The following is a 57,671-nucleotide window of genomic DNA, read 5'->3' on the forward strand; positions in this document are numbered from 1 at the left end:
GTCTTCTACCCGCGGGGCGAGTTCTTCTGGGGCACGGTCGTGATCACGCTGTTCGTGTTCTCCGACCTCGTCGACGGCAACATGGCCCGCCAGCTCGGCCGCTCCAGCCGCTGGGGCGCCTTCCTGGACTCCACCCTCGACCGGGTCGCCGACGGCGCGATCTTCGGCGGGTTCGCCCTGTGGTACGCGGGACACGGCGACGACAACGTGCTGTGCGCGGTGTCGATCTTCTGCCTGGCCAGCGGACAGGTGGTGTCGTACACCAAGGCCCGCGGCGAGTCGATCGGTCTGCCGGTCGCTGTCAACGGGCTCGTCGAGCGCGCCGAGCGGCTGGTGATCTCGCTGGTCGCGGCCGGGTTCGCGGGCCTGCACAAGTTCGGGGTGCCGGGCATCCAGTACCTGCTGCCGATCGCCCTGTGGATCGTCGCCGCGGGCAGCCTGGTCACGCTGATCCAGCGGGTCGTCACGGTGCGCCGGGAGTCGGCCGAGGCGGAGGCCGCCGAGGCCCGGCGGGAGCAGGGGAGCGAGGCGGCGAAATGACCGTCCAGGAGCAGCTCACCGACGGGCTGTACGGCCTCGGCTGGGGCACCGTGAAGAAGCTCCCCGAACCGGTCGCCGTGCGGCTCGGACGCACGGTCGCCGACCTCGCCTGGCGGCAGCGCGGCAAGGGCGTGCGGCGGCTGGAGGGCAACTACGCGCGCGTGGTGCCCGACGCGACCCCCGAGCGCCTCGCCGAGCTCTCGCGTGCGGGGATGCGCTCGTACCTGCGCTACTGGATGGAGTCCTTCCGGCTGCCCGCCTGGAGCGCCGAGCGGATCAGGGCGGGCTTCGACCCCAAGGACCTGCACTACCTGACCGACGGCCTCGCGGCCGGCAAGGGCGTCGTCCTCGCCCTGCCCCACCTGGCCAACTGGGACCTGGCCGGCGCCTGGGTCACCACCGAGCTGAAGACGCCGTTCACGACCGTCGCCGAGCGGCTGAAGCCGGAGACGCTCTACGACCGGTTCGTCGCCTACCGCGAGGGCCTCGGCATGGAGGTCCTGCCGCACAGCGGCGGCTCCGCGTTCGGCACGCTGGCCCGGCGGCTGCGCGACGGCGGTCTGGTCTGCCTGGTCGCCGACCGTGACCTGTCCGCCTCCGGCGTGGAGGTCACGTTCTTCGGCGAGACGGCCCGGATGCCCGCCGGGCCCGCCCTCCTCGCCCAGCAGACGGGCGCCCTGCTGCTGCCCGTCACCCTGTGGTACGACGACTCGCCCGTCATGCGGGGCCGTGTCCATCCCCCGGTCGACGTACCCGGGACAGGTACGCGGGCCGAGAAGACGTCTGTCATGACACAGGCGCTGGCCGACGCCTTCGCCACGGGGATCGCCGACCATCCGGAGGACTGGCACATGCTTCAGCGCTTGTGGCTCGCGGACCTGGATCCCGGGCGGGATCCCGAGGATCCCGGGAAGGCGTCGGCGTGAGGATCGGCATCGTCTGCCCCTACTCGTGGGACGTGCCCGGTGGTGTCCAGTTCCACATCCGGGACCTGGCGGAGTACTTCAACGGCCTCGGCCACGAGGTGTCCGTCCTCGCCCCCGCCGACGACGACACCCCGCTGCCGCCCTACGTCGTCTCGGCCGGCCGGGCGGTCCCGGTGCCCTACAACGGCTCGGTGGCCCGGCTCAACTTCGGTTTCCTGTCGGCGGCCCGGGTACGGCGCTGGCTGCACGAGGGCCGGTTCGACGTGATTCACATCCACGAGCCGACCTCGCCGTCGCTGGGCCTGCTGACCTGCTGGGCGGCCCAGGGCCCGATCGTCGCCACCTTCCACACCTCCAACCCCCGTTCGCGGGCGATGATCGCCGCGTACGCCATCCTCCAGGCGGCCCTGGAGAAGATCAGCGCGCGGATCGCGGTGAGCGAGTACGCCCGCCGCACCCTCGTCGAGCACCTGGGCGGCGACGCGGTGGTGATCCCCAACGGCGTCGACGTCGACTTCTTCGCCCGGGCCGAGCCCAGACCCGAGTGGCAGGGGGACACGATCGGCTTCATCGGCCGCATCGACGAGCCCCGCAAGGGCCTGCCCGTGCTGATGCGGGCGCTGCCCGGGATCCTCGCCGCCCGCCCGGGGGCCCGTCTGCTGGTCGCGGGCCGCGGGGACGAGGAACAGGCGGTGGAGGACCTGCCGAGGGAACTGCGCTCGCGCGTGGAGTTCCTCGGCATGATCAGCGACGAGGACAAGGCGCGCCTCCTGCGCAGCGTCGACCTGTACGTGGCCCCGAACACCGGCGGTGAGAGCTTCGGCATCATCCTGGTCGAGGCCATGTCGGCCGGAGCCCCGGTCCTCGCCTCCGACCTGGACGCCTTCGCCCAGGTCCTGGACCAGGGCAAGGCCGGTGAACTCTTCGCCAACGAGGACGCCGACGCCCTCGCCGAAGCCGCCGTGCGCCTGCTGTCCGACCCGTCGCGCCGAGCCGAACTGCGCGAACGCGGCAGCACCCATGTGCGCCGCTTCGACTGGTCGACCGTCGGCGCCGACATCCTCTCCGTCTACGAGACGGTCACCGCCGGCGCGGCGGCCGTCGCCGCCGACGAACGCACCACGGGGCTGCGGGCCCGCCTGGGCCTGGCCCGCGACTGACCCCCACCACGGCACTCACCCGGGACACAGGGCCCCGGCCGCCCGGGCGGAGCGTCCCGGTAGCCTTGCCGCCCGTGACCGTAACGCTCATCTGGATTGTCGTCGCGCTCGTGGCCGTCGGCCTGTACCTGAGCTGGACGGCGGGGCGGCTGGACCGGCTGCACGCCCGCATCGACGCCGCGCGGGCCGCGCTGGACGCGCAGTTGCTGCGACGGGCCTCGGTGGCGCAGGAACTGGCCACCTCCGGCGTGCTGGACCCGGCCGCCTCCATCGTGCTGTACGAGGCCGCGCACGCCGCCCGGCAGGCCGAGGAGGAGCAACGGGAGGTCGCGGAGAGCGAGTTGAGCCAGGCCCTGCGGGCCGTGTTCGCCGAGGCCCCGCAGGTCGAGGTGGTACGCGAGGCGCCCGGGGGAGAGGAGGCGGCGCGCGAGCTGACCGAGGCCGTGCGCAGGGTGCCGATGGCCCGCCGCTTCCACAACGACGCCGTGGGAGCCGCCCGCCGGCTGCGCGAGCACCGCAAGGTGCGGTGGTTCCGGCTGGCCGGACACGCCCCGTTCCCCATGGCCTTCGAGATGGACGACGAGCCGCCGACGGCCCTGGCCGAGCGGGCCGCCTAGCTAGCCCTCTAGAGCCCGCCCAGCCGGAATCAGTCGGTGCCCTTTCGGGCAGTGCCGGGGCGAAAAGGATCCACCGGGTTCCCATTGGCCCTTGCCGTGGACTGGTCCAATCCCGTTTGCTCGGTGCCGCACCACACCCCCTTCTCACCATGTGAGGTCACCCGTGTCCACCACGATTTCCGACTCCGCCCAGACCCCCGAGACCGGTACCGCCCGTGTGAAGCGCGGCATGGCCGAGCAGCTCAAGGGCGGCGTGATCATGGACGTCGTCACGCCGGAGCAGGCGAAGATCGCCGAGGACGCGGGCGCCGTCGCGGTCATGGCTCTGGAGCGTGTCCCCGCCGACATCCGCAAGGACGGCGGCGTGGCCCGCATGTCCGACCCGGACATGATCGAGGGCATCATCGGCGCGGTCTCCATCCCGGTCATGGCCAAATCCCGCATCGGCCACTTCGTCGAGGCCCAGGTCCTTCAGTCGCTCGGCGTCGACTACATCGACGAGTCCGAGGTCCTCACCCCGGCCGACGAGGTCAACCACTCCGACAAGTGGGCCTTCACCACCCCCTTCGTCTGCGGCGCCACCAACCTCGGCGAGGCCCTGCGCCGGATCGCCGAGGGCGCCGCGATGATCCGCTCCAAGGGCGAGGCCGGCACCGGCAACGTCGTCGAGGCCGTCCGCCACCTGCGCCAGATCAAGAACGAGATCGCCAGGCTGCGCGGCTTCGACAACCACGAGCTGTACGCCGCGGCCAAGGAGCTGCGCGCCCCGTACGAGCTGGTCAAGGAGGTCGCCGAGCTCGGCAAGCTCCCGGTCGTGCTGTTCTCCGCCGGCGGTGTGGCCACTCCCGCCGACGCCGCCCTGATGCGCCAGCTCGGCGCCGAGGGCGTCTTCGTCGGCTCCGGCATCTTCAAGTCCGGCGACCCGGCCAAGCGCGCCGCCGCCATCGTGAAGGCCACCACCTTCTACGACGACCCGAAGATCATCGCGGACGCGTCCCGCAACCTCGGCGAGGCCATGGTCGGCATCAACTGCGACACCCTCCCCGAGGCCGAGCGCTACGCCAACCGCGGCTGGTGAGCCGGCTTCCGGGACCACACGCAGAGAGAACCCCACGTACATGACCGACGCACCCGTCATAGGCGTCCTGGCCCTCCAGGGCGACGTACGGGAGCACCTCATCGCTCTGGCCGCGGCGGACGCCGTGGCCAGGCCGGTGCGGCGCCCCGAAGAGCTCGCCGGGGTCGACGGCCTCGTCCTCCCCGGCGGCGAGTCCACCACCATCTCCAAGCTGGCCGTCCTCTTCGGAGTGATGGACCCTCTCCGCGCGCGCGTGCGGGACGGCATGCCCGTCTACGGCACCTGCGCCGGCATGATCATGCTCGCCGACAAGATCCTCGACCCGCGCTCGGGCCAGGAGACCGTCGGTGGAATCGACATGATCGTGCGCCGTAACGCCTTCGGACGGCAGAACGAGTCCTTCGAGGCCGCCGTCGACGTCAAGGGCGTCCTGGGCGATCCGGTGGAGGGCGTCTTCATCCGCGCCCCCTGGGTCGAGTCCGTCGGCGCCGGGGCCGAGGTGCTCGCCGAGCACGACGGCCACATCGTCGCGGTCCGCCAGGGCAACGCGCTGGCCACGTCGTTCCACCCGGAGCTGACCGGCGACCACCGTGTGCACGCTCTGTTCGTCGACATGGTGCGCGCGAACCGGACACCCGAGTCCTTGTAGGATTCCTGCGTTCGTACGCAGACGGGTTACGCGAAGGAGACAGGCAGATGTCCGGCCACTCTAAATGGGCCACGACGAAGCACAAGAAGGCCGTCATCGATGCCAAGCGCGGCAAGCTCTTCGCGAAGCTGATCAAGAACATCGAGGTCGCGGCTCGCATGGGCGGCGTCGACCTGGACGGCAACCCGACGCTCTACGACGCCGTGCAGAAGGCCAAGAAGCAGTCGGTGCCGAACAAGAACATCGACTCGGCCATCAAGCGCGGCGGCGGTCTCGAGGCCGGCGGCGCCGACTACGAGACGATCATGTACGAGGGTTACGGGCCGAACGGCGTCGCGGTGCTCATCGAGTGCCTCACCGACAACCGCAACCGCGCCGCCTCCGACGTCCGCGTGGCCATGACCCGCAACGGCGGCTCCATGGCCGACCCGGGCTCGGTGTCGTACCTCTTCAACCGCAAGGGCGTCGTGATCGTCCCCAAGGGCGAGCTGGCCGAGGACGACGTCCTGACCGCCGTCCTGGACGCCGGTGCCGAGGAGGTCAACGACCTCGGCGAGTCCTTCGAGGTGCTCAGCGAGGCCACCGACCTGGTGGCGGTCCGCACCGCCCTCCAGGAGGCCGGCATCGACTACGACTCCGCCGAGGCCAACTTCGTACCCACCATGCAGGTGGAGCTGGACGAGGACGGTGCCAGGAAGATCTTCAAGCTGATCGACGCGCTCGAGGACAGCGACGACGTGCAGAACGTCTTCGCCAACTTCGACGTCAGCGACGAGATCATGGAGAAGGTCGGCGCGTAACGCCGCCGCGGATCGCGCGGGCTTGGACGGGCCGGTGGGACATCCCCGCCGGCCCGCCGTCGTTGTCGGTGGCAGCGGATAGCCTGGCGACAGGCAAAGATCACCACCACGGACCGCGACCATGTCACGAGGGGAGGGGACACGCGTGCGCGTACTGGGAGTCGACCCCGGGCTCACCCGCTGCGGCGTCGGTGTCGTCGAGGGAGTCGCGGGCCGGCCGCTGACCATGCTCGGCGTCGGAGTCGTCCGCACCCCGGTGGACGCCGACCTGAGCCACCGTCTGGTCGCCGTCGAGCAGGGGATAGAGCGGTGGCTGGACGAGCACCTGCCCGAATGCGTGGCGGTCGAGCGTGTGTTCAGCCAGCACAACGTGCGCACGGTCATGGGCACCGCCCAGGCCAGTGCCGTGGCGATGCTCTGCGCGGCCCGCCGCGGCATCCCGGTCGCCCTGCACACCCCCAGTGAGGTCAAGGCCGCCGTCACCGGCAGCGGCCGCGCCGACAAGACGCAGGTCGCAGCCATGGTCACCCGGCTGCTGCGGCTCGCCGCGCCCCCCAAGCCGGCCGACGCCGCCGACGCCCTGGCCCTGGCCGTCTGTCACATCTGGCGAGCCCCCGCCCAGAACCGGCTCCAGCAGGCCGTCGCCGCGCACGCGGCCGGACAACCCTCGACAAGGAAAGGCCGTACGGCATGATCGCCTTCGTCAGCGGCACGGTCGCAGCCCTCGCCCCCGACGCCGCGGTGATCGAGGTCGGCGGCGTCGGCATGGCCGTGCAGTGCACCCCGAACACGCTCTCCACGCTCCGCCTCGGCCAGCAGGCCAGGCTCGCCACCTCACTCGTCGTAAGGGAGGACTCGCTGACCCTGTACGGCTTCGCGGACGACGACGAGCGCCAGGCCTTCGAGCTGCTGCAGACCGCCAGCGGGGTGGGGCCGCGGCTCGCCCAGGCGATGCTGGCCGTGCACACGCCCGACGCCCTGCGCCGGGCCGTCACCACCGGCGACGAGAAGGCCCTCACCGCCGTCCCGGGCATCGGCAAGAAGGGCGCCCAGAAGCTCCTGCTGGAGCTCACGGACCGGCTCGGCGAGCCCGTCGGCGCACCCGCCGTCGGCGCACCGGTCACCCAGGGCTGGCGCGACCAGCTGCACGCGGCGCTGATCGGCCTCGGGTACGCCACCCGCGAGGCCGACGAGGCGGTGACCGCCGTGGCACCCCAGGCCGAGGCCGCCGGGGGCACGCCCCAGGTGGGCCAGTTGCTCAAGGCGGCCCTGCAGACCCTGAACCGAGCCCGCTGAGCCAGGAGTACGCGAGTGAACTGGGACGACACGACCGACACGCCCGCCGCCGAGGGGCTCGCCGGCCCCGCAGCGGAGCGGCTGGTGGGCTCCGCCGCCGACGGTGAGGACCAGGCGGTCGAGGCCGCCCTGCGCCCCAAGGACCTGGACGAGTTCATCGGCCAGGAGAAGGTCCGCGAACAGCTCGACCTCGTGCTGCGCGCCGCCCGGGCGCGCGGCGCCACCGCCGACCACGTGCTGCTGTCCGGTGCCCCCGGCCTGGGCAAGACCACCCTGTCCATGATCATCGCGGCCGAGATGGGCGCCCCCATCCGCATCACCTCGGGGCCCGCCATCCAGCACGCCGGCGACCTCGCGGCCATCCTGTCCTCCCTCCAGGAGGGCGAGGTGCTCTTCCTCGACGAGATCCACCGCATGTCGAGGCCCGCCGAGGAGATGCTCTACATGGCGATGGAGGACTTCCGGGTCGACGTGATCGTCGGCAAGGGCCCCGGCGCCACCGCCATCCCGCTCGAACTGCCCCCGTTCACCCTCGTCGGCGCCACGACACGCGCGGGCCTGCTGCCGCCCCCGCTGCGCGATCGCTTCGGCTTCACCGCGCACATGGAGTTCTACGGGCCCGCGGAGCTGGAGCGCGTCGTCCACCGCTCGGCGAACCTCCTCGACGTACGGATCGAGGCCGACGGAGCCGCCGAGATCGCCGGCCGTTCCCGGGGCACCCCGCGCATCGCCAACCGCCTGCTGCGCCGCGTCCGTGACTACGCGCAGGTCAAGGCCGACGGGACCATCACGCGCGAGATCGCCGCCGCGGCCCTGGCCGTCTACGAGGTCGACGCCCGCGGCCTCGACCGGCTCGACCGGGCGGTCCTCGAGGCCCTGCTGAAGCTGTTCGGCGGCGGCCCGGTCGGCCTGTCGACACTCGCGGTCGCCGTGGGGGAGGAGCGCGAGACCGTCGAGGAGGTCGCCGAGCCGTTCCTCGTCCGCGAGGGCCTGCTCGCCCGCACTCCGCGCGGGCGTGTCGCCACGCCCGCCGCCTGGGCGCACCTCGGCCTCACCCCGCCCGGCTCGACGGCTGCGGGAAACGGACAACAGGGCCTGTTCGGGGCGTGACGGCTGGGGTATTGGCTCGGGGAGGAACCCAGGTGTCATGCTGAGCGTTGTTCCTTGCATGCGGACTCGCCTAGACTCCGCCGATGCCGCCTTTGTAGGCAGTACACATACCCCCAACCAATCAGGCCGCTCCCCCATCGCGGTCGTGTGAAGGAAGTTCCGACCCGTGAGTCTCGTGACCCTCCTCCCGTTCATCGTGCTCATCGGGGCCATGTTCCTGATGACCCGGTCGGCCAAGAAGAAGCAGCAGCAGGCCGCGGAAATGCGCGACCAGATGCAGCCCGGTAGTGGTATCCGCACGATCGGGGGCATGTACGCCACGGTCAAGGAGGTCAACGACGACACGGTCCTCCTCGACGCGGGCCCGGGTGTCGATCTGCTGTTCGCCAAGAACGCGATCGCGACCGTCCTGACCGATGACGAGTACAACCGCATCGTCCACGGCATCGAGCACGATCTGAAGTCCGACGCCGACCTCGTCCCCGACGACGCCTCCTCCCTCACCGGTAACGACGAGCCCGCCGACGCCGCCGGCGCCTCCGACGACAAGCCCGTCGACCTCGGCAAGAAGGACGCGGCCGAGGAGCCGGCCGACGCCGCCGAGGCGAAGGCGGAGGACGAGCCGAAGAAGACCGACGGCGACTCCGAGGCGAAGTAGTCACCACCCAGGGCGCGCGGCACCACCTGCGCGCCCTGGGACGCGTTCACTTCGCGCGGGATTCCGAGACCACGTCATGGCCGTCGCCGAGCTCACCCGGCGAGGGACGGCCCGAGAGGGAGTAACTAAAAGGTGGCTGTATCCAAAAAGGGACGCAGTGCGAGCGCCCAGAGCAAGCCGGGGCGCTCGCTGGCCCTCATTCTGATCGCCATCGTGGCGCTCACCGGAGGCATGTTCGTCACCGGCAACACCGCTCCGCGCCTGGGTATCGACCTGGCCGGCGGTACGAGCATCACGCTGCGGGCGGTCCCGGAGCGCGGTCAGGAATCCGCGATCAACAAGGCCAACATGGACACGGCCGTCAACATCATGGAACGGCGTGTCAACGGTCTCGGCGTCTCGGAGGCCGAGGTCCAGACCCAGGGCAACGACAACATCATTGTCAACATCCCCAAGGGCACCAACTCCAAGCAGGCCCGCGAGCAGGTCGGCACCACCGCGAAGCTGTACTTCCGTCCGGTCCTCGCCACCGACATCACCGGCGCCGCCCCGGCCGAGCCGTCGCCCAGCACCTCCCACAAGGCGACCGACAAGTCCACCGGCGAGGCGACCCCCTCCGGCTCCCCGACCCCCTCGGCCTCCGAGACCAAGCAGGGCCGCCCGGTCACCGAGGCCCTGAAGGCGGACGCCACCCCGTCCGCGAGCGGCTCCCCGGCCAGCCCGAACGCCTCGAAGAGCCCGTCGGCCCCCGCCTCCCCGGCCCCGAGCGGCGGCACCGGTGACGCGAACAGCAAGCTCCAGGCCGAGTACGCCGCCCTGGACTGCAGCAAGCAGGACGTGCGCGCGACCGCCGGCAAGGGCGTGCTGCCCACCGAGTCGACCGTCGCCTGCGGCCGGAACTCTCAGGGCCAGTGGCAGAAGTACCTGCTCGGGCCCGCCGAGGTGGACGGCACCGACGTCAAGAAGGCGGCCGCCGTCTTCAACACGCAGACCGCCTCCGGCTGGACCGTGACCATGGAGTTCACCTCCAAGGGCGCCACGAAGTTCGCCGACATCACCGGCAAGCTGGCCCAGAACCCCTCGCCGCAGAACCAGTTCGCCATCGTCCTGGACGGCGACGTCGTCTCCGACCCGTACGTCAGCCAGGCGCTGACCGGCGGCAGCGCGGAGATCTCCGGGCGTTTCACCCAGGAGGAGGCGCAGAGCCTCGCCAACATGCTGTCCTACGGCGCGCTGCCGCTGACCTTCAAGGAGGACAGCGTCACCACCGTCACCGCCGCGCTCGGCGGTGAGCAGCTGCACGCCGGTCTGATCGCGGGCGCCATCGGTCTCGGCCTGGTCGTGATCTACCTGGTGGTCTACTACCGCGGACTGGCGATGGTCGCCATCGCCTCGCTGATGGTCTCCGCCATGCTCACGTACACGCTGATGTCGCTGCTCGGCCCGACCATCGGCTTCGCGCTGAACCTGCCGGCCGTGTGCGGTGCGATCGTCGCGATCGGTATCACCGCGGACTCCTTCATCGTGTTCTTCGAACGCATAAGGGACGAGATCCGCGAGGGCCGTTCGATGCGCCCCGCCGTGGAGCGCGGCTGGCCGCGGGCCCGGCGTACCGTCCTCGTCTCGGACTTCGTGTCGTTCCTGGCGGCCGCGGTGCTGTTCATCGTGACCGTCGGCAAGGTGCAGGGCTTCGCGTTCACGCTCGGCCTGACCACGCTGCTCGACGTGGTCGTCATCTTCCTGTTCACCAAGCCGCTGATGACGATCTTCGCCCGCCGCAAGTTCTTCGCCAGTGGCCACAGCTGGTCCGGTCTGGACCCCAAGCGCCTGGGTGCCAAGCCTCCGCTGCGCCGCACCCGCCGTCCCTCCGCCCCCATCGAGACGAAGGAGGCGTGAGGTGTCCAAGCTCGGCAACCTCGGCGCCCGACTGCACCATGGCGAGGTCGGCTACGACTTCATCAAGAACCGCAAGATCTGGTACGGCATCTCGATCCTGATCACCATCACGGCCATCCTGGGCCTGGCGGTGCGCGGCCTGAACATGGGCATCGAGTTCCAGGGCGGGGCGGTCTTCACCACGCCCAAGCACATGAGCGCGTCGGTGGCCCAGGCCGAGGACTTCGCGCACGGCGCCTCCGGCCAGGAGTCGATCGTCCAGAAGCTCGGTGACGGCAGCCTGCGCATCCAGATCGCGGGCATCGAGACCGGCAAGTCCGACCAGATCAAGGAAGCCCTGGCCAAGGACCTGAAGGTCAACCCGGAGCACATCAACGCCGACCTGGTCGGTCCGAGCTGGGGCGAGCAGATCGCCAACAAGGCCTGGCAGGGCCTGGCGATCTTCATGATCCTGGTCGTGATCTACCTGGCGATCGCCTTCGAGTGGCGCATGGCGCTGGCCGCGCTCGTCGCGCTGATCCACGACCTGACGATCACCACCGGCGTCTACGCCCTCGTCGGCTTCGAGGTCACGCCCGGTACGGTGATCGGTCTGCTGACGATCCTCGGTTACTCGCTCTACGACACGGTCGTCGTCTTCGACAGCCTGAAGGAGCAGTCGAAGGACGTCACCCGGCAGACCCGCTGGACGTACAGCGAGATCGCGAACCGCTCGATCAACGGCACGCTGATCCGGTCCATCAACACCACCGTGGTGGCGCTGCTGCCGGTGGCGGGCCTGCTGTTCATCGGCGGTGGTGTGCTCGGCGCGGGCATGCTGAACGACATCTCGCTGTCGCTGTTCGTCGGCCTCGCGGCCGGTGCGTACTCCTCGATCTTCATCGCCACGCCGCTCGTCGCCGACCTCAAGGAGCTCGAGCCGCAGATGAAGGCCCTCAAGAAGCGCGTCCTCGCCAAGCGGGCGCAGGCGGCGGCGAAGGGTGAGCCCCTGGAGGCGGAGTCGGCCGGTGTCACCGCCGGTGACGATGCGGAGGACGCCGCACACGCCGTGGTGGGCCCGCGGGACCAGTCCGCCTCCCGCGGCCGGGGCCGCGGCCGACCCTCGGGGAAGCGTCGATGACCGACGTCCAGGAGCTGCTGCTCAGCCGTATCCGTGATGTGGCCGACTATCCGGAGCCAGGGGTGATGTTCAAGGACATCACCCCGCTCCTGGCCGACCCGGCGGCGTTCGCCGTCCTCACCGACGCGCTGGCGGAGGTGGGCACCCGGGAGGGGGCGACGAAGGTCGTCGGCCTGGAGGCCCGCGGCTTCATCCTCGGCGCCCCGGTGGCGCTCCGCGCGGGCCTCGGGTTCATCCCCGTGCGGAAGGCGGGCAAGCTTCCCGGAGCGACGTTGAGCCAGGCGTACGACCTGGAGTACGGGTCGGCGGAGATCGAGGTCCACGCGGAGGATCTGAGCGCCGGGGACCGTGTTCTGGTCGTCGACGACGTGCTGGCCACGGGGGGTACCGCGGAGGCGTCCATTCAGCTCATCCGCCGGGCGGGGGCCGAGGTCGCCGGTGTGGCGGTGCTGATGGAACTCGGCTTCCTCGGTGGCCGGACCCGTCTGGAGCCCGCGCTGTCGGGGGCCCCGCTGGAGGCCCTCCTCCGCCTCTGACCAAGGGGGGCCTGGGACTGCTTGCCCCAGGCCCCCTGTCCCGGGACTGCGCCCCGACTCCGCCCGCCCGCCCACCTGTCTCGGTGGGTGGCAAGGGCGGCCCCGCCCCTGGGCTCCGCCCCGGATCCCTGGTGGGGGCTGCGGCCCCTGCGCCCCTGCTTTCCCGCCCGCCCACCTGTCTCGGTGGGTGTGAGGGGGCCGGTCTCTGGGGCTCCGCCCCGGATCCTTGGTGGGGGCTGCGGCCCCTGCGCCCCTCCTTTCCCGCCCGCCCACCTGTCTCGGTGGGTGTGAGGGGGCCGGTCTCTGGGGTTCCGTCCCAGACCCCGGCGGGGGCTGCGCCCCCTGCACCCCCGGTTTCTCGCTCTCCCGCCTGTCCTGGCCCTCCGCGCCGCAGGCGCTGGCGTGGGGCTTTACCCCCTGCACTCGGGTTTCCCAGTCGCTCGCCTGTTTTGGTGGGATGGGATGGAAGGGGCCGTCCTGGGGCTTCGCCCCAGAGCCTGGCGGGGGCTTCGCACCTACGGGTGGCGTGAGGCAGCACGAAAGCCGGGTACCGGAATCACGTGCCCGGCTTGTGTGTTTGTGCCGTAAACGGCCCTTCGATCGGGCTGGAGGCGATCCTGGAGCTCTGGATCGCTACCATGGGGTCTCCGGAGCCTGACCGGGGGACCCGGATCGCGCACGAGGAGTCCTCTTGCCAGACGAGGCCCAGCCACTGACCGCCGCCAAGCCCGAGTCCGCCTCGGCGTCCGCGGCGAAGCCCGCGCCGCACGCGAAGAGCGACACCCGTGGGACGGCCGAGCACGCCCAGTCCGCCCCCGTCGGCAGGTCGACCGAGGCCGCGCGCCCCAAGCCGGCCCAGCCCGAGCGTCCCGCGCCGCCCCCCGTCGTGCGCCCCTCCGCCGGCCAGCCCGGCCGCTCCGGCTCCTCCAATCGCGTCCGCGCCCGCCTCGCCCGACTCGGCGTGCAGCGCGCCAACCCGTACAACCCGGTGCTGGAGCCGCTGCTGCGGATAGTGCGCAGCAACGATCCGAAGATCGAGAACTCGACCCTGCGCCAGATCGAGCGCGCCTACCAGGTCGCCGAGCGCTGGCACCGCGGCCAGAAGCGCAAGAGCGGCGACCCGTACATCACGCACCCGCTCGCCGTGACCACCATCCTCGCCGAGCTCGGCATGGACCCGGCCACGCTGATGGCGGGGCTGCTGCACGACACCGTCGAGGACACCGAATACGGCCTGGACCAGTTGCGCCGCGACTTCGGCGACACCGTCGCCCTGCTCGTCGACGGCGTCACCAAGCTGGACAAGGTCAAGTTCGGCGAGGCCGCGCAGGCCGAGACCGTGCGCAAGATGGTCGTCGCCATGGCCAAGGACCCCCGCGTCCTGGTCATCAAGCTCGCCGACCGCCTGCACAACATGCGCACCATGCGCTACCTCAAGCGCGAGAAGCAGGAGAAGAAAGCCCGCGAGACGCTTGAGATCTACGCCCCGCTCGCCCACCGGCTGGGCATGAACACCATCAAGTGGGAGCTGGAGGACCTCGCCTTCGCGATCCTCTACCCCAAGATGTACGACGAGATCGTCCGCCTCGTCGCCGAGCGCGCCCCCAAGCGCGACGAGTACCTCGCGATCGTCACCGACGAGGTCCAGGCCGACCTGCGCGCCGCGCGCATCAAGGCGACCGTCACCGGCCGGCCCAAGCACTACTACAGCGTCTACCAGAAGATGATCGTCCGCGGCCGTGACTTCGCGGAGATCTACGACCTGGTGGGCATCCGTGTCCTGGTCGACACGGTCCGCGACTGCTACGCCGCCCTCGGCACCGTGCACGCGCGATGGAACCCGGTCCCCGGCCGGTTCAAGGACTACATCGCGATGCCCAAGTTCAACATGTACCAGTCGCTCCACACGACGGTCATCGGCCCCAACGGCAAACCGGTCGAGCTGCAGATCCGCACCTTCGACATGCACCGCCGCGCCGAGTACGGCATCGCCGCGCACTGGAAGTACAAGCAGGAGGCCGTCGCTGGCGCCTCCAAGGTCCGCACCGACTCACCGAAGCCCGCAGGCAAGGCCGGCAAGGACGCGGCCGCCATCAACGACATGGCGTGGCTGCGGCAGTTGCTGGACTGGCAGAAGGAGACCGAGGACCCCGGTGAGTTCCTGGAGTCGCTGCGCTTCGACCTGTCGCGCAACGAGGTCTTCGTCTTCACGCCCAAGGGCGACGTCATAGCTCTCCCGGCCGGCGCCACCCCGGTGGACTTCGCGTACGCCGTCCACACCGAGGTCGGCCATCGCACCATAGGGGCACGCGTCAACGGCCGGCTCGTCCCGCTGGAGTCGACCCTGGACAACGGCGACCTGGTGGAGGTCTTCACCTCCAAGGCGGCCGGCGCCGGCCCCTCCCGCGACTGGCTCGGCTTCGTCAAGTCCCCGCGCGCCCGCAACAAGATCCGGGCCTGGTTCTCCAAGGAACGCCGGGACGAGGCGATCGAGCAGGGCAAGGACGCCATCGTCCGCGCCATGCGCAAGCAGAACCTGCCGATCCAGCGCATCCTGACCGGCGACTCGCTGGTCACCCTCGCGCACGAGATGCGCTACTCGGACATCTCCGCGCTGTACGCGGCGATCGGCGAGGGGCACGTCTCCGCACAGAACATCGTGCAGAAACTGGTGCAGGCGCTCGGCGGTGAGGAGGCGGCCACCGAGGAGATCGACGAGAGCGTGCCGCCCTCGCGCGGACGCTCCCGCAAACGCCGCTCCAGCGCCGACCCCGGTGTCGTCGTCAAGGGTGTCGACGACGTGTGGGTCAAGCTGGCCCGCTGCTGCACCCCGGTCCCCGGCGACCCGATCATCGGTTTCGTCACGCGGGGTAGTGGCGTATCGGTTCACCGCAGTGACTGCGTCAACGTGGAGTCACTGTCGCGTGAGCCGGAGCGGATCCTCGACGTCGAGTGGGCGCCCACCCAGTCCTCGGTCTTCCTGGTCGCCATCCAGGTCGAGGCCCTGGACCGTTCCCGTCTGCTCTCGGACGTCACGCGCGTCCTGTCCGACCAGCACGTCAACATCCTCTCCGCGGCCGTCCAGACCTCCCGCGACCGCGTAGCCACCTCCCGCTTCACCTTCGAGATGGGCGACCCCAAGCACCTGGGGCACGTCCTGAAGGCCGTACGGGGAGTGGAGGGCGTCTACGACGTCTACCGGGTCACCTCGGCGCGCAGCCGGGCCTAGGCAGCCACTCACGCCAACGACCAGGACACAGAACACAGAACGGCTGAGGGCCCCCGTAGGCGCTACGGGGGCCCTCAGCCGATCGTGGGAGCGTCGCCGGACCCAGGTGGACCAGGCGGCCCGGATCAGCCGCCGAACTCCTGCAGACCCTTCAGGGCCTGGTCCAGGAGCGCCTGGCGGCCCTCCAGCTCCTTGTCGAGCTTGTCGGCCCTGGCGGTGTTGCCCTGGGCCCGGGCCTGCTCGATCTGCCCCCGCAGCTTGTCCACGGCGGCCTGGAGCTGACCGGTCAGACCCTCGGCACGGGCCCGCGCCTCCGGGTTCGTCCGGCGCCACTCGGCCTCCTCGGCCTCCTGGATGGCCCGGTCGACCGTGTGCATCCGGCCCTCCACCCGCGGACGGGCGTCGCGCGGCACATGGCCGATGGCCTCCCAGCGCTCGTTGATCGAGCGGAAGGCGGCCCGGGCGGCCTTCAGGTCCGTGACCGGCAGGAGCTTCTCGGCCTCCTCGGCCAGCTCCTCCTTCAGCTTCAGGTTCTCCGCCTGTTCGGCGTCCCGCTCGGCGAACACCGCGCTGCGGGCCGCGAAGAAGACGTCCTGGGCGCCGCGGAAGCGGTTCCACAGGTCGTCCTCGTGCTCGCGCTGGGCACGGCCGGCGGCCTTCCACTCCGTCATCAGGTCGCGGTAGCGGGCCGAGGTGGGGCCCCAGTCCGTCGAGCCCGACAGCGCCTCGGCCTCGGCGACCAGCCGCTCCTTGGCCTTGCGTGCCTCCTCGCGCTGCGCGTCCAGCTGCGCGAAGTGCGCCTTGCGCCGCTTGGAGAACGCCGACCGGGCGTGCGAGAAGCGGTGCCACAGCTCGTCGTCGGACTTGCGGTCCAGGCGCGGCAGCCCCTTCCAGGTGTCCACCAGCGCGCGCAGCCGCTCCCCGGCCGCCCGCCACTGGTCGGAACGGGCCAGCTCCTCCGCCTCGGTGACCAGCGCCTCCTTGGCGTGCCGGGCCTCGTCCGCCTGCCGGACGCGCTGCGCCTTGCGCTCCTCACGGCGGGCCTCGACCGTCTCGACCAGCTTGTCCAGGCGGGCACGCAGCGCGTCCAGATCGCCGACCGCGTGGTGCGCGTCGACCTGCTCCCGCAGATGGTCGATGGCGGCCTGGGCGTCCTTCGCCGACAGGTCGGTGGTCTGCACTCGCTTCTCGAGGAGGCCGATCTCGACAACCAGGCCCTCGTACTTGCGCTCGAAGTAGGCCAGTGCCTCCTCGGGGGAGCCGGCCTGCCAGGAACCGACGACCTGCTCGCCGTCGGCCGTTCGCACGTACACGGTCCCCGTCTCGTCGACGCGGCCCCACGGGTCGCTGCTCACAGCGCCTCCTCCACATGATGCCTGCGGAGGGCCTCGAAGCTCCCCCGGGCATCGTCCACAGTTTCGTCACCGCCAACATAGGCGACCGGCGGGTGGCCTGTCCGCATCCAGCGCGAGCGAAATTTCCCAGCTGGCCGTCGCTGCCGTCAGGACTTCGTCACCGTCGCCTTGTTGATCACCACGGTCGCGTTCGGGGCGGTGTTGCCCGTCTCGGGATCGGCGGGCTCGGCGCCGGCGTCCGCGATCTTCTTCAGCACCTTCATACCGGATTCGGAGATGGTGCCGAACGGGGTGTAGCTGGGCGGAAGAGGACTGTCCCGGTACACCAGGAAGAACTGGCTGCCACCGGTGTGCGGCTGCGACCTGTTCGCCATCGCCACGGTGCCCGCCGGATAGACGCCGCCCTTCAGGCTTTTGTCCTTGAGGTTCTCGTCGGGGATCGTGTACCCGGGACCGCCCCGGCCCGTGCCCTCCGGGTCGCCGCACTGCAGGACGTAGATGCCCTCCGCGGTGAGCCGGTGGCACTTGGTGTGGTCGAAGAAGCCCTTTCCGGCCAGGAAGCCGAAGGAGTTCACGGTGTGCGGCGCTGCGGAGGCCTTCAGGTCCAGGTCTATCTCGCCGCACGTGGTGTCGAGCTTCATCGTGTACTTCGCCGACTTGTCGATCGCCATCGCCGGTTCCTTGGCCCAGCTCAGCTTCTTCACCGAGCCCGCGGCCGGCTTGGCGCACGGGTCCGGGGCCTTGCTGGTGGCCGAGGCGCTGGGGGTGACCTCCGCGCTCGCGTTGGCCTTGTCGTCCTTGCCGTTCTTCAGCACCCCGGTCGTGTACAGCGCGACACTGCCGATGAGGACCACGCCCAGCACCGACGCGATCACGGAGTTGCGCACGCGTGCCTTGCGCCGCGCGGCGGTGCGCCGCTGCTGCTGCCGCAAGAACTTCTCCCGGGCGAGCTGACGTCGCCGCTGCTCCTGGCTGACCACCGCGTTCTCTCCTCATACGTCTCGTGTGTCCACCGGTACGGGTGCGTCGCTCGAGGCGGGCACCCGCGTGTGACCCGTACCGTATATGGGTTCGCTGAGGATCCGGCAGCGCCGGTAGGCTCTGACAACAGCTGTAGCCGCCCGTATCGACACAACGAAGGACGATCGTGCTCATTGCCGGGTTCCCCGCCGGGGCCTGGGGGACGAACTGCTACCTCGTCGCCCCCGCCGCCGGTGAGGAGTGCGTGATCATCGACCCCGGCCACCAGGCCGCCCGAGGGGTCGAGGAAGCGATCAGGAAGCATCGGCTCAAGCCCGTCGCCGTCGTCCTCACCCACGGCCACATCGACCACGTGGCCTCGGTCGTCCCGGTGTGCGGCGCGCACGACGTACCGGCCTGGATCCACCCGGCCGACCGGTACATGATGAGCGACCCGGAGAAGGCACTCGGCCGTTCCATCGGCATGCCGCTGATGGGCGAGCTGACCGTGGGGGAGCCGGACGACGTCAAGGAGCTGGCCGACGGCGCCGGACTGAAGCTGGCCGGCCTGGAGTTCTCCGTCGCGCACGCGCCCGGCCATACCAAGGGGTCGGTGACCTTCCGGATGCCCGGGGCCGCGGACATCCCGCCGGTCCTCTTTTCCGGGGATCTGCTGTTCGCCGGCTCCATCGGACGCACCGACCTGCCCGGCGGTGACATGGCCGAGATGCTCGACTCGCTGGCCCGCGTGTGCCTGCCGCTCGACGACTCGACCGTGGTGCTGTCCGGCCACGGCCCCCAGACGACCATCGGCCGGGAGCGTGCCACCAACCCCTATCTGCGGCAGGTGGCCGCCGGCCCGGGAGCGGACCTGGACGACGCTCCCCGACGAGGAATGTGACGAGAGACCTTCCGTGAGCACCTTCAAGGCCCCCAAGGGCACGTACGACCTGGTCCCGCCGGACTCCGCGAAGTACCTGGCGGTCCGCGAGGCGATCGCCGCCCCGCTGCGCAACTCCGGCTACGGCTACATCGAGACCCCCGGCTTCGAGAACGTGGAGCTGTTCGCGCGCGGGGTCGGCGAGTCCACCGACATCGTCACCAAGGAGATGTACGCCTTCGAGACCAAGGGCGGCGACCGGCTCGCCCTGCGGCCTGAAGGCACCGCCTCCGTCCTGCGGGCCGCCCTGGAGGCCAACCTCCACAAGGCGGGCAACCTGCCGGTCAAGCTGTGGTACTCCGGCTCTTACTACCGCTACGAGCGCCCTCAGAAGGGCCGTTACCGCCACTTCTCGCAGGTCGGCGCGGAGGCGATCGGGGCGGAGGACCCGGCGCTGGACGCCGAGCTGATCATCCTGGCCGACCAGGCCTACCGTTCGCTGGGCCTGAGCGACTTCCGCATCCTGCTCAACAGCCTGGGCGACAAGGAATGCCGCCCGGTCTACCGGGCCGCCCTTCAGGACTTCCTGCGCGGCCTGGACCTGGACGAGGGCACCCGCACCCGGATCGAGATCAATCCCCTGCGCGTCCTGGACGACAAGCGGGAGTCGGTGCAGAAGCAGTTGACGGGCGTCCCGCTGCTGCGCGACTACCTGTGCGACGCCTGCAAGGCGTACCACGAGGAAGTGCGGGCGCTGCTGGACGCCCAGGGGGTCTCCTTCGAGGACGACGCCAAGCTGGTCCGCGGACTCGACTACTACACCCGCACCACCTTCGAGTTCGTGCACGACGGGCTCGGATCCCAGTCCGCGGTGGGCGGCGGCGGCCGCTACGACGGCCTGTCCGAGATGATCGGCGGTCCCGCCCTGCCGTCGGTGGGCTGGGCGCTGGGCGTGGACCGTACGGTCCTGGCCCTGGAAGCGGAGGGTGTCGAGCTCAAAATCCCGGCATCCACCAGCGTCTTCGCGGTCCCACTCGGCGAGGAGGCACGCCGGGTGCTGTTCGCGAAGGTCTCCGAGCTGCGCAAGGTGGGCATCGCCGCCGACTTCTCCTACGGCCACAAGGGCCTCAAGGCCGCCATGAAGGCGGCCAACAGGTCCGGTGCCCGCTTCGCGCTCGTCGCCGGCGAGCGCGACCTCGCCGACAGCGTCGTCCAGCTCAAGGACATGGAGTCCGGCGAACAGACGGCGATCGCGGTCAACGAGATCGTCGCGGAACTGGAGGCCCGCCTCGGCTGACGCCCCGCACGCAAGGGCGCCGGTGCTCGTCCGGGCACCCGGCGCCCTTCGCCGTCCCGGTCTGGTCCCCGCCCCATCCCGTCCGCCGGTCCTTCCAGCGGAACGTCAGCAGGCACAGCACCAGTCCGCCGGCGCACCAGGCCGCGAGAACCAGGGCGATCCGCCCGAACTCCCAGCTCCCCGCCTGTTCCAGCACCCGCGCCGAGTCCGGCAGGAACACCCCGCGCAGGCCCTGGCACAGCCACTTCAGCGGGAAGAGGGCTCCGATGTTCAGCATCCAGCCGGGGATGGCGCCGATCAGGATGTAGACCCCGGAGATGAACTGGAGCACCAGGAACGGCGGGACGACCACCGAGCCGGCGCTCCTCGCAGACCTGGGCACCGAACTGATCACGATGCCGAGCAGCGCGCACCCGGTCAGGCCGAGCACGAAGATCCACGCGAAGTGGAACCACCGGATCGCGTCCGAGGGCAGACGGACGCCGTACAGCGTGGTGCCTACCAGCAGCAGGATCGCCGTCTCCAGCACGCCGGTGAAAAGAACCAGCCAGATTTTCCCAGGAAGTACGCCGTCGGCGGCATCGGCGTGCCGCGCAGCCGGCGCAGCACCTTCTCGTCCCGTTCGACCGCGATGGACATGCCCAGGGACGCGAAGCTGGTCGACATGATGCCCGAGACTGGCATCGAGGGGACGTACAGCTGCCAGGCGGTGACGCCGGTGCCGCCGACGGCGTCGCGGACGCCTTCGCCTCCAGACCGACCAGGGCGATGACCTCCTCCGGGTCGCGCGGCCGCCGGGCGAAGTGCCGCACGGTCTCGCCAACCGTCAACTCCGCGGGCGCCGATTCGTCCTGCCAGACGATTCCGACGCGCGAGCGCCACGCGCCGGGTCGGCCCCCAGGACCGAGACCTCGCCCCGCGTCCTGTGAGCGGTGGCCCTGGATGATCTCCACCGTGGTGCTCTTGCCCGCGCCGTTCGGCCCGAGCAGGCCCAGGATCTCGCCCTTCCCTATGGCCAGGCCCATTCCGTCGACCGCGGTGACGCTCCCGTACCGCTTGCGCAGCCCCCGTACGTGCACCGCGAGTTCGTTTCCCGTCATGGTCCGAGCATCGTCCGGAACCGAACGTTCGGGTACGGCTGTGCACACCTCCGTGTGTCCACCTGACGGTGTTCACACAGCACGTGGGGCACAATGGCCGTGCCCGAAGAAGGTCCAACTCACGAGTGACGGAATCGGCGTGATGAGCAAGACGACAGTCAAACACGTCTCCGCGGAGCCCGAGCCTGAGCGCGCGGTGCCCGCGCCGCGGACGGTGGGCGGCAGCCGCGCCTTCGCCCTGCTGCTGGTGATCACCGGAGCGGCCGGTCTGCTCGCCGCGTGGATCATCACGATCGACAAGCAGAAGATCCTCGAGGGCAAGCTCAGCGGCAAGACCTTCACCCCGAGCTGCAGCCTCAACCCGATCGTGTCCTGCGGCAGCGTCATGGAGAGCAAGCAGGCCACCGTCTTCGGGTTCCCCAACCCGCTGCTCGGCCTGGTCGCCTACGGCATCGTCATCTGCGTCGGCATGAGCCTGCTCGCCCGCGCCACCTTCCCGCGCTGGTACTGGCTGACGTTCAACCTCGGCACGCTCTTCGGCGTCTGCTTCGTCACCTGGCTCCAGTTCGAGTCGCTGTACCGCATCAACGCGCTGTGCCTGTGGTGCTCGCTGGCCTGGGTGGCCACGATCGTCATGTTCTGGTACGTGACCTCCTTCAACGTCCGCAACGACTTCCTGCCCGCCCCGCGCCCCGTGAAGAACTTCCTGGCCGAGTTCACCTGGGTGCTGCCGGTCACGCACTGCGGTGTCATCGTCATGCTGATCCTGACCCGTTGGGGCACCAGCCTCTGGACCTGAGCCGGAGCCGGTGATCCACCGTCCGGCCACGTTGTCGGTGGTGTGCCATAGGGTTTCAGCGTGGAGCCCGACCTGTTCACCGCCGCAAGTGAAGAACGCCAGGAGAAGGACCCGGCCGCGAGTCCCCTGGCGGTCCGGATGCGCCCGCGCACCCTCGACGAGGTGGTGGGCCAGCAGCACCTGCTCAAGCCCGGCTCGCCGCTTCGCCGGCTGGTCGGCGAAGGCGCGGGCGGCCCCGCGGGACCCTCGTCGGTGATCCTGTGGGGCCCGCCCGGTACCGGCAAGACCACCCTGGCGTACGTGGTCTCCAAGGCCACCAACAAGCGCTTCGTCGAGCTGTCGGCGATCACCGCGGGCGTCAAGGAGGTCCGCGCGGTCATCGACGGCGCCCGCCGCGCCTCCGGCGGGTACGGCCAGGAGACCGTCCTCTTCCTGGACGAGATCCACCGTTTCAGCAAGGCCCAGCAGGACTCCCTGCTCCCGGCGGTCGAGAACCGCTGGGTGACCCTGATCGCGGCCACCACGGAGAACCCGTACTTCTCGGTGATCTCACCCCTGCTCTCCCGCTCGCTCCTCCTCACCCTGGAACCGCTCACCGACGAGGACGTGCGCGGTCTGCTCCGCCGCGCGCTCACCGACGAGCGCGGTCTGCGGTCGGCCGTCGGCCTCCCCGAGGACACCGAGGGCCATCTGCTGCGCATCGCCGGCGGCGACGCCCGCCGCGCCCTGACCGCCCTGGAGGCCGCCGCCGGGGCCGCTCTCGACAAGGGCGAGAGCGAGATCGGCCTGACCACGCTGGAGGAGACCGTCGACCGGGCCGCGGTGAAGTACGACCGCGACGGCGACCAGCACTACGACGTCGCCAGCGCCCTGATCAAGTCCATCCGCGGCTCCGACGTCGATGCCGCCCTGCACTACCTGGCGCGGATGATCGAGGCCGGCGAGGACCCCCGGTTCATCGCCCGCCGCCTGATGATCTCCGCCAGTGAGGACATCGGTCTGGCCGACCCGAACGCGCTGCCCACGGCGGTCGCCGCCGCCCAGGCCGTCGCCATGATCGGCTTCCCCGAGGCCGCCCTCACCCTCAGCCACGCCACCATCGCCCTGGCCCTCGCCCCCAAGTCCAACTCGGCGACCACGGCGATCGGCGCCGCCCTGGACGACGTGCGCAAGGGACTGGCCGGACCGGTCCCGCCCCATCTGCGGGACGGGCACTACAAGGGCGCGGCCAAGCTCGGGCACGCGCAGGGGTACGTCTATCCGCACGACCTGCCCGAGGGCATCGCCGCCCAGCAGTACGCTCCGGACGCCCTGAAGGACCGCGAGTACTACACCCCCGGCAGGCACGGAGCCGAGGCGCGGTACGCGGACGCGGTGGAGTGGACCCGCAAGCACCTAGGTCGGAAGCGGTCCTGAGCGCCCTGTAGACTGCCTGGAAGCGCTGAGTTCCGTGTCCGGAACCCCGAAAGGGGAACCGGCGCCACCAGAGCGGGACATTCAGCCGGAACTCCGCCGTTCCAGGACGGCGGGGATCCAGGAGCGTCGCGCACCGTCGAACGGTGTCGCGGGCAGCCCACCACCACCCGGAGCCCCGGAAGCGGTCGGTGGGCCACTCGCGTGCTGCACGTATGTGCCCAGACCAGGGGAGCGGCTGCCCACCGGGCCCGGCAGGGTCCCGGCGGGATTCCCCGGCTGCGGATGCGACCTCCCCTAACCCTGGTGAAGCCGTACTCGCACAGAGAACAAGAGGTGTTTGGTTCATGGCGAACCAGTCCCGCCCCAAGGTCAAGAAGTCGCGTGCCCTCGGCATCGCGCTGACCCCGAAGGCCGTCAAGTACTTCGAGGCGCGCCCCTACCCGCCGGGTGAGCACGGCCGCGGCCGCAAGCAGAACTCGGACTACAAGGTCCGACTGCTGGAGAAGCAGCGTCTGCGCGCTCAGTACGACATCAGCGAGCGCCAGCTCGTCCGCGCCTACGAGCGTGCCGCCAAGACGACGATGAAGACCGGTGACGCCCTCGTCATCGACCTCGAGAAGCGTCTCGACGCCCTGGTGCTGCGTTCCGGCATCGCCCGCACGATCTACCAGGCCCGCCAGATGGTCACCCACGGCCACATCCAGGTCAACGGCAAGAAGGTCGACAAGCCGTCCTTCCAGGTCCGTCCCGACGACGTGGTCCAGGTCCGCGAGCGCAGCCGCGAGAAGACCCTCTTCCAGGTCGCCCGCGAGGGTGGCTTCGCCCCCGACGGCGAGACCCCCCGCTACCTCCAGGTGAACCTCAAGGCCCTGGCGTTCCGCCTGGACCGCGAGCCGAACCGCAAGGAGATCCCGGTGATCTGCGACGAGCAGCTCGTCGTCGAGTACTACGCCCGCTGATCAACGGCAGGCCGTAGCACCCGCAGCACCACCCCGGCCCGCCGTCTCCCCGCCCTTCCGGGCGGGCGGGACGGCGGGCTCGCTCATGCCGCCGCTACCGCTCACCGGGCCCGGCCGCTTCCGTGCCCCGGCTTCGCGCGCGCTGCGCACGGGCGCCAAATCCGGTACGGAGCCCCACCCTCGGCGCGATAGGCTCGGTGCACGACTTTCTCGATGTACAGGCACGTTTCAGAGAGCGGGTGCGCACAGTGTCCGGTGGAGAGGTGGCCGGGATCCTGGTGGCCGTGTTCTGGGCGATCCTGGTCTCCTTCCTCGCCGTCGCACTGGCGAGGCTGGCCCAGACGCTCAAGGCGACCACCAGACTCGTGGCGGACGTGACCGACCAGGCCGTCCCGCTGCTGGCCGAGGCCTCCCAGGCGGTGCGCTCCGCGCAGACCCAGATCGACCGCGTCGACGCGATCGCCTCCGACGTCCAGGAGGTCACGTCCAACGCCTCCGCGCTGTCGACCACCGTCGCCTCGACCTTCGGCGGCCCGCTGGTCAAGGTCGCGGCCTTCGGCTACGGCGTGCGCCGGGCGCTGGGCGGCCGCAAGGAGGACGTGCCCGGCAGGACGTCGAGGCGTACCGTGATCGTGGGCCGCACCGTCCCGGCCGCGCGGCGGGGGAAGCGGAACAACCGGGAGAAGTAAGGACTAGCGATGTTCCGCCGTACGTTCTGGTTCACCACCGGTGTCGCCGCCGGCGTGTGGGCCACCACCAAGGTCAACCGCAAACTCAGGCAGCTGACCCCCGAGAGCCTCGCCGCGACCGCGGCGACCAAGGCGGTCGAAGCGGGTCACCGGCTGAAGGGCCGCGCCCTCGGCTTCGCGCTCGACGTCCGCGACAACATGGCCCAGCGGGAGGCCGAACTCGGCGAGGCACTGGGCCTGAACGCCCCGGTCGACCCGGAACTGCCCCCGTCCAGGCGGTACACCGCCATCGAGAACCGCAACCACCCGAAGTACGTCGAGGGCCCGGCGTCCTCGGAACAACCCTGCACGACGTACTCGTACAACCGGAATGAGGACCACTGATGGAGTCGGCTGAGATCCGCCGCCGCTGGCTGAGCTTCTTCGAGGAGCGCGGGCACACCGTCGTCCCTTCGGCGTCGCTCATCGCGGACGACCCGACTCTGCTCCTCGTCCCGGCCGGCATGGTGCCCTTCAAGCCCTACTTCCTGGGTGAGGTCAAGCCGCCCTTCCCGCGCGCCACCAGCGTGCAGAAGTGCGTGCGCACGCCCGACATCGAAGAGGTCGGCAAGACCACCCGGCACGGCACCTTCTTCCAGATGTGCGGCAACTTCTCCTTCGGCGACTACTTCAAGGAAGGCGCCGTCAAGCTCGCCTGGGAGCTGCTCACCACGCCCCAGGACAAGGGCGGTTACGGCCTGGAGCCGGAGAAGCTCTGGATCACCGTCTACCAGGACGACGACGAGGCCGAGCGGATCTGGCACGAGGTCGTCGGCGTGCCCAAGGAGCGCATCCAGCGCCTGGGCATGAAGGACAACTTCTGGTCCATGGGCGTACCCGGCCCGTGCGGCCCCTGCTCCGAGATCAACTACGACCGCGGCCCCGAGTTCGGCGTCGAGGGCGGCCCCGCCGTCAACGACGAGCGGTACGTGGAGATCTGGAACCTCGTCTTCATGCAGTACGAGCGGGGCGAGGGCACCGGCAAGGACAACTTCGAGATCCTCGGCGACCTGCCGAGCAAGAACATCGACACCGGGCTCGGCCTGGAGCGGCTCGCCATGATTCTGCAGGGTGTGCAGAACATGTACGAGATCGACACCTCCATGGCCGTCATCGACAAGGCCACCGAGCTCACCGGGGTCGCCTACGGCGACGCCCACGACTCGGACGTGTCGCTGCGCGTGGTCACCGACCACATGCGCACCGCCACGATGCTCATCGGCGACGGCGTCACCCCCGGCAACGAGGGCCGCGGCTACGTGCTGCGCCGCATCATGCGCCGTGCCATCCGCAACATGCGCCTGCTGGGCGCCACCGGCCCGGTCGTCAAGGACCTCATCGACGTGGTGATCGGCATGATGGGCCGGCAGTACCCCGAGCTGATCACCGACCGCGAGCGGATCGAGAAGGTCGCCCTCGCCGAGGAGGCCCGCTTCCTCAAGACCCTCAACGCCGGTACGAACGTGCTGGACAGCGCCGTCGCCGAGACCAAGGCCGCCGGCGCCGCCGTGCTGCCCGGCGACAAGGCCTTCCTGCTCCACGACACCTGGGGCTTCCCGATCGACCTCACCCTGGAGATGGCCGCCGAGCAGGGCCTGTCCGTGGACGAGGAGGGCTTCCGCCGCCTGATGAAGGAGCAGCGGGAGCGCGCCAAGGCCGATGCCCAGGCCAAGAAGACCGGCCACGCCGACCTCGGCGCCTACCGCGAGATCGCCGACTCCGCCGGCGAGACCGACTTCATCGGCTACACCGACACCGAGGGCGAGTCCACGATCGTCGGCATCCTCGTCGACGGCGTCTCCTCCCCGGCCGCCACCGAGGGCGACGAGGTCGAGATCGTCCTCGACCGCACCCCCTTCTACGCCGAGGGCGGTGGTCAGATCGGCGACACCGGCCGGATCAAGGTCGACTCCGGTGCCGTCATCGAGGTCCGCGACTGCCAGAAGCCAGTCCCGGGCGTGTACGTCCACAAGGGCGTCGTCCAGGTCGGCGAGGCCACCGTCGGCGCCAAGGCCCACGCCTCGATCGACTTCCGCCGCCGCAAGGCCATCGCCCGCGCCCACTCCGCCACGCACCTGACCCACCAGGCCCTGCGTGACGCCCTCGGCCCGACGGCCGCCCAGGCCGGCTCCGAGAACCAGCCCGGCCGGTTCCGCTTCGACTTCGGTTCCCCGTCCGCCGTCCCGACGGCCGTGATGACCGACGTCGAGCAGAAGATCAACGAGGTGCTCGCCCGCGACCTGGACGTGCACGCCGAGGTCATGGGCATCGACGAGGCCAAGAAGCAGGGCGCCATCGCCGAGTTCGGCGAGAAGTACGGCGAGCGCGTGCGCGTGGTGACCATCGGTGACTTCTCCAAGGAGCTGTGCGGCGGCACCCACGTGCACAACACCGCCCAGCTGGGCCTGGTGAAGCTGCTCGGCGAGTCGTCGATCGGCTCCGGTGTCCGCCGTATCGAGGCCCTGGTGGGCGTCGACGCCTACAACTTCCTCGCCCGGGAGCACACGGTCGTCGCCCAGCTCCAGGAGCTGATCAAGGGCCGCCCGGAGGAGCTGCCGGAGAAGGTCTCCGCCATGCTCGGCAAGCTGAAGGACGCCGAGAAGGAGATCGAGAAGTTCCGTGCCGAGAAGGTGCTCCAGGCCGCCGCCGGTCTCGCCGAGTCCGCCAAGGACGTCCACGGTGTGGCCGTTGTCACGGGCGGGGTCCCGGACGGCACCACGCCGGACGATCTGCGCAAGCTGGTGCTCGACGTGCGCGGGCGGATCCAGGGCGGACGGGCCGCCGTGGTCGCCCTGTTCACGGTGAACAACGGCAAGCCGCTCACGGTCATCGCCACCAACGAGGCCGCCCGCGAGCGCGGGCTGAAGGCCGGTGACCTGGTCCGCACGGCCGCCAAGACCCTCGGTGGCGGCGGTGGCGGCAAGCCGGACGTCGCCCAGGGCGGCGGGCAGAACCCGGCCGCCGTCGGCGAGGCCGTGGACGCCGTGGAGCGGCTCGTGGCCGAGACGGCGAAGTAGGGCGGCCGAAGCGATGCGCAGAGGACGTCGGCTCGCGATCGACGTCGGGGACGCCCGGATCGGGGTCGCCTCATGCGACCCCGACGGGATCCTCGCCACCCCGGTGGAGACGGTTCCCGGCCGGGACGTCCCCGCGGCACACCGTCGGCTCAGGCAACTCGTCGCGGAGTACGAGCCGATCGAGGTCGTCGTCGGTCTGCCGCGCTCCCTCAAGGGGGGCGAGGGCCCGGCCGCGGTCAAGGTCCGCGCCTTCGTCGGCGAGCTGGCCAAGGGCATCGCCCCGGTGCCGGTCCGCCTGGTGGACGAGCGGATGACCACGGTGACGGCCAGTCAGGGACTGCGGGCCTCGGGGGTGAAGTCCAAGAAGGGACGCTCCGTGATCGACCAGGCCGCGGCCGTCATCATCCTGCAGCAAGCCCTGGAATCCGAACGAGTGTCAGGGAAAGCACCCGGCGAGGGCGTCGAAGTGGTCATCTGATCGCGATACGGTAACGTTCCGCGCGATGCGCCTGTGTTCGAACAGACGACGCACAGAAAGAGGCGGAACGGAAGCCGGGGCACACAGCCGTGTGACCGCCGCCTCGCGGCTCTAGGGGATCGATGACTGAGTATGGCCGGGGCCCGGGTCCCGAACCGTGGCATCCGGAGGACCCGTTGTACGGGGACGGCGGATGGGGAGGACAGCAGGCCCAGGCGGGCCCGCAGTCCCCTTACGGTGGTGGGCCGCAGCACCAGCCGCAGCAGCCGCAGCAACCGCAGTACGGCAACTGGGGCCACGAGCAGCAGGGCGGCTACGGCGGCCAGTATCAGCAGCAGCACTACGGCAACCAGGGCCAGCAGCAGGGCCAGCACTACGATCCGCAGGGTCAGCAGCAGTACGGTCAGCAGGGTCAGCAGCAGTACGGTCAGCAGGGTCAGCAGCAGTACGGTCAGCAGGGTCAGCAGCAGTACGACCAGCAGTACGCGGGGCACCTCCAGCAGCAGAGCTACGGCCAGGGCGGCTGGGACGGCGCCGGCGGGCAGCAGCCCGCCCACCCCGCCGATCCGGCCGACCCGTACGGCCAGCAGGCCGCGGCCTACGGCGCGCAGCAGCCCGACCTCTACGGCACCCCCGAGGCCTACCCGCCGCCGGAGCCGCCGAGCCGTCGGCGCGCCGAGCCCGAGCCGCGGCCGGACTGGGACCCGGATCCCGAAGCCGAGCACGACGATCACGCGTTCTTCGCGGGCGGCGACGGCGAGGACGACGACGATCCGAACGAGGGCCGCGGGCGGGGCGACCGCAAGGGCCGCGGCGGCAAGGGCAAGGGCAAGAAGCGTCGCAGCGGCTGCGCCTGCCTGGTCGTCGCGCTGGTGTTCGGCGGAGGTGCGGCCGGAGTCGTCTACTACGGCTACCAGTTCTACCAAAATCGTTTCGGCTCGGCGCCGGACTACGCGGGCGACGGAATCAACGAGATGGTGACCGTCGAAATCCCCAAGGGCGCGGGCGGCTATGACATCGGCCGGGCGCTGAAGGCGGCGGGCGTGGTCAAGAGCGTCGACGCCTTCGTGGCGGCGCAGCTGCAGAACCCCAATGGGAACCGGATCCAGGCGGGCGCCTATCTGCTGAGGAAGCAGATGTCCGCCGCGAGCGCCGTAGCGATGATGCTCGACCCCAAGAGCCAGAGCAGTGTCCTGGTCAGGCCGGGCGAACGCAACGCCCTGGTCTACGCGGACATCGACAAGCAACTGGAACTGTCCGCCGGCACCACGCAGAAGATCGCCGCGAAGCAGTACAAGGCCCTCGGTCTGCCCACGTGGGCCCAGAACAGCAGCCAGACCAAGGATCCGCTGGAGGGCTTCCTCCGCCCGGGCACATATCCCGCGGCCAAGGGCATGAAGCCCGAGGCGGTCCTGAAGGAGATGGTCAAGCAGGCCGACGCGGTCTACACCCGGTACAAGCTCGCCGACAAGGCGAAGGAACTGAACCTGGACGATCCGTTCCAGCTCGTCACGGTCGCGAGCCTGGTCCAGGCCGAGGGCAAGACGCACGACGATTTCCGCAAGATGGCGGAAGTGATCTACAACCGCCTGAAGCCGACCAACACCGAGACCAACCAGTTGCTGCAGTTCGACTCGACCTTCAATTACCTGAAGGGCCAGAGCAACATCCACATCAGTGAAAAAGAGATCAACAGCAACCAGGACCCGTACAACACCTACACCCACAAGGGACTGCCGCCCGGACCGATCGGAAACCCCGGCGACGACGCGCTGAGGGCGGCATTGAATCCGACCAGCGACGGCTGGATCTATTTCGTGGCGACCGACGGCATGCACAAGACCGAGTTCGCCAAGACCTACGCCGAATTCCTCAAGCTCAAGGACAAGTTCGATGCCACCTCGGGCAACTGACGCCCGCCGGGCGGCCGTGCTCGGTTCACCGATCGCCCACTCGCTCTCCCCGGTGCTGCACCGGGCGGCGTACGTGGAGTTGGGGCTCTCGAACTGGTCGTACGACCGGTTCGAGATCGACGAGGCCGGTCTGCCCGCGTTCTTCGAGGGCCTGGGACCCGAGTGGGCCGGGCTGTCGCTGACCATGCCGCTGAAGCGGGCGGTCATCCCGCTGCTCGACGAGATCAGCGACACCGCCGCCTCCGTCGAGGCGGTCAACACGGTCGTGTTCACGGCGGACGGCCGCCGGGTCGGGGACAACACCGACGTGCCGGGCATGGTCGCCGCGCTGCGCGAGCACGGCATCGAGCAGGTCGGCTCGGCGGCGGTCCTCGGCGCCGGCGCCACCGCCTCCTCCGCGCTCGCCGCGCTCGCCCGCGTCTGCACCGGCGAGGTCGTCGCCTACGTCCGCAGCGAGGCCCGCGCGGCCGAGATGCGGCAGTGGGGTGAGCGGCTGGACGTCGAGGTCCGCACGGCGGACTGGGCGGACGCCGGGCAGGCGCTGAAGGCGCCGCTGGTGATCGCCACCACCCCGGCCGGGACGACGGACGCGCTCGTCGACGCCGTACCCGGGCGGCCCGCCACCCTCTTCGACGTCCTCTACGACCCGTGGCCCACGCCGCTGGCGGCCCGCTGGTCCATGGCCGGCGGCGCCGTCGTCAGCGGCCTCGACCTTCTGGTGCACCAGGCGGTCCTCCAGGTCGAACAGATGACGGGCCACGCCCCGGCACCCCTGCACGCCATGCGCGAAGCGGGCGAAAAGGCCCTCACGGCCCGCTGACCGGGACCCATCCGTTCCGGAGCTGGAGCGCGGGCCGTCTCGGCCCGGGTGGCCGGGCCGCCGCGCGCTCCTGGCGGGCGCGTGGAGTGCGTGACGTGCCGGCGCCGAGGCGCGGGGCCGTGCGCCGGGCGTCCGACTGCTGGACCGGCGACCGGGGGCGGCGTCCGGACGTGGGAGGATCGGAGGTGGCGGGCCAGGGCCGCGCACCCGGTCGCGCCATCGCAGTTCCAGGCGCGAGCATGAGGAGCACCGTTGAGCAGGTTGCGCTGGCTGACCGCGGGGGAGTCCCACGGACCCGCACTCGTCGCCACGCTGGAGGGCCTTCCCGCCGGCGTGCCCATCACCACGGAGATGGTGGCGGACCACCTCGCACGGCGGCGCCTGGGCTATGGGCGCGGTGCCCGGATGAAGTTCGAGCGGGACGAGGTCACCTTCCTCGGCGGCGTCCGGCACGGACTCACCCTCGGCTCCCCGGTGGCGATCATGGTGGGCAACACCGAGTGGCCCAAGTGGGAGAAGGTCATGGCCGCCGACCCGGTCGACCCGGCGGAGCTGGCCGAACTCGCGCGCAACGCGCCGCTGACCCGGCCCCGGCCCGGGCACGCCGATCTGGCGGGCATGCAGAAGTACGGCTTCGACGAGGCCCGGCCGGTGCTCGAGCGGGCCTCCGCCCGCGAGACCGCGGCCCGCGTCGCGCTGGGCGCCGTGGCCCGGTCGTACCTGAAGGAGACGGCCGGCATCGAGATCGTCAGCCACGTCGTCGAGCTGGCCGCGGCCAAGGCGCCCTACGGCGTGTATCCGACCCCGGCGGACGTGGAGAAGCTGGACGCGGACCCGGTGCGCTGCCTGGACGCGGACGCCTCCAAGGCGATGGTCGCGGAGATCGACCAGGCCCACAAGGACGGCGACACGCTCGGCGGCGTGGTGGAGGTGCTGGCGTACGGCGTGCCCGTGGGACTGGGCTCCCACGTGCACTGGGACCGGCGGCTCGACGCCCGGCTCGCGGCCGCGCTCATGGGCATCCAGGCGATCAAGGGCGTCGAGGTCGGCGACGGCTTCGGCCTGGCGCGGGTGCCCGGCTCCAAGGCCCACGACGAGATCGTCTCCACCGACGAGGGCATCCGGCGCGCCACGGGCCGCTCCGGCGGCACCGAGGGCGGGCTGACCACGGGCGAGCTGCTGCGGGTGCGCGCCGCGATGAAGCCGATCGCGACCGTGCCGCGGGCCCTGCGGACCGTGGACGTCTCCACCGGCGAGCTGGCGCAGGCCCACCACCAGCGCTCCGACGTGTGCGCGGTGCCGGCCGCGGGCATCGTGGCCGAGGCCATGGTGGCCCTCGTCCTCGCCGACGCCGTCGCGGAGAAGTTCGGCGGCGACAGCGTGCCGGAGACCCGCCGCAACGTGCGGTCCTTCCTCGAGAACCTGGCGATCCGGTGAGCGCCGAGCCGTTCGTCGTCCTGATCGGGCCCATGGGCGTCGGCAAGTCCACCATCGGGCGGATGCTGGCCGACCGCCTCGGGCTCGTCTACCGGGACACCGACGAGGACATCGTCGCGGAGCAGGGCCGCGCCATCGCCGAGATCTTTGTCGACGAGGGCGAGCCGTTCTTCCGCGCCGTCGAGAAGGAGGCGGTGCGCCGGGCGCTCGCCGAGCACGACGGCGTACTGGCCCTCGGCGGCGGCGCGATCCTGGATCCGGACACGCGGGCGCTGATCGCCCGACTGCCGGTCCTGTACCTGTCGATGGACGTCGAGGAGGCCGTCAGGCGCACCGGCCTGAACGTGGCCCGCCCGCTGCTCGCCGTGAACCCGCGCAAGCAGTGGCGCGAGCTGATGGAGGCCCGGCGGCACCTGTACGAGGAGGTCGCCACCGCGGTGGTGCCGACCGATGGGCGCACCCCCGAAGAGGTCACCCAAGCCGCCCTGGACGCACTGGAGTTGAAGGAAGCATGAGCGAGTCGGTCACGCGGATCCACATCGCCGGCACGGCCGGCACCGAGGCGTACGACGTCCTGGTGGGCCGCCGGCTCCTCGGCGAACTCACCGGCCTGGTCGGCGAGAAGGCCCACCCGTCACCCACCACCACCCTCAAAGGAGGCGCTTCGCGCCCAGGCCCTGTTCAAAGGGTCGCCGTGATCCACCCGGAGGCGCTCGCCGAGACCGGGGACGCGCTCCGCGCCGACCTGGCCGAGCAGGGCTACGAGGCCGTCGCCATCCAGGTGCCGAACGCGGAGGAGGCCAAGACCGCGGAGGTCGCCGCCTACTGCTGGAAGGCGCTCGGCCAGTGCGGGTTCACCCGCACCGACGTCATCGTGGGCGTGGGCGGCGGCGCCACCACCGACCTGGCCGGATTCGTGGCCGCGACCTGGCTGCGCGGGGTGCGCTGGATCGCCATCCCGACCACCGTGCTGGCCATGGTTGACGCGGCCGTCGGCGGTAAGACCGGCATCAACACCGCCGAGGGCAAGAACCTCGTGGGCGCCTTCCACCCGCCCGCCGGTGTGCTGTGCGACCTCGCGGCCCTGGACTCCCTCCCGGTCCACGACTACGTGTCCGGCCTTGCCGAGGTCATCAAGGCGGGCTTCATCGCCGACCCGGTGATCCTCGACCTCATCGAGTCCGACCCGGAGGCCGCCCGCACCCCGGCCGGTCCGCACACCGCCGAGCTCATCGAGCGGTCCATCCGGGTCAAGGCGGACGTCGTCTCCGCCGACCTGAAGGAGTCGGGCCTGCGGGAGATCCTCAACTACGGCCACACGCTGGGCCACGCGATCGAGAAGAACGAGCGGTACAAGTGGCGGCACGGCGCGGCGGTCGCCGTCGGCATGCACTTCGCCGCCGAACTCGGCCGTCTGGCGGGCCGGTTGGACGACGCCACGGCCGACCGCCACCGCACGGTCCTGGAATCGGTGGGCCTGCCGCTGCACTACCGCTACGACCAGTGGCCCAAGCTGCTGGAGACGATGAAGGTGGACAAGAAGTCCCGCGGCGACCTGCTGCGCTTCATCGTCCTGGACGGCCTCGCCAAGCCCACCGTCCTGGAGGGCCCCGACCCGGCCGTGCTGCTCGCCGCGTACGGCGAGGTCGGGCAGTAAGTCCCACCGAGCGGCATCCGCCCCGTTCTGCCTGCCGCGACGGGCACTTCGGACCGCGCCCGGCCGTTCACCATATGGCGGCCGGGGACGGTACCGTTCGGTAGGCGGCGGGGCTCGGACCCGCTGCCGGCGCCAATTGCCCCGTACGAGACGGAGTCGCACCGGATGCAGCACGCAGTGGGTTCACCGCTGCCGCCGCCCCACCAGCCGGGGCACGGACGGGCCGCCGGCTGGGTGCCGGCCGCACATCACACGGGGCCGCGGCACCCGGGCGCGCCCCAGGGCTCCGCGCCCGTGCCCCCGCCGCCTCCGGCAACGGGCTATCCCGGCGCCCCGGCACCGCAACCACCCGGCCGGCAACCGTCGGCTCCGCATCCGCAGAGCCCGCGCCCCCAGGGTCCGCCCCCGTCGGCGCCGCAACCGCCGGGCCCGCATCCGTCGGCTCCGCATCCCCAGAGCCCGCATCCTCAGGGTCCGCACCCGTCCGCGCCGCACTCCCAGCGCCCGCAGAGCCCGCACCCCCAAAGCCCCCGTCAGTCGGCCCCCGCGGTCCCACCGCCCGCCGCTCCGCCCGCGCCGGACGCCACCGGCCACGTGCGGCTGCCACCGGGCGGCCCGGTCGGCATGCCCAGCGTGCCGCCGGCCCAGACCGCGCCCGACCCGACGACCACCACGCTGGCGGTGCTGCTGATCGGGCCGGCGGGCGCGGGCAAGACGAGCGTCGCCAAGTACTGGGCCGACCATCGCCGCGTGCCCACGGCGCACATCAGCCTCGACGACGTCCGCGAGTGGGTCCGCTCCGGCTTCGCCGATCCGCAGTCGGGCTGGAACGACCACTCCGAGGCGCAGTACCGGCTCGCCCGCCGCACCTGCGGCTTCGCCGCCCGCAACTTCCTCGCCAACGGCATCTCGTGCATCCTCGACGACGCCGTCTTCCCCGACCGCCCGGTGGTCGGGCTCGGCGGCTGGAAGCGCCACGTCGGCCCCGGCCTGCTCCCGGTCGTGCTGCTGCCCGGCCTGGACATCGTCCTGGAGCGCAACGCCGAGCGCACCGGCAACCGCCGGCTGACCGACGAGGAGGTCGCCCGCATCCACGGCCGCATGGCCGGCTGGTACGGCTCAGGTCTCCCCATCATCGACAACTCCCAACTCGACGTCCCGGCCACGGCCCGAGTCCTGGACGAGGTCCTGTCCCGAGCCATCGCCAGCCCCCCGAACTGGTAGGACGCGGCCGTGCCCGGCGGTCCCGGGCCGGCGGCCCGCCCGCCGGGCACGACACGCGGCGTCCCGACGCCGCGATCCGGCAGACCCACTCGGACGTCTCGAACGGCGATATTGAGCCATCACTCTTAGGCTCGGTTCATGTCAGAGGTGTACGCGGCCCGCCGGACCCGGCTGAGGGAGCGCTGCAACGCGGGCGGCAGCGCGGCGGCGCTGGTGACTCGTCCCGCCAATGTGCGGTACCTCGCGGGGGCTGCCCCGCAGGGTGCCGTCCTGCTTCTCGGAAGGCGCGAGGACCTGCTGGTGTGCCAGAGCCCGCCGGACGACCGGCCCGGCGAGGGCCGGCCCGACGAGGCGCTGCGGGTGCAGGTCCTGCCCCAACCCCCTGGCGGCGACCCGGCCGTCGCCGCCGCCGACCACGCCCGGACCCAGGGCGCCGACTCGCTCGCCGTGGAGGAGCACCACCTCACGGTGGCCCGCCACCGCGCCCTCGGATCGGTGGCGCCCGGGCTGCGCCTGGCCGACCTGGGCGGCGCGGTCGAGCAGCTCAGAGTTGTCAAGGACGAGGAGGAGATCTCCTGTCTGAGAATCGGTGCCGAGATCGCCGACCAGGCCCTCGGCGAGCTGCTGGAGTCCATCCTGGTCGGCCGCACCGAGCGCCATCTCGCCCTGGAGCTGGAGCGGCGGCTCGTCGACCACGGCGCCGACGGACCCGCCTTCCCGACCTCCGTGGCCACCGGCCCGAACTCCGGCCGCCGTGGCCACCGGCCCACCGACCGGCGGGTCGAGGAGGGTGACTTCCTCACGGTGTGCCTGGGCGCCGCCTACCGTGGCTACCGCTGCGAGATCGGCCGCACCTTCGTGATCGGCACGTCCCCGGCGGACTGGCAGATCCAGCTCTACGACCTGGTCTTCGCCGCTCAGCGGGCCGGACGGGAGGCCCTGGCCCCCGGCGCCGCCTACCGCGACGTGGACCGCGCCGCACGCCAGGTACTGGATTCGGCCGGGTTCGCCGAGAGCCTGCAACCCCTCACCGGGCACGGGGTCGGACTCGAAATCGACGAGGACCCGCAGCTGGCCCCTTCGGCCATGGGTAAACTGGACGCTTGCGTGCCGGTCACCGTCGAACCGGGGGTCCACCTCCCGGGCCGGGGCGGTGTCCGGATCGATGACACGCTCGTCGTACGCCCCGAGGCGGACGGCGGACCCGAGCTACTCACCATCACGACCAAGGAGCTCCTCGCGCTCTAGCCTCGCGCTGTGCGCCTGCCCCGGGGTCGTACGTCAGTCCAGGAGATTCCGCAACCGTGGCTTCCACGAACGACCTCAAGAACGGCATGGTGCTCAAGCTCGAAGGCGGCCAGCTCTGGTCCGTCGTCGAGTTCCAGCACGTCAAGCCCGGCAAGGGCCCGGCCTTCGTGCGCACCAAGCTCAAGAACGTGCTCTCCGGGAAGACCGTCGACAAGACGTTCAACGCCGGCGTCAAGGTCGAAACGGCCACCGTCGACAAGCGTGACATGCAGTTCTCCTACATGGACGGCGACTACTTCGTCTTCATGGACATGGAGACCTACGACCAGCTGCACATCGACCGCAAGGTCGTCGGCGACACCGCCAACTTCCTGGTCGAGGGCTTCGAGGCCACCGTCGCCCAGCACGAGGGCGAGGTGCTCTTCGTCGAGCTGCCCGCCGCCGTCGAGCTGACCATCGCCGAGACCGAGCCGGGCGTCCAGGGCGACCGCTCCACCGGTGGCACCAAGCCCGCCACCCTGGAGACCGGCCACCAGATCCAGGTCCCGCTCTTCATCACCACCGGTGAGAAGATCAAGGTCGACACCCGTACGAGCGACTACCTCGGCCGGGTGAACAGCTAACCGTGGCTGCCCGCAACACGGCCCGCAAGCGTGCCTTCCAGATCCTCTTCGAGGGCGACCAGCGAGGCGCCGACGTCCTGACGGTCCTCGCCGACTGGATCCGGCTCTCCCGGACCGACACCCGGCAGCCACCGGTGAGCGAGTACACGATGCAGCTCGTCGAGGGCTACGCGAAGCACGCGACCCGGATCGACGAGCTGATCGCGCAGTACGCGGTCGGCTGGACGCTGGACCGCATGCCGGTCGTCGACCGCAACATCCTGCGGCTCGGCGCGTACGAGCTGATCTGGGTCGACGAGACCCCGGACGCCGTCGTGCTGGACGAGATGGTGCAGCTGGCGAAGGAGTTCTCCACGGACGAGTCGCCCTCGTTCGTCAACGGCCTGCTGGGCCGTCTCAAGGAGCTCAAGCCCTCGCTCCGCCGCGACCAGGTGTGAGAGGGGCCGGCCGCACAGCCGGCGCCGGTACAGACTCGCAGGGGCCCGCAGCACGACTGCTGCGGGCCCCTCGGCGTATGTGTGCGCGGCCCGTCCGTGCTTGTGCGCACACCTGCCCCGCCAGGTCCGTGCCGGGTCGTGTCCCGCCTCGTGGTGTAGGCGACCTTGCTCGACGCGTTCCGGTAAGCCGCGCGCCGGCCATGCCGCGGGGACACGCCTTACGCACCGCGCCCGGCTGACCTGCTGTCAGCGCCACGGGCGACCCGGAGCCGCATCGACGTGGCGGTGACCTGCGCGTTCCGGGCAGTTGATCGGCTACACCACCTGGCGGGACTGCCGTCCCGTGCCGCCCCCTCCAGGTCCGCGCCAAACGCCGCCGGGGTGGCCGGAACCAAAGGATTCCAGCCACCCCGGCGGTACGTTTCTGCTGGGTCTGCGGAGCGGTCAGCTCTCCTCGTGGGACGCCACGGCGCGGCGCGCGTCCGCGTCCAGCACGCCCCAGCTGATCAGCTGCTCGGTGAGGACCGAGGGCGACTGGTCGTAGATGACGGCGAGTGTGCGCAGGTCGTCCTGGCGGATGGAGAGCACCTTGCCGTTGTAGTCACCGCGCTGCGACTGGATCGTCGCCGCGTACCGCTGGAGCGGGCCCGCCTTCTCGGCCGGCACCGTGGCCAGCCGCTCCAGGTCGAGGACCAGCTTCGGCGGGGGCTCGGCGGCGCCGCCCGGAGTGGTGCCCGGCAGCAGCTCCTGCACGGGGACCCCGTAGAAATCCGCCAGTTCGGCGAGGCGCTGCACGGTCACGGCACGGTCGCCGCGCTCGTACGAACCGACCACGACCGCCTTCCAGCGTCCCTGGCTCTTCTCCTCGACACCGTGGAGGGAAAGGCCCTGCTGGGTGCGGATCGCCCGGAGCTTGGCCCCGAGCTGTTTGGCGTATTCGCTGGACATATGGCTCCCCGGACACTGTGTCGACGCGACTGGCTCGAGTGCCACGCCGCGCGGCTGGTAACTCACTGTGAGGTTACGCAGCGTTACTCTGCCGCGTCAAGCCGAATGGTCCGCAGCGCCGCTTCCGTGGTAACCGCGTCCGGTTGCGCCAAGGGGGTGATCGGGGAGGTCTCCGGCACCTGGTAGCGTGTATGGCGCAATTCCGACGTCCTTTAAGGTCCGTCCCGTGAGGCGGAGAAGGAGGTCCGTTTCTTATGGACTCGCACGCGAACGCGCAAGCGTCCGATGCCCGGCCCGTTCTCGAGGGCCCCGACATCGCGCGGGTGCTGACCCGCATCGCCCACGAGATCGTCGAGCGCGCCAAGGGCGCCGACGACGTGGTGCTCCTCGGCATTCCGACCCGGGGCGTCTTCCTCGCCCAGCGGCTCGCCGCCAAACTCGAGCAGATCACCGAGCGCAAGGTGCCCTGCGGCTCGCTCGACATCACCATGTACCGCGACGACCTGCGCATGCAGCCCCCGCGTGCGCTGGCCCGCACCGAGATTCCCGGTGACGGCATCGACGGCCGCCTGGTCGTCCTCGTCGACGACGTGCTCTTCTCCGGCCGCACCATCCGCGCCGCCCTCGACGCCCTGAACGACATCGGGCGCCCGCGCGCGGTGCAGCTCGCCGTCCTCGTCGACCGCGGCCACCGCGAACTCCCGATCCGCGCCGACTACGTCGGCAAGAACCTCCCCACGTCGCTGCGGGAGACGGTCAAGGTCCTGCTCGCCGAGGAGGACGGTCGCGACACCGTGCTGCTCGGTGCCAAGCCGGCAGCCCAGGGCGACCAGCCGTAACACGCGCGCGTACGCACCGCCGTACGCCCCGTGCGTGTGCCCTCGCACGCGCCCGTCTGCCCCAATTTCTCCCGAATGAACCGCATTACGGAGCCTGACAGATGCAGCGTCATCTCATCTCGGCCGCCGACCTCACCCGCGACGACGCCGTCCTGATCCTCGACACCGCCGAGGAGATGGCCCGGGTCGCCGACCGGCCGATCAAGAAGCTGCCGACCCTGCGCGGCCGCACCGTCGTCAACCTCTTCTTCGAGGACTCCACCCGCACCCGGATCTCCTTCGAGGCCGCGGAGAAGCGGCTGTCCGCGGACGTCATCAACTTCACCGCCAAGGGATCGTCGGTGTCCAAGGGCGAGTCCCTGAAGGACACCGCCCAGACCCTGGAGGCCATGGGCGTCGACGCCGTGGTCATCCGGCACGGCGCCTCCGGGGCCCCGTACCGGCTGGCCAACTCCGGCTGGATCGACGCCGCCGTCATCAACGCCGGGGACGGCACCCACCAGCACCCCACCCAGGCCCTGCTCGACGCCTTCACCTTGCGCCGCCGGCTCGTCGGCAGGGACGTGGGCCTCGGTCAGGACCTGTCCGGCCGGCGCGTCACCGTCGTCGGCGACGTGCTGCACAGCCGGGTGGCCCGGTCCAACGTCGACCTGCTGCACACCCTCGGCGCCGACGTCACCCTGGTCGCCCCGCCGACCCTGCTGCCGGTCGGCGTCGAGTCCTGGCCCTGCGAGGTCTCCTACGACCTCGACGCCACGCTGCCCAAGTCCGACGCGGTGATGATGCTCCGCGTGCAGCGCGAGCGGATGAACGCCGCCTTCTTCCCGACCGAGCGCGAGTACTCGCGGCGCTACGGCCTGGACGGCGAGCGGATGGCCAGGATGCCCGAGCACGCCATCGTGATGCACCCCGGCCCGATGGTCCGCGGCATGGAGATCACCGCCGAGGTCGCCGACTCCGACCGCTGCACCGCCGTCGAGCAGGTCGCCAACGGCGTCTCCATCCGCATGGCCGTGCTGTACCTGCTGCTCGGCGGCATGGAACCCGCCTCCCAAGCCCGCACCACCGAGGAGAAGTAACAGACATGAGCAAGATCCTGATCCGTGGTGCCAAGGTGCTCGGCGGCGCGCCGCAGGACGTCCTGATCGACGGCGAGGTCGTCGAGGCGGTCGGCACCGGGCTGTCCGCCGAGGGCGCCGAGATCGTCGAGGCCGACGGCAAGGTGCTGCTGCCGGGCCTGGTCGACCTGCACACCCACCTGCGCGAACCGGGCCGCGAGGACTCCGAGACCGTCCTGACCGGCACCCGGGCGGCCGCCTCCGGCGGCTACACCGCCGTGTTCGCCATGGCCAACACCTTCCCCGTGGCCGACACCGCCGGCGTCGTCGAGCAGGTCTGGCGGCTGGGCCGGGAGCACGGCTACTGCGACGTGCAGCCCATCGGCGCCGTCACGGTCGGCCTGGAGGGGAAGAAGCTCGCCGAACTCGGCGCCATGCACGAGTCGGCCGCCGGGGTCACCGTCTTCTCCGACGACGGCAAGTGCGTCGACGACGCGGTGATCATGCGCCGGGCGCTGGAGTACGTGAAGGCCTTCGGCGGCGTCGTCGCCCAGCACGCCCAGGAGCCGCGGCTGACCGAGGGCGCCCAGATGAACGAGGGCGTCGTCTCCGCCGAGCTGGGCCTGGGCGGCTGGCCGGCCGTCGCCGAGGAGTCGGTCATCGCCCGCGACGTCCTGCTCGCCGAGCACGTCGGCTCCCGCGTCCACATCTGCCACCTGTCGACCGCGGGCAGCGTCGAGATCGTCCGCTGGGCCAAGTCCCGCGGCATCCATGTCACCGCCGAGGTCACCCCGCACCACCTGCTCCTCACCGACGAGCTGGTGCGCACCTACAACCCGGTCTACAAGGTCAACCCGCCGCTGCGCACCGAGCGCGACGTGCACGCCCTGCGCGAGGCGCTCGCCGACGGCACGATCGATATCGTCGCCACCGACCACGCCCCGCACCCGCACGAGGACAAGGACTGCGAGTGGGCCGCGGCCGCCATGGGCATGGTCGGCCTGGAGACCGCCCTGTCGGTGGTCCAGGAGACCATGGTCGACACCGGCCTGCTGGACTGGGCGGGCGTCGCGGACCGCATGTCCTTCACGCCGGCCCGGATCGGGCGGGCCACCGGCCACGGCCGCCCCGTCTCGGCAGGTGAGCCCGCCAACCTCACGCTGGTCGACACGGCATACCGTGGGCAGGTGGACCCCGCGGGCTTCGCCTCGCGCAGCCGGAACACCCCCTACGAGGGACGTGAGCTGCCGGGCCGTGTCACCCACACGTGGCTCCGGGGCAAGGCCACGCTCGTCGACGGGAAGCTCACGTGACACCTGCATCTCTGCTCGCAGCCGGGCTCGCGACCGAAGTCGCCGCGGAAGGGAAGTCGGCCGCGGTCACCGACTGGGCCGCCCGCATCGGCTGGCTGATCGGCCTCTTCCTCTTCATCGCCCTCGTCTACTGGCTGATGCGCGAGGGCTGGAAGTGGCGCGCCACCCTTCAGGGCGACCTGCCCAAGCTGCCGAGCGCGCCCAAGGAACCCGGCGCGGCGAAACTGACGATGACCGGCCGCTACCACGGCTCCACCACGGCCGGACAGTGGCTGGACCGCATCGTGGCACGCGGCCTGGGCACCCGCAGCCGGGCCGAGCTGGCCCTGACCGACGCGGGCCTGGACGTGGTGCGCCCCGGGGCGAACGACTTCTTCGTCCCGGCCGTGCGGCTGCGCGGGGCCCGGCTCGACAAGGGCATCGCCGGCAAGGTGCTCACCGAGGGCGGGCTGCTCGTCGTGACCTGGGCGCACGGGGAGCGGTTGATCGACTCCGGGTTCCGCTCCGACCGGGCGGCCGAGCACACCGAGTGGGTCAAGGCCCTCAACTCCATGATCGAGAAGAACAGCACGGAAGGCGTCGAACGATGACCACCTCCACCAGGGGAACCTCGAGGGTTCCCGCCGTACTCGTCCTGGAGGACGGCCGGATCTTCCGCGGCCGTGCCTACGGGGCCGTGGGGGAGACGTTCGGCGAGGCCGTGTTCTCCACCGGCATGACCGGCTACCAGGAGACCCTCACCGACCCGTCGTACCACCGCCAGGTCGTCGTCATGACCGCCCCGCACGTCGGCAACACCGGCGTCAACGACGAGGACCCCGAGTCGAAGCGGATCTGGGTCTCCGGCTACGTCGTGCGCGACCCCGCGCGCCGGCCCTCCAACTGGCGTGCCCGGCGCACCCTGGACGAGGAGCTCGCCGCGCAGGGCGTCGTCGGCATCAGCGGCATCGACACCCGCGCCCTCACCCGTCATCTGCGCGAGCGCGGCGCCATGCGCGTCGGCGTCTTCAGCGGCCCGGCCGTCCAGGACGACGCGACGTTGCTGGCCCGGGTCCTGGAGTCGCCCCGGATGGAGGGTGCGGACCTGTCCGCGGAGGTGGCCACCGAGGAGGCGTACGTGGTCCCCGCGATCGGCGGCAAGAAGTTCACCGTCGCCGCGGTCGACCTCGGCATCAAGGGCATGACCCCGCACCGCATGGCCGAGCGCGGCATCGAGGTGCACGTGCTGCCCGCCACGGCCACCGTCGAGGACGTGTACGCGGTCGAACCCGACGGCGTGTTCTTCTCCAACGGCCCCGGCGACCCGGCCACCGCCGACCACGCCGTCTCCGTCATGCGGGGCGTCCTGGAGCGCGGTACGCCGCTGTTCGGCATCTGCTTCGGCAACCAGATCCTCGGCCGCGCGCTGGGCTTCGGCACCTACAAGCTGAAGTACGGCCACCGCGGCATCAACCAGCCGGTGCAGGACCGTACGACCGGCAAGGTCGAGGTCACCGCGCACAACCACGGCTTCGCCGTCGACGCCCCCACCGACCGGGTCTCCGACACCCCCTTCGGCCGTGTCGAGGTCTCCCACGTCTGCCTCAATGACAACGTGGTGGAAGGCCTCCAGCTGCTCGACAAGCCGGCCTTCAGCGTCCAGTACCACCCCGAAGCGGCCGCGGGACCCCACGACGCCGCCTACCTGTTCGACCGCTTCGTCTCCCTGATGGAGGGCCAGCGTGCCTAAGCGCACCGATATCCAGTCCGTCCTGGTCATCGGCTCCGGCCCGATCGTCATCGGCCAGGCCGCCGAGTTCGACTACTCCGGCACCCAGGCGTGCCGCGTCCTGAAGGCCGAGGGTCTCCGGGTCGTCCTCGTCAACTCCAACCCGGCGACGATCATGACCGACCCGGAGATCGCCGACGCCACCTACGTCGAGCCGATCACCCCGGACTTCGTCGAGAAGATCATCGCCAAGGAGCGCCCCGACGCCCTGCTGCCCACCCTGGGCGGCCAGACCGCGCTCAACACCGCCATCTCGCTGCACGAGAACGGCGTCCTGGAGAAGTACGGCGTCGAGCTGATCGGCGCCAACGTCGAGGCCATCCACAAGGGCGAGGACCGCGACCAGTTCAAGGCGGTCGTGGAGGCCGTCCGGCGAAAGACCGGGCACGGCGAGTCCGCCCGCTCCGTGATCTGCCACACCATGGACGAGGTCCTGGCCGGCGTCGACGAGCTCGGTGGCTACCCGGTCGTGGTCCGCCCCTCCTTCACCATGGGCGGCGCCGGCTCCGGCTTCGCCCACGACGAGGACGAGCTGCGCCGCATCGCGGGCACCGGCCTCGCGCTCTCCCCGACCACCGAGGTGCTCCTGGAGGAGTCCATCCTCGGCTGGAAGGAGTACGAGCTGGAGCTGATGCGCGACAAGCACGACAACGTCGTGGTCGTCTGCTCCATCGAGAACTTCGACCCGATGGGCGTGCACACCGGCGACTCCATCACCGTCGCCCCGGCGATGACGCTCACCGACCGCGAGTACCAGATCCTGCGGGACATCGGCATCGCCGTCATCCGCGAGGTCGGCGTCGACACCGGCGGCTGCAACATCCAGTTCGCGGTGAACCCCGAGGACGGCCGGGTCATCGTCATCGAGATGAACCCGCGCGTGTCGCGGTCCTCCGCGCTCGCCTCCAAGGCGACCGGCTTCCCCATCGCCAAGATCGCCGCCAAGCTCGCCGTCGGCTACACCCTCGACGAGATCCCCAACGACATCACGCAGGAGACCCCGGCCTCCTTCGAGCCGACCCTCGACTACGTGGTCGTCAAGGCGCCCCGGTTCGCCTTCGAGAAGTTCCCGCAGGCCGACTCCACGCTGACCACCACCATGAAGTCGGTCGGCGAGGCCATGGCCATCGGCCGCAACTTCACCGAGGCCCTCCAGAAGGCGCTGCGCTCGCTGGAGAAGAAGGGCAGCCGGTTCACGTTCGTCGGTGACCCCGGCGACAGGCACGAACGGCTGCGCGAGTCCGTCCGCCCGACCGACGGCCGGATCAACGCGGTGATGCAGGCCATCCGCGCGGGTGCCACGCCCGAGGAGGTCTTCGACGCCACGAAGATCGACCCGTGGTTCGTCGACCAGCTGTTCCTGATCAAGGAGATCGCCGACGAACTGGCCGAGGCGCCCGAGCTGACCGCCGGACTGCTCGCCGAGGCCAAGCGGCACGGCTTCTCCGACCAGCAGATCGGCGAGATCCGGGGCCTGCGCGAGGACGTGGTCCGCGAGGTGCGGCACGCCCTCGGCATCCGCCCGGTCTACAAGACGGTCGACACCTGCGCCGCCGAGTTCGCGGCGAAGACGCCGTACTTCTACTCCTCCTACGACGAGGAGAGCGAGGTCGCGCCGCGCGAGAAGCCCGCGGTCATCATCCTGGGCTCCGGCCCCAACCGCATCGGCCAGGGCATCGAGTTCGACTACTCCTGCGTGCACGCCTCCTTCGCGCTGCACGACGCCGGGTACGAGACCGTGATGGTCAACTGCAACCCGGAGACCGTCTCCACCGACTACGACACCTCCGACCGGCTGTACTTCGAGCCGCTGACCCTGGAGGACGTCCTGGAGATCGTCCACGCGGAGCGGCAGGCCGGCCCGATCGCCGGTGTCGTCGTCCAGCTCGGCGGCCAGACCCCGCTGGGCTTGGCGCAGGCACTGAAGGACAACGGCGTGCCGATCGTCGGCACCCCGCCCGAGGCGATCCACGCGGCCGAGGACCGGGGCGCCTTCGGCCAGGTGCTGGCCGAGGCGGGCCTGCCGGCCCCCAAGCACGGCACCGCCACCACGTTCGCCCAGGCCAAGACCATCGCCGACGAGATCGGCTACCCGGTCCTGGTCCGCCCCTCCTACGTCCTGGGCGGCCGCGGCATGGAGATCGTGTACGACGAGGCGCGCCTGCAGGCGTACATCGCCGAGTCGACCGAGATCAGCCCCTCCCGCCCGGTGCTCGTCGACCGGTTCCTCGACGACGCCATAGAGATCGACGTCGACGCCCTCCACGACGGCGAGGAGCTGTACCTCGGCGGTGTCATGGAGCACATCGAGGAGGCCGGCATCCACTCCGGCGACTCGGCGTGCGCGCTGCCGCCGATCACGCTCGGCGGGTACGACATCAAGCGGCTGCGGGCCTCCACCGAGGCCATCGCGCGCGGTGTCGGGGTGCGCGGTCTGATCAACATCCAGTTCGCGCTGTCCGGCGACATCCTCTACGTCCTCGAGGCCAACCCGCGCGCCTCCCGTACGGTCCCCTTCACCTCCAAGGCGACCGCAGTACCGCTCGCCAAGGCCGCCGCCCGGATCTCGCTGGGCGCGACCATCGCCGAGCTGCGCGAGGAGGGGCTGCTGCCGAAGAACGGCGACGGCGGCTCGCTGCCGCTGGACGCGCCGATCTCCGTCAAGGAGGCCGTGCTGCCCTGGAGCCGCTTCCGGGACACCTCCGGACGCGGCGTGGACACCGTCCTCGGCCCCGAGATGCGCTCCACCGGCGAGGTCATGGGCATCGACTCCGTCTTCGGCACCGCGTACGCCAAGTCGCAGGCCGGGGCCTACGGTCCGCTGCCGACCAAGGGCCGCGCCTTCATCTCGGTCGCCAACCGGGACAAGCGGTCGATGATCTTCCCGGCCCGTGAGCTGGTCGCCCACGGCTTCGAACTGCTCGCCACCTCCGGCACGGCCGAGGTGCTCAAGCGCAACGGCATCAACGCCACCGTCGTGCGCAAGCAGTCCCAGGGCACCGGACCGAACGGCGAGCGGACCATCGTCCAGCTCATCCACGACGGCGAGGTCGACCTCATCGTCAACACCCCGTACGGCACCGGCGGCCGCCTGGACGGCTACGAGATCCGTACCGCGGCCGTGGCGCGCTCCGTGCCGTGCCTGACGACGGTCCAGGCGCTGGCCGCGGCGGTCCAGGGCATCGACGCCCTGCACCGCGGTGACGTGGGTGTCCGCTCCCTCCAGGAACACGCGGGATTCCTGACCGCGAGCCGCGACTAGCGGACCCGAGGGGGACACCGGAAACGGTGTCCCCCTCTTCACGAGGACCCAGGGGGACCCTTGAGGGCCCCGAGGACACCCGAGGACTCAGTGATGTACAAGCTTTTCTTCCGTCTGTTCTTCCAGCGGATGGACCCGGAACAGGCACACCACCTGGCCTTCCGCTGGATCCGGCTCGCCGCCCGCGTCCCGGTGCTGCGCACGTTCGCCGCCGCCGTGCTCGCCCCCCGCCACAAGGAGCTGCGCACCGAGGCCCTCGGGCTGCGGATGCACGGCCCCTTCGGGCTCGCCGCAGGCTTCGACAAGAACGCCGTGGCGATCGACGGGATGTCGATGCTCGGCTTCGACCACGTCGAGATCGGCACGGTCACGGGGGAGCCCCAGCCCGGCAACCCGAAGAAGCGGCTGTTCCGGCTGGTCGCGGACCGCGCCCTGATCAACCGCATGGGCTTCAACAACGAGGGCTCGCTCGCCGTCGCCGCGCGCCTGGCCTCGCGCACGCCCGTGTTCAGGACCGTCGTGGGTGTCAACATCGGCAAGACCAAGGTCGTCCCGGAGGAGGAGGCCGTCGGCGACTACGTGAAGTCCGCCGAGCGGCTGGCCCCGTACGCCGACTACCTGGTCGTCAACGTCTCCTCGCCGAACACCCCCGGTCTGCGCGACCTCCAGGCCACCGAGGCGCTGCGCCCGCTCCTTGCCGCCGTGCGCGAGGCCGCCGACCGGGTCGTGCCGGGGCGCAGGGTGCCGCTGCTGGTGAAGATCGCGCCGGACCTCGCCGGCGAGGACGTCGACGCCGTCGCCGACCTCGCCGTGGAGCTCGGCCTGGACGGGATCATCGCCACCAACACCACCATCGCGCGCGAGGGACTCGGTCTGACGTCCGCGCCCTCGCTGGTGAAGGAGACCGGCGGGCTCTCGGGCGCGCCGCTGAAGGCGCGCTCCCTGGAGGTGCTGCGCCGCCTCTACGCGCGCGTGGGCGACCGCATCACCCTGGTGGGCGTCGGCGGCATCGAGAACGCCGAGGACGCCTGGCAGCGCATCCTGGCCGGCGCCACCCTGGTCCAGGGCTACAGCGCCTTCGTCTACCAGGGGCCCTTCTGGAGCCGCGCGATCCACAAGGGGCTCGCCGCACGCCTGCGGACCAGCCCGTACGCCACCCTCGCCGACGCGGTCGGCGCCGACGTAAGGAAGGCAAGGGAGACGGCATGAGCCCGATGGAACCCTTCGGCGCGCGTCTGCGCCGTGCCATGGACGAGCGCGGCCCGCTGTGCGTCGGCATCGACCCGCACGCCTCGCTGCTCGCCGAGTGGGGCCTGAACGACGACGTGGCCGGTCTGGAGCGGTTCAGCCGCACCGTGGTGGAGGCGCTGGCCGACCGGGTGGCCGCCCTGAAGCCGCAGAGCGCCTTCTACGAGCGTTTCGGCTCGCGCGGCCTCGCCGTCCTGGAGAAGTCGGTCGAGGAGGCCCGGGCGGCCGGGGCGCTGGTCGTCATGGACGCCAAGCGCGGCGACATCGGCTCCACCATGGCCGCCTACGCCGAGTCGTTCCTGCGCAAGGACGCGCCGCTGTTCTCGGACGCGCTCACCGTCTCGCCGTACCTCGGCTACGGGTCCCTGAGGCCCGCGGTCGACCTGGCGCGGGAGAGCGGCGCGGGCCTGTTCGTGCTGGCGCTGACCTCCAACCCGGAGGGCGCCGAGGTCCAGCACGCCGTGCGGCCCGACGGCCGCACCGTCGCCGCGACCGTGCTCGCGCACCTCGCCGAGGAGAACGCGGGGCAGGCCCCGCTCGGCTCCTTCGGCGCGGTGGTGGGGGCCACGCTGGGCGACCTGTCGCCGTACGACCTGGACATGGGCGGGCCGCTGCTCGCGCCGGGGATCGGGGCGCAGGGAGCGACGCCGGCCGATCTTCCCCGGGTGTTCGGCTCCGCTGTGCGCAACGTGGTCCCGAGCGTCAGCCGGGGTGTTCTGCGTCACGGTCCCGAGGTGGCGGCGCTGCGCGGCGCCGCTCAGCGCTTCGCGGGGGAGATCAGGACCGCGGTGACCGGCGGCTGAGTGCCCGGACGGGTGGCCAGGGGTCCGCCTGAGGCTGGATACATCCTCAAATCCGGGGCATTATGTCCTAAATGCCCGGCCTGGCGGAGGCTGACCAGGACTTTTCCGCTGTTCTCGCTGACTCCGGCGGACGGGACCGCTAGTCTCCGTCGAGTGGGGGCGCCTCCCACGCCCTCAAGGTAGTGGGGGAGAACGGGCAAGCGTGTTGCTCGTAGCTCCCCAGGTGTGGGGCGACTAGGTTCCTCACCGGTCCGTATCCGACAGTTCGACATCCGAGGTGACGTAGGCGTGGCTCTTCCGCCCCTAACCCCTGAACAGCGCGCAGCCGCGCTCGAAAAGGCCGCCGCGGCTCGCCGGGAGCGGGCCGAGGTCAAGAATCGACTCAAGCACTCCGGCGCCTCCCTGCACGAGGTCATCAAGCAGGGCCAGGAAAACGACGTCATCGGCAAGATGAAGGTGTCCGCCCTTCTTGAGTCCCTGCCGGGCGTGGGCAAGGTCCGCGCCAAGCAGATCATGGAGCGGCTCGGCATCTCCGAGAGCCGTCGCGTGCGCGGCCTCGGGTCCAACCAGATCGCCTCCCTGGAGCGCGAGTTCGGCAGCACCGGCTCCTGAATCCGGGGGCTCCGGGCAGAAGTCCCGGGCACTGCGCGATTGCTGGAATAATCGCCGCATGGCTGTAACACCCCGGGGCGCGACCCCCGTACCCCCGGACGCACGTCCGCGGCTGACCGTGCTCTCCGGCCCCTCCGGGGTCGGCAAGAGCACGGTCGTCGCCCATATGCGCAAGGAGCACCCCGAGGTCTGGCTGTCGGTGTCGGCGACGACCCGCAAGCCCCGCCCCGGTGAGCAGCACGGCGTTCATTACTTCTTCGTCACCGACGAGGAGATGGACAAGATGATCGCCAATGGCGAGTTGCTGGAATGGGCCGAGTTCGCGGGCAACCGCTACGGCACGCCGCGTGCCGCCGTGCTGGGGCACCTGGAGGCGGGCGTGCCGGTCCTGCTGGAGATCGACCTCCAGGGCGCCCGGCAGGTCCGCGAGTCCATGCCCGAGGGCCGGCTGGTGTTCCTGGCTCCTCCCTCCTGGGAGGAGCTCGTGCGCAGGCTCACCGGGCGGGGGACCGAGCCGCCCGAGGTGATCGAACGGCGGCTGGAGGCGGCGAAGGTCGAACTCGCGGCCGAGCCGGAGTTCGACGAGACCCTGGTCAACACCTCCGTCGAGGACGTGGCGCGCGAGCTGCTAGCCTTGATGGACGTTGTGTGATCGTGACAGTGACCGTGACGGTCGCACCGACTGATTCTTTCCCATCCATCGGAAGGTAGAGCGTGTCCTCTTCCATCTCCGCGCCCGAGGGCATCATCAACCCGCCGATCGACGAGCTCCTCGAGGCCACCGACTCGAAGTACAGCCTCGTGATCTACGCGGCCAAGCGGGCCCGCCAGATCAACGCGTACTACTCGCAGCTCGGCGAGGGCCTCCTCGAGTACGTCGGTCCCCTCGTCGACACCCACGTCCACGAGAAGCCGCTCTCCATCGCCCTGCGCGAGATCAACGCGGGCCTGCTGACGTCCGAAGCCGTCGAGGGCCCGGGGCAGTAAGCCCCCTCGGTTCTTCATAGCCGTTTCTCCACGGGCCCGGCAGCCGCGCTGCCGGGCCCGTGGTCTGCTCGGGGTGCGGGGGCCGCCCGCGCGATGATGCAGCATGGAACGCGTACGCCGACGAGCCGCGGCGTACCTGTGTCGAGTGCGGGGAGGCCCGGTGAGCAAGCCCAAGGTCGTTCTGGGGGTCGGTGGCGGCATCGCCGCCTACAAGGCGTGCGAGCTGCTGCGCAGGCTGACCGAATCCGGTCACGACGTGCGTGTGGTGCCGACCGCCTCGGCGCTGCACTTCGTCGGCGCCGCGACCTGGTCCGCCCTGTCGGGCCACCCCGTCTCCACCGAGGTCTGGGACGACGTCCACGAGGTCCCGCACGTGCGCATCGGGCAGCAGGCCGACCTGGTGGTCGTCGCCCCCGCCACCGCCGACATGCTGGCCAGGGCCGCCCACGGCCTCGCCGACGACCTGCTGACCAACACCCTGCTCACCGCCCGCTGCCCGGTGGTCTTCGCCCCCGCGATGCACACCGAGATGTGGGAGCACCCGGCCACCCAGGACAACGTGGCGACGCTGCGCCGCCGCGGCGCCGTCGTCATCGAACCGGCGGTCGGCCGGCTGACCGGCGTCGACACCGGAAAGGGCCGGCTGCCCGACCCGGTGGAGATCTTCGAGGTCTGCCGCCGTGTGCTCGCCCGGGGTGCGACCGAGCCCGACCTCGCCGGGCGGCACGTCGTCGTCAGCGCCGGCGGCACCCGCGAGCCCCTCGACCCCGTCCGCTTCCTCGGCAACCGCTCCTCCGGCAAGCAGGGCTACGCCCTCGCGCGGACGGCGGCGGCCCGCGGGGCCCGGGTCACGCTCGTGGCCGCCAACACCGTCCTGCCGGATCCGGCGGGCGTGGACGTCGTCCGGGTCGGCACGGCCGTGCAGCTGCGGGAGGCGGTGCTGAAGGCCGCCGCGGACGCCGACGCGGTGGTCATGGCCGCCGCGGTCGCCGACTTCCGCCCCGCGACCTACGCGGCCGGCAAGATCAAGAAGAAGGACGGCGCAGACCCCGAGCCCATCGCGCTGGTGCGCAATCCGGACATCCTCGCGGAGATATCAGCCGAACGGGCGCGGCCCGGACAGGTGATCGTGGGCTTCGCCGCGGAAACGGACGACGTCCTCGCCAACGGGCGCAAGAAACTCGCGCGCAAGGGCTGCGACCTGCTCGTGGTCAACGAGGTGGGGGAGCGCAGGACCTTCGGCGCGGAGGACAACGAGGCCGTGGTGCTGGCCGCCGACGGCGGCGAGACCCCCGTGCCGCACGGTCCGAAGGAGGCCCTGGCCGACACCGTGTGGGACCTGGTGGGCGCCCGGCTGGGCTGAGCGCCCCTGCACCGTAGGGCCCCCTCGAACGTCGAAGCCCGGCGCGTGGCGACTCTGGCCAAGGTCGCCGGGCTTGGGCAGAATGCCCGTGCCGCAGGTCACAGCGCTCCCGAGAGGCGAGACGGGTGGGCCGGCGGCCGAGCGCGACCGATAAACTGTTCTCGGACGACGCCGGGCGCAGCCCCGTGCCCGTCCGCCAATGATCAGCCAGCAGCCGCTGCAACCCCAGGGAGCGTTGTGTCCCGTCGCCTGTTCACCTCGGAGTCCGTGACCGAGGGTCACCCCGACAAGATCGCTGACCAGATCAGCGACACCATTCTCGACGCGCTTCTGCGCGAGGACCCGACCTCCCGGGTCGCGGTGGAGACACTGATCACCACCGGCCTGGTGCACGTGGCCGGCGAGGTCACGACCAAGACCTACGCGGACATCGCGACCCTGGTCCGCGACAAGATCCTCGAGATCGGCTACGACTCCTCCAAGAAGGGCTTCGACGGCGCCTCCTGCGGCGTGTCCGTCTCGATCGGCGCGCAGTCCCCGGACATCGCACAGGGCGTGGACACGGCGTACGAGTCCCGGGTCGAGGGTGTAGCCGCGGGCGACGACTTCGACGAGCTGGACCGGCAGGGCGCGGGCGACCAGGGTCTGATGTTCGGCTACGCCTCCGACGAGACCCCGACGCTGATGCCGCTGCCGATCTTCCTGGCGCACCGGCTGTCCAAGCGCCTGTCGGACGTGCGCAAGAACGGCACGATCCCCTACCTGCGCCCGGACGGCAAGACGCAGGTCACCATCGAGTACGACGGCGACAAGGCGGTCCGTCTGGACACCGTGGTCGTCTCCTCGCAGCACGCCTCCGACATCGACCTGGACTCGCTGCTGGCGCCCGACATCCGCGAGTTCGTCGTAGAGCCGGAGCTGAAGGCGCTGTTGGACGACGGCATCAAGCTGGACACCGAGGGCTACCGGCTGCTGGTCAACCCCACCGGCCGGTTCGAGATCGGCGGCCCGATGGGCGACGCGGGACTGACCGGCCGCAAGATCATCATCGACACCTACGGCGGCATGGCCCGCCACGGCGGCGGCGCCTTCTCCGGCAAGGACCCGTCCAAGGTGGACCGCTCGGCCGCGTACGCGATGCGCTGGGTCGCGAAGAACGTGGTGGCGGCGGGCCTGGCCTCCCGCTGCGAGGTCCAGGTCGCCTACGCGATCGGCAAGGCCGAGCCGGTGGGCCTGTTCGTGGAGACCTTCGGCACCCACAAGGTGGAGCCCGAGAAGATCGAGAAGGCGATCGACGACGTCTTCGACCTGCGTCCGGCCGCCATCATCCGCGACCTCGACCTGCTCCGCCCGATCTACGCCCAGACCGCCGCCTACGGCCACTTCGGCCGCGAGCTGCCCGACTTCACCTGGGAGCGCACGGACCGCGTGGACGCGCTGCGCGAGGCGGCGGGGCTGTAGGACCGGGGCTGTAGAACCCCGGCTGCCGCGAGACCTGAGCGAGGCCCGGACCCCAGGAGGGTCCGGGCCTCGCTCGCCGTCGGTTGTCGGTCCCGTTTGGTAAGAATGCAAGCGTGAGCAGCGAGAACGGGACGGGGGACGGCGGGGCCGCGGGGGCGCCGCCGGAGCAGCTTGCGCTCATCCGGGAGAGCGTGCGCAAGGCGAAGGAGCCGCGGGCCAAGCCGCGCACCTGGCGAGGTGCCGCGCTCGCCGGGGAACTGCCCGTGGCGCGCGTACTGGTCGACAAGGGCGCCCTGCACCTCGACCGGTACTTCGACTACGCCGTGCCCGCCGAACTGGACGCCGACGCGCGGCCCGGGGTGCGGGTGCGCGTGCGGTTCGGAGCCGGACGGCACCGGGTGCGCGAGGGACGGCGCGAGGGCGGCGGCCTCATCGACGGGTACCTGATCGAGCGCCGGGCCGAGTCCGACTACTCGGGGCCGCTGGCCGCGCTCGCCCAGGTGGTGTCGCCCGAGCCCGTGCTCAGCGAGGAACTGCTCGGCCTGGCGCGGGCCGTCGCCGACCGGTACGCGGGCAGCGTCGCCGACGTCCTGCAACTCGCCGTGCCGCCGCGCAGGGCGCGGGCCGAGGAACGGCCCTCACCCGCACCGCTGCCGCCGCCGTCCGCGCCCGACGCGGGCTCCTGGGCCCGATACGAGCGGGGGGCCGCGTTCGTGCAGGCCCTGGCCGCCGGCGGGTCGCCGCGTGCGGTGTGGAACGCGCTGCCCGGGCCCGAATGGAGCGAGGAACTGGCCCGCGTCGTCGTCGCCGCGCTCGCCTCGGGGCGCGGTGCGCTCGTCGTCGTACCGGACGGGCGGGCCGCCGCCCGGGTCGACGCCGCGCTGACGGCCCTCCTCGGCGAGGGGCGGCACGCGCTGCTCACCGCCGACGCTGGGCCGGAGAAGCGGTACCGGCAGTGGCTCGCCGTGCGCCGGGGCTCCGTGCGGGCCGTCGTCGGCACCCGGGCCGCCATGTTCGCGCCGGTGCGGGATCTCGGGCTGGTCGCGCTGTGGGACGACGGGGACGACAGCCACAGCGAGCAGCACGCGCCGCAGCCGCATGCCCGCGAGGTGCTGCTGCTGCGCGCCGCGCAGGACAAGTGCGGTTTCCTGCTGGGTGGTTGGAGCTGCACGGTGGAGGCGGCACAGCTTGTCGAGAGCGGCTGGGCCCGGCCGCTCGTCGCCGGGAGGGAACAGGTGCGGCGAGCGGCTCCGCTCGTGCGTACGGTGGGCGACGCCGATCTCGCACGGGACGAGGCCGCGCGGGCGGCACGGCTGCCCTCGCTCGCCTGGCAGGCGGCCAGGGAGGGACTGCGGCACGGGCCCGTGCTGGTGCAGGTGCCCCGCCGGGGGTACGTACCGCGGATGGCCTGCGCGCACTGCCGGGCGCCCGCGCGGTGCCGGCACTGCTCGGGACCCCTCCAGCAGCAGGACGCGGGAGCGCTCGGCTGTGGCTGGTGCGGGCGGGAGGAGTCCGCCTGGCACTGCCCCGAGTGCGGCTCGTTCCGGCTGCGGGCCCAGGTCGTCGGGGCCCGGCGGACCGCCGAGGAACTGGGCCGGGCGTTCCCGTCCGTGCCGGTGCGGACCTCGGGGCGCGAGCACGTGCTGGACACGGTGCCGGGGACACCCTCGCTGGTGGTGAGCACCCCGGGCGCGGAGCCGGTCGCCGAGGGCGGGTACGCGGCGGCCCTGCTCCTGGACGGCTGGGCCATGCTCGGGCGGCCCGATCTGCGCGCGGGCGAGGACGCGCTGCGGCGCTGGATCGCGGCGGCCGCGCTCGTCCGGCCGCAGCCGGCGGGCGGCACCGTGGTCGTCGTCGCCGAACCGACCCTGCGGCCCGTGCAGGCGCTGGTGCGCTGGGACCCCGTCGGTCACGCCCTGCGGGAGCTGTCCGAACGTGCCGAACTCGGTTTCCCGCCGGTGTCCCGCATGGCGGCCGTGTCGGGCCCGGCGGAGGCAGTGGCGGACTTCCTCCCCACCGTCGAACTGCCATGCGAGGCCGAGGTGTTGGGCCCTGTCCCGCTGCCGGTCACGCGTCCGGGCCGCCCTCGCCGCTCCGGCGCGCCCCCACCCGGTGAACACTGGACGCGGGCACTGATCCGCGTTCCGCCAGGCAGCGGAGCCGCCTTGGCCTCCGCCCTGAAGTCCGCCCAGGCGGCCCGCCTGGCCCGCGGAACCCACGACCCGGTCTGGATACGCGTCGACCCACCGGACATCGGCTGACTCGGCAACGCCCGCGTGGTGAAGGGGCCGGGAATTCCCGCCTCCTGTACTGCCGCTCGCTGAAGGTCCGCGTCTCGGCCGGGCTGTGAGTGTGCGGGCGGCCGAGTCTTCGTGCGCCGATGCCGCGTTCCCCGCGCCCGGGCTCCCGCCACCCGTGGGGCGGCCGCGCGGTGGAGGGTCGGCAACTCGTGCCCCCTGAACCGCCGCTCGCCGAAGGCCCGCGCGCCCCGGCCGGGCCGTGGGTGCGCAGGAGCCCCAGTCTCCGTGAGGCGCGGGCGAGTTGGTGCCCTGCGGTGGACGGATCGCCGGTCAGGTCATTAGGCGGTTGGGTCTGCGCGGGGCCGCTGCCCTGGGGTGCGCCCCGAGGGCTCGATGTGGTGGCCGAGGCCGTACGGCGTCGTACCGGCACGGGCTCCGTCGGGGTGCCCGGCCGCCGTCGGGCCGGAGCGGGCGGGCCACCATGGTGCCCGGCCGCGCCGGGACCGTGTGAGGTGTGGCCGACAGGTGCCGTCGTTGCCCGGCCGGCGGCGGTGTCAGGACCCTCCCGGGTGCCCGCCGGGAGGGGACACGGGAAGGGGACGTCAGCCGTTGCGGGGGCCGGGGAAGGCGGTGGGGCGGGGCTCGTCGCGGAGGACCGGGCTGCCGGCCGTCGGCTGGGTCGGCATGGAGCGGGCCGCGGGGACCGTGGGGATGCCGGTGCCGACATTGACCGTACGGGTGCCCGTCGGCTCCGGGGCCCGCTCGGCCTCGGCGGCCGCCTGGGCCGCTGCGCGGCGGGCGCCGTAGCGCCGGTGGACCGCCTGCTTGGTGACGCCGAGGGCCGAGCCGACGGCGTCCCACGAGAAGCCGAGCGAGCGGTCGAAGTCCACGGCGGCCGTGACCAGGGTCTCGACACTGTCCCGCAGCTCCTGTGCGAGACGGACGGTCGGGGCGGGGGCACGCCCGTAGACGACGAAGCCCGTGGAGGGGCCGGAGCGGCGCGGGCGGTAGACGTTGCCCAGCTGGGCGGTGAGCGTGCGCAGCGCGTCCACCTGCCGGCGGACCCGCTCGATGTCCCGCACCAGCAAGTGCAGGCTGGCCCGGGCCTGGGCGTCGTGGGTTGCGTGGTCGGCCATGAACAAGCCTCTCGAACCGGCGTTGAAAGGAATCGGGCCGAGCAGCCGGCCCGCTGTGGTCAACTCTTTCTTGACCAACGCGCTTGCGCTCCACGGGTCACGGTGTGGGGGCGTAGGCACACATATGTACGCCCCCGTGCGCCGGACGCGCGCTGCGCGGCCGGCCGACGGTCCTCACCTCTCGTCGTCTGCCGCCCGGCCCGTCGCCCGCCGTCCCGCCTGTCCGCCACGGCTTTCCGCCCATGGTCATAGACTGGTGCGCTGCCCGCCGTCCATCCCGCCCGAGAGGCCCAAGTCACCCCATGAAGCTCGTCTTCGCCGGTACCCCCGAGGTCGCCGTTCCCGCTCTGGACGCACTGCTCGCCTCCGGGCGGCACGAGGTGGCCGCCGTCGTCACCCGGCCCGACGCGCCGGCCGGGCGCGGGCGCAGGCTGGTCGCGAGCCCGGTCGCCGAACGGGCGGAGGAGGCCGGCATCGAGGTCCTCAAGCCGCTCAAGCCGCAGGACCCGGAGTTCCTGGAGCGGCTGAGGGAGATCGCCCCGGACTGCTGCCCGGTCGTCGCCTACGGCGCTCTGCTGCCCAGGGTGGCCCTCGACATCCCCGCCCACGGCTGGGTCAACCTGCACTTCTCCCTGCTGCCCGCCTGGCGCGGCGCCGCCCCCGCGCAGCA

52 protein-coding genes and 2 pseudogenes (2 of these 54 running past the window's edge) are annotated in these 57,671 nt (G+C 71.3%); 48 read left to right on the forward strand and 6 right to left on the reverse strand.

From position 1 onward, the window contains the following. The 15 genes from pgsA to ACFY4A_RS06265 form a co-directional block, all read left to right on the forward strand. Positions 1-540 carry the 3' portion of a phosphatidylinositol phosphate synthase gene (pgsA, locus tag ACFY4A_RS06195; protein ID WP_390828199.1) on the forward strand. 189 nt of this gene lie to the left of the window's left edge, so the window shows 540 of its 729 coding nt (coding positions 190-729); the start codon falls outside the window, past its left edge; its stop codon occupies positions 538-540. Further along, positions 537-1,466 carry a phosphatidylinositol mannoside acyltransferase gene (locus tag ACFY4A_RS06200; protein ID WP_390828200.1) on the forward strand — a complete coding sequence of 310 codons (930 nt, stop codon included), beginning with the start codon at positions 537-539 and terminating at the stop codon, positions 1,464-1,466. Before pgsA ends, ACFY4A_RS06200 begins: the two co-directional genes overlap by 4 nt. Then, on the forward strand, positions 1,463-2,626 hold the full coding sequence (locus tag ACFY4A_RS06205; protein WP_390828201.1) for a glycosyltransferase family 4 protein: 1,164 nt from the start codon (positions 1,463-1,465) through the stop codon (positions 2,624-2,626). The genes ACFY4A_RS06200 and ACFY4A_RS06205 overlap by 4 nt, the downstream gene beginning before the upstream one ends. A 74-nt stretch (positions 2,627-2,700) precedes the next feature. Beyond that, positions 2,701-3,243, forward strand: coding sequence for a hypothetical protein (locus ACFY4A_RS06210; RefSeq protein ID WP_390828202.1), 543 nt, complete (start codon positions 2,701-2,703; stop codon positions 3,241-3,243). Positions 3,244-3,406: 163 nt separating this feature from the next. Then, on the forward strand, positions 3,407-4,321 hold the full coding sequence (gene pdxS / locus ACFY4A_RS06215; protein WP_390828203.1) for a pyridoxal 5'-phosphate synthase lyase subunit PdxS: 915 nt from the start codon (positions 3,407-3,409) through the stop codon (positions 4,319-4,321). A gap of 40 nt (positions 4,322-4,361) precedes the next feature. Then, positions 4,362-4,970, forward strand: a complete 609-nt coding sequence (pdxT, locus tag ACFY4A_RS06220) for a pyridoxal 5'-phosphate synthase glutaminase subunit PdxT (protein ID WP_390828204.1) — start codon at positions 4,362-4,364, stop codon at positions 4,968-4,970. A gap of 47 nt (positions 4,971-5,017) precedes the next feature. Further along, positions 5,018-5,770 carry a YebC/PmpR family DNA-binding transcriptional regulator gene (locus tag ACFY4A_RS06225; protein ID WP_390828205.1) on the forward strand — a complete coding sequence of 251 codons (753 nt, stop codon included), beginning with the start codon at positions 5,018-5,020 and terminating at the stop codon, positions 5,768-5,770. Positions 5,771-5,915: 145 nt separating this feature from the next. Then, positions 5,916-6,464: a crossover junction endodeoxyribonuclease RuvC gene (gene ruvC, locus ACFY4A_RS06230; protein WP_390828206.1), complete on the forward strand. Its 549-nt coding sequence runs from the start codon at positions 5,916-5,918 to the stop codon at positions 6,462-6,464. Beyond that, positions 6,461-7,066: a Holliday junction branch migration protein RuvA gene (ruvA, locus tag ACFY4A_RS06235; RefSeq protein ID WP_390828207.1), complete on the forward strand. Its 606-nt coding sequence runs from the start codon at positions 6,461-6,463 to the stop codon at positions 7,064-7,066. Before ruvC ends, ruvA begins: the two co-directional genes overlap by 4 nt. Before the next feature lie 15 nt (positions 7,067-7,081). After that, positions 7,082-8,176, forward strand: a complete 1,095-nt coding sequence (gene ruvB / locus ACFY4A_RS06240) for a Holliday junction branch migration DNA helicase RuvB (RefSeq protein WP_390828208.1) — start codon at positions 7,082-7,084, stop codon at positions 8,174-8,176. A gap of 166 nt (positions 8,177-8,342) precedes the next feature. Beyond that, positions 8,343-8,834, forward strand: coding sequence for a preprotein translocase subunit YajC (yajC, locus tag ACFY4A_RS06245; RefSeq protein ID WP_390828209.1), 492 nt, complete (start codon positions 8,343-8,345; stop codon positions 8,832-8,834). A gap of 132 nt (positions 8,835-8,966) precedes the next feature. Continuing rightward, the gene (secD, locus tag ACFY4A_RS06250; RefSeq protein ID WP_390828210.1) at positions 8,967-10,730 is read left to right on the forward strand and encodes a protein translocase subunit SecD; all 1,764 of its coding nucleotides are present in this window, start codon (positions 8,967-8,969) and stop codon (positions 10,728-10,730) included. A gap of 1 nt (position 10,731) precedes the next feature. Then, positions 10,732-11,850, forward strand: coding sequence for a protein translocase subunit SecF (gene secF, locus ACFY4A_RS06255; RefSeq protein ID WP_390828211.1), 1,119 nt, complete (start codon positions 10,732-10,734; stop codon positions 11,848-11,850). After that, on the forward strand, positions 11,847-12,386 hold the full coding sequence (locus ACFY4A_RS06260) for an adenine phosphoribosyltransferase (RefSeq protein ID WP_390828212.1): 540 nt from the start codon (positions 11,847-11,849) through the stop codon (positions 12,384-12,386). Before secF ends, ACFY4A_RS06260 begins: the two co-directional genes overlap by 4 nt. Positions 12,387-13,077: 691 nt before the next feature. Next, positions 13,078-15,615, forward strand: coding sequence for a RelA/SpoT family protein (locus ACFY4A_RS06265; protein WP_390828213.1), 2,538 nt, complete (start codon positions 13,078-13,080; stop codon positions 15,613-15,615). A 125-nt stretch (positions 15,616-15,740) separates the two neighbouring features. On the opposite strand, the gene ACFY4A_RS06270 is transcribed toward ACFY4A_RS06265, so the two are convergent. Together ACFY4A_RS06270 and ACFY4A_RS06275 are read right to left on the reverse strand one after the other, a co-directional pair. Further along, entirely contained in the window at positions 15,741-16,970 is a 1,230-nt protein-coding gene (locus ACFY4A_RS06270; RefSeq protein WP_390828214.1) for a DUF349 domain-containing protein, read from the reverse strand. Between the two features lie 146 nt (positions 16,971-17,116). After that, positions 17,117-17,950: a peptidylprolyl isomerase gene (locus tag ACFY4A_RS06275; protein WP_390828215.1), complete on the reverse strand. Its 834-nt coding sequence runs from the start codon at positions 17,948-17,950 to the stop codon at positions 17,117-17,119. A gap of 167 nt (positions 17,951-18,117) precedes the next feature. Between ACFY4A_RS06275 and ACFY4A_RS06280 the strand changes: the two genes are divergently transcribed. Together ACFY4A_RS06280 and hisS are read left to right on the forward strand one after the other, a co-directional pair. Further along, a complete protein-coding gene (locus tag ACFY4A_RS06280) occupies positions 18,118-18,831 on the forward strand; it encodes an MBL fold metallo-hydrolase (RefSeq protein ID WP_390828217.1) in 714 nt (237 codons plus the stop codon). A gap of 13 nt (positions 18,832-18,844) precedes the next feature. Beyond that, the gene (gene hisS / locus ACFY4A_RS06285; RefSeq protein ID WP_390828218.1) at positions 18,845-20,107 is read left to right on the forward strand and encodes a histidine--tRNA ligase; all 1,263 of its coding nucleotides are present in this window, start codon (positions 18,845-18,847) and stop codon (positions 20,105-20,107) included. A gap of 76 nt (positions 20,108-20,183) precedes the next feature. Here the strand turns inward: hisS and ACFY4A_RS06290 are convergent. Both ACFY4A_RS06290 and ACFY4A_RS06295 read right to left on the reverse strand, forming a co-directional pair. Beyond that, positions 20,184-20,842 (reverse strand): annotated as a pseudogene (locus ACFY4A_RS06290) (ABC transporter permease); the annotation flags it as partial. After that, a pseudogene (locus tag ACFY4A_RS06295) lies at positions 20,842-21,207 on the reverse strand (ATP-binding cassette domain-containing protein); the annotation flags it as partial. The pseudogenes ACFY4A_RS06290 and ACFY4A_RS06295, both read right to left, overlap by 1 nt. 142 nt (positions 21,208-21,349) lie before the next feature. Here ACFY4A_RS06295 and ACFY4A_RS06300 point away from each other — a divergent pair. The 16 genes from ACFY4A_RS06300 (at position 21,350) to nusB (ending at position 37,963) form a co-directional block, all read left to right on the forward strand. Continuing rightward, the gene (locus ACFY4A_RS06300) at positions 21,350-22,006 is read left to right on the forward strand and encodes a vitamin K epoxide reductase family protein (RefSeq protein ID WP_390828219.1); all 657 of its coding nucleotides are present in this window, start codon (positions 21,350-21,352) and stop codon (positions 22,004-22,006) included. A gap of 60 nt (positions 22,007-22,066) precedes the next feature. Continuing rightward, a complete protein-coding gene (locus tag ACFY4A_RS06305) occupies positions 22,067-23,422 on the forward strand; it encodes a replication-associated recombination protein A (RefSeq protein WP_390828220.1) in 1,356 nt (451 codons plus the stop codon). Positions 23,423-23,766: 344 nt separating this feature from the next. Next, positions 23,767-24,381: a 30S ribosomal protein S4 gene (rpsD, locus tag ACFY4A_RS06310; RefSeq protein ID WP_390828221.1), complete on the forward strand. Its 615-nt coding sequence runs from the start codon at positions 23,767-23,769 to the stop codon at positions 24,379-24,381. Between the two features lie 239 nt (positions 24,382-24,620). After that, the gene (locus ACFY4A_RS06315; RefSeq protein WP_390828222.1) at positions 24,621-25,070 is read left to right on the forward strand and encodes a DUF948 domain-containing protein; all 450 of its coding nucleotides are present in this window, start codon (positions 24,621-24,623) and stop codon (positions 25,068-25,070) included. 9 nt (positions 25,071-25,079) lie between these two features. Next, positions 25,080-25,454: a hypothetical protein gene (locus ACFY4A_RS06320; RefSeq protein ID WP_390828223.1), complete on the forward strand. Its 375-nt coding sequence runs from the start codon at positions 25,080-25,082 to the stop codon at positions 25,452-25,454. After that, positions 25,454-28,126 carry an alanine--tRNA ligase gene (gene alaS, locus ACFY4A_RS06325; protein ID WP_390828224.1) on the forward strand — a complete coding sequence of 891 codons (2,673 nt, stop codon included), beginning with the start codon at positions 25,454-25,456 and terminating at the stop codon, positions 28,124-28,126. Before ACFY4A_RS06320 ends, alaS begins: the two co-directional genes overlap by 1 nt. A 13-nt stretch (positions 28,127-28,139) precedes the next feature. After that, entirely contained in the window at positions 28,140-28,604 is a 465-nt protein-coding gene (gene ruvX / locus ACFY4A_RS06330) for a Holliday junction resolvase RuvX (RefSeq protein ID WP_390828225.1), read from the forward strand. Positions 28,605-28,726: 122 nt separating this feature from the next. Beyond that, positions 28,727-30,517 carry an endolytic transglycosylase MltG gene (gene mltG / locus ACFY4A_RS06335; RefSeq protein ID WP_390828226.1) on the forward strand — a complete coding sequence of 597 codons (1,791 nt, stop codon included), beginning with the start codon at positions 28,727-28,729 and terminating at the stop codon, positions 30,515-30,517. Beyond that, a complete protein-coding gene (locus tag ACFY4A_RS06340; RefSeq protein ID WP_390828227.1) occupies positions 30,498-31,337 on the forward strand; it encodes a shikimate dehydrogenase in 840 nt (279 codons plus the stop codon). Before mltG ends, ACFY4A_RS06340 begins: the two co-directional genes overlap by 20 nt. 252 nt (positions 31,338-31,589) lie before the next feature. Continuing rightward, entirely contained in the window at positions 31,590-32,774 is a 1,185-nt protein-coding gene (gene aroC, locus ACFY4A_RS06345) for a chorismate synthase (protein WP_390828228.1), read from the forward strand. A 32-nt stretch (positions 32,775-32,806) separates the two neighbouring features. Beyond that, a complete protein-coding gene (locus ACFY4A_RS06350) occupies positions 32,807-33,289 on the forward strand; it encodes a shikimate kinase (protein ID WP_390828274.1) in 483 nt (160 codons plus the stop codon). Further along, positions 33,286-34,431 (forward strand): 3-dehydroquinate synthase, encoded by a 1,146-nt coding sequence (gene aroB / locus ACFY4A_RS06355; RefSeq protein WP_390828229.1) that lies wholly within the window; start codon positions 33,286-33,288, stop codon positions 34,429-34,431. Before ACFY4A_RS06350 ends, aroB begins: the two co-directional genes overlap by 4 nt. Positions 34,432-34,596: 165 nt before the next feature. Further along, positions 34,597-35,655 carry an AAA family ATPase gene (locus tag ACFY4A_RS06360; protein ID WP_390828230.1) on the forward strand — a complete coding sequence of 353 codons (1,059 nt, stop codon included), beginning with the start codon at positions 34,597-34,599 and terminating at the stop codon, positions 35,653-35,655. Between the two features lie 138 nt (positions 35,656-35,793). Next, positions 35,794-36,903, forward strand: coding sequence for an aminopeptidase P family protein (locus ACFY4A_RS06365; RefSeq protein ID WP_390828231.1), 1,110 nt, complete (start codon positions 35,794-35,796; stop codon positions 36,901-36,903). 56 nt (positions 36,904-36,959) lie between these two features. Then, positions 36,960-37,526, forward strand: a complete 567-nt coding sequence (gene efp / locus ACFY4A_RS06370) for an elongation factor P (RefSeq protein WP_390828232.1) — start codon at positions 36,960-36,962, stop codon at positions 37,524-37,526. Positions 37,527-37,528: 2 nt separating this feature from the next. Next, complete coding sequence (nusB, locus tag ACFY4A_RS06375) at positions 37,529-37,963, forward strand: transcription antitermination factor NusB (protein WP_390828233.1); 435 nt, start codon at positions 37,529-37,531, stop codon at positions 37,961-37,963. A 444-nt stretch (positions 37,964-38,407) separates the two neighbouring features. Here the strand turns inward: nusB and bldD are convergent, their stop codons facing one another. Continuing rightward, a complete protein-coding gene (gene bldD, locus ACFY4A_RS06380; RefSeq protein WP_004990661.1) occupies positions 38,408-38,911 on the reverse strand; it encodes a transcriptional regulator BldD in 504 nt (167 codons plus the stop codon). A gap of 254 nt (positions 38,912-39,165) precedes the next feature. Here bldD and pyrR point away from each other — a divergent pair, with 254 nt between their 5' ends. The 14 genes from pyrR to ACFY4A_RS06450 all read left to right on the forward strand — a co-directional run bounded on the left by pyrR (position 39,166) and on the right by ACFY4A_RS06450 (position 55,886). Next, on the forward strand, positions 39,166-39,750 hold the full coding sequence (gene pyrR / locus ACFY4A_RS06385) for a bifunctional pyr operon transcriptional regulator/uracil phosphoribosyltransferase PyrR (RefSeq protein ID WP_390828234.1): 585 nt from the start codon (positions 39,166-39,168) through the stop codon (positions 39,748-39,750). Between the two features lie 101 nt (positions 39,751-39,851). Further along, positions 39,852-40,829, forward strand: a complete 978-nt coding sequence (locus ACFY4A_RS06390) for an aspartate carbamoyltransferase catalytic subunit (RefSeq protein ID WP_390828235.1) — start codon at positions 39,852-39,854, stop codon at positions 40,827-40,829. A 5-nt stretch (positions 40,830-40,834) separates the two neighbouring features. After that, positions 40,835-42,121, forward strand: coding sequence for a dihydroorotase (locus ACFY4A_RS06395; protein ID WP_390828236.1), 1,287 nt, complete (start codon positions 40,835-40,837; stop codon positions 42,119-42,121). Next, positions 42,118-42,711, forward strand: a complete 594-nt coding sequence (locus ACFY4A_RS06400; RefSeq protein WP_390828237.1) for a hypothetical protein — start codon at positions 42,118-42,120, stop codon at positions 42,709-42,711. Before ACFY4A_RS06395 ends, ACFY4A_RS06400 begins: the two co-directional genes overlap by 4 nt. Beyond that, positions 42,708-43,850: a glutamine-hydrolyzing carbamoyl-phosphate synthase small subunit gene (carA, locus tag ACFY4A_RS06405; protein WP_390828238.1), complete on the forward strand. Its 1,143-nt coding sequence runs from the start codon at positions 42,708-42,710 to the stop codon at positions 43,848-43,850. The genes ACFY4A_RS06400 and carA overlap by 4 nt, the downstream gene beginning before the upstream one ends. Continuing rightward, positions 43,843-47,151 (forward strand): carbamoyl-phosphate synthase large subunit, encoded by a 3,309-nt coding sequence (gene carB, locus ACFY4A_RS06410; RefSeq protein ID WP_390828239.1) that lies wholly within the window; start codon positions 43,843-43,845, stop codon positions 47,149-47,151. Before carA ends, carB begins: the two co-directional genes overlap by 8 nt. A gap of 93 nt (positions 47,152-47,244) precedes the next feature. Next, on the forward strand, positions 47,245-48,360 hold the full coding sequence (locus tag ACFY4A_RS06415) for a quinone-dependent dihydroorotate dehydrogenase (protein WP_390828240.1): 1,116 nt from the start codon (positions 47,245-47,247) through the stop codon (positions 48,358-48,360). Next, entirely contained in the window at positions 48,357-49,202 is an 846-nt protein-coding gene (pyrF, locus tag ACFY4A_RS06420) for an orotidine-5'-phosphate decarboxylase (RefSeq protein WP_390828241.1), read from the forward strand. Before ACFY4A_RS06415 ends, pyrF begins: the two co-directional genes overlap by 4 nt. A 288-nt stretch (positions 49,203-49,490) precedes the next feature. Continuing rightward, positions 49,491-49,814, forward strand: a complete 324-nt coding sequence (locus tag ACFY4A_RS06425; protein WP_003977346.1) for an integration host factor — start codon at positions 49,491-49,493, stop codon at positions 49,812-49,814. A 58-nt stretch (positions 49,815-49,872) separates the two neighbouring features. Further along, the gene (gene gmk / locus ACFY4A_RS06430; RefSeq protein WP_390828242.1) at positions 49,873-50,466 is read left to right on the forward strand and encodes a guanylate kinase; all 594 of its coding nucleotides are present in this window, start codon (positions 49,873-49,875) and stop codon (positions 50,464-50,466) included. 62 nt (positions 50,467-50,528) lie between these two features. Next, complete coding sequence (rpoZ, locus tag ACFY4A_RS06435) at positions 50,529-50,801, forward strand: DNA-directed RNA polymerase subunit omega (protein WP_004933985.1); 273 nt, start codon at positions 50,529-50,531, stop codon at positions 50,799-50,801. Between the two features lie 160 nt (positions 50,802-50,961). Beyond that, positions 50,962-52,164 carry a bifunctional phosphopantothenoylcysteine decarboxylase/phosphopantothenate--cysteine ligase CoaBC gene (gene coaBC / locus ACFY4A_RS06440; protein ID WP_390828243.1) on the forward strand — a complete coding sequence of 401 codons (1,203 nt, stop codon included), beginning with the start codon at positions 50,962-50,964 and terminating at the stop codon, positions 52,162-52,164. 237 nt (positions 52,165-52,401) lie between these two features. Continuing rightward, the gene (metK, locus tag ACFY4A_RS06445; RefSeq protein ID WP_390828244.1) at positions 52,402-53,625 is read left to right on the forward strand and encodes a methionine adenosyltransferase; all 1,224 of its coding nucleotides are present in this window, start codon (positions 52,402-52,404) and stop codon (positions 53,623-53,625) included. Between the two features lie 113 nt (positions 53,626-53,738). After that, positions 53,739-55,886 (forward strand): primosomal protein N', encoded by a 2,148-nt coding sequence (locus tag ACFY4A_RS06450; RefSeq protein WP_390828245.1) that lies wholly within the window; start codon positions 53,739-53,741, stop codon positions 55,884-55,886. A 581-nt stretch (positions 55,887-56,467) separates the two neighbouring features. Here the strand turns inward: ACFY4A_RS06450 and ACFY4A_RS06455 are convergent. After that, the gene (locus ACFY4A_RS06455; RefSeq protein WP_390828246.1) at positions 56,468-57,001 is read right to left on the reverse strand and encodes a hypothetical protein; all 534 of its coding nucleotides are present in this window, start codon (positions 56,999-57,001) and stop codon (positions 56,468-56,470) included. Between the two features lie 302 nt (positions 57,002-57,303). Here ACFY4A_RS06455 and fmt point away from each other — a divergent pair, with 302 nt between their 5' ends. Next, positions 57,304-57,671, forward strand: the 5' end (the start) of a protein-coding gene (gene fmt, locus ACFY4A_RS06460; protein ID WP_390828247.1) for a methionyl-tRNA formyltransferase. Its footprint extends 565 nt past the window's final position; the window shows 368 of its 933 coding nt (coding positions 1-368); the start codon lies at positions 57,304-57,306; its stop codon lies off the right edge, out of view.

It is taken from the genome of Streptomyces sp. NPDC001292 (assembly GCF_042896465.1).
Taxonomy (GTDB): Bacteria; Actinomycetota; Actinomycetes; order Streptomycetales; family Streptomycetaceae; genus Streptomyces.

Bases quoted from the DNA above. Each gene is read 5' to 3' on its own strand.
- ACFY4A_RS06200 (WP_390828200.1), top strand. From the start codon at position 537: ATGACCGTCCAGGAGCAGCTCACCGACGGGCTGTACGGCCTCGGCTGG.
- pdxT (WP_390828204.1), top strand. From the start codon at position 4,362: ATGACCGACGCACCCGTCATAGGCGTCCTGGCCCTCCAGGGCGACGTA.
- ACFY4A_RS06225 (WP_390828205.1), top strand. From the start codon at position 5,018: ATGTCCGGCCACTCTAAATGGGCCACGACGAAGCACAAGAAGGCCGTC.
- ruvA (WP_390828207.1), top strand. From the start codon at position 6,461: ATGATCGCCTTCGTCAGCGGCACGGTCGCAGCCCTCGCCCCCGACGCC.
- ACFY4A_RS06260 (WP_390828212.1), top strand. From the start codon at position 11,847: ATGACCGACGTCCAGGAGCTGCTGCTCAGCCGTATCCGTGATGTGGCC.
- ACFY4A_RS06300 (WP_390828219.1), top strand. From the start codon at position 21,350: ATGAGCAAGACGACAGTCAAACACGTCTCCGCGGAGCCCGAGCCTGAG.
- rpsD (WP_390828221.1), top strand. From the start codon at position 23,767: ATGGCGAACCAGTCCCGCCCCAAGGTCAAGAAGTCGCGTGCCCTCGGC.
- ACFY4A_RS06320 (WP_390828223.1), top strand. From the start codon at position 25,080: ATGTTCCGCCGTACGTTCTGGTTCACCACCGGTGTCGCCGCCGGCGTG.
- alaS (WP_390828224.1), top strand. From the start codon at position 25,454: ATGGAGTCGGCTGAGATCCGCCGCCGCTGGCTGAGCTTCTTCGAGGAG.
- ruvX (WP_390828225.1), top strand. From the start codon at position 28,140: ATGCGCAGAGGACGTCGGCTCGCGATCGACGTCGGGGACGCCCGGATC.
- mltG (WP_390828226.1), top strand. From the start codon at position 28,727: ATGACTGAGTATGGCCGGGGCCCGGGTCCCGAACCGTGGCATCCGGAG.
- ACFY4A_RS06340 (WP_390828227.1), top strand. From the start codon at position 30,498: ATGCCACCTCGGGCAACTGACGCCCGCCGGGCGGCCGTGCTCGGTTCA.
- ACFY4A_RS06350 (WP_390828274.1), top strand. From the start codon at position 32,807: ATGGGCGTCGGCAAGTCCACCATCGGGCGGATGCTGGCCGACCGCCTC.
- aroB (WP_390828229.1), top strand. From the start codon at position 33,286: ATGAGCGAGTCGGTCACGCGGATCCACATCGCCGGCACGGCCGGCACC.
- ACFY4A_RS06360 (WP_390828230.1), top strand. From the start codon at position 34,597: ATGCAGCACGCAGTGGGTTCACCGCTGCCGCCGCCCCACCAGCCGGGG.
- ACFY4A_RS06365 (WP_390828231.1), top strand. From the start codon at position 35,794: ATGTCAGAGGTGTACGCGGCCCGCCGGACCCGGCTGAGGGAGCGCTGC.
- bldD (WP_004990661.1), bottom strand. From the start codon at position 38,911: ATGTCCAGCGAATACGCCAAACAGCTCGGGGCCAAGCTCCGGGCGATC.
- pyrR (WP_390828234.1), top strand. From the start codon at position 39,166: ATGGACTCGCACGCGAACGCGCAAGCGTCCGATGCCCGGCCCGTTCTC.
- ACFY4A_RS06390 (WP_390828235.1), top strand. From the start codon at position 39,852: ATGCAGCGTCATCTCATCTCGGCCGCCGACCTCACCCGCGACGACGCC.
- ACFY4A_RS06395 (WP_390828236.1), top strand. From the start codon at position 40,835: ATGAGCAAGATCCTGATCCGTGGTGCCAAGGTGCTCGGCGGCGCGCCG.
- carA (WP_390828238.1), top strand. From the start codon at position 42,708: ATGACCACCTCCACCAGGGGAACCTCGAGGGTTCCCGCCGTACTCGTC.
- ACFY4A_RS06415 (WP_390828240.1), top strand. From the start codon at position 47,245: ATGTACAAGCTTTTCTTCCGTCTGTTCTTCCAGCGGATGGACCCGGAA.
- pyrF (WP_390828241.1), top strand. From the start codon at position 48,357: ATGAGCCCGATGGAACCCTTCGGCGCGCGTCTGCGCCGTGCCATGGAC.
- gmk (WP_390828242.1), top strand. From the start codon at position 49,873: ATGGCTGTAACACCCCGGGGCGCGACCCCCGTACCCCCGGACGCACGT.
- ACFY4A_RS06455 (WP_390828246.1), bottom strand. From the start codon at position 57,001: ATGGCCGACCACGCAACCCACGACGCCCAGGCCCGGGCCAGCCTGCAC.